At 37.4% G+C, this 57,671-nt stretch carries 53 protein-coding genes and 1 pseudogene; 25 read left to right on the top strand and 29 right to left on the bottom strand.

The annotated features are described in order from the left end of the window. Positions 1-254: 254 nt before the first annotated feature. Positions 255-1,172 (bottom strand): DMT family transporter, encoded by a 918-nt coding sequence (locus tag D1953_RS08390; RefSeq protein WP_119116731.1) that lies wholly within the window; start codon positions 1,170-1,172, stop codon positions 255-257. A gap of 102 nt (positions 1,173-1,274) precedes the next feature. Here D1953_RS08390 and D1953_RS08385 point away from each other — a divergent pair, with 102 nt between their 5' ends. Then, positions 1,275-2,168 carry a LysR family transcriptional regulator gene (locus tag D1953_RS08385; RefSeq protein ID WP_119116730.1) on the top strand — a complete coding sequence of 298 codons (894 nt, stop codon included), beginning with the start codon at positions 1,275-1,277 and terminating at the stop codon, positions 2,166-2,168. Positions 2,169-2,452: 284 nt separating this feature from the next. Here D1953_RS08385 and D1953_RS08380 read toward each other — a convergent pair whose 3' ends face one another. The 4 genes from D1953_RS08380 to D1953_RS08365 form a co-directional block, all read right to left on the bottom strand. After that, positions 2,453-3,433 (bottom strand): aldo/keto reductase, encoded by a 981-nt coding sequence (locus D1953_RS08380; protein WP_119116729.1) that lies wholly within the window; start codon positions 3,431-3,433, stop codon positions 2,453-2,455. A gap of 502 nt (positions 3,434-3,935) precedes the next feature. Beyond that, a complete protein-coding gene (locus tag D1953_RS08375; protein WP_119116728.1) occupies positions 3,936-4,682 on the bottom strand; it encodes an amino acid ABC transporter ATP-binding protein in 747 nt (248 codons plus the stop codon). Positions 4,683-4,695: 13 nt separating this feature from the next. Continuing rightward, positions 4,696-5,382 carry an amino acid ABC transporter permease gene (locus tag D1953_RS08370; RefSeq protein ID WP_119116727.1) on the bottom strand — a complete coding sequence of 229 codons (687 nt, stop codon included), beginning with the start codon at positions 5,380-5,382 and terminating at the stop codon, positions 4,696-4,698. Between the two features lie 14 nt (positions 5,383-5,396). Beyond that, the gene (locus D1953_RS08365; RefSeq protein WP_119116726.1) at positions 5,397-6,194 is read right to left on the bottom strand and encodes an amino acid ABC transporter substrate-binding protein; all 798 of its coding nucleotides are present in this window, start codon (positions 6,192-6,194) and stop codon (positions 5,397-5,399) included. A gap of 207 nt (positions 6,195-6,401) precedes the next feature. Here D1953_RS08365 and D1953_RS08360 point away from each other — a divergent pair, with 207 nt between their 5' ends. From D1953_RS08360 to D1953_RS08345, 4 genes are all read left to right on the top strand, one after another. Further along, positions 6,402-6,962 carry a DNA-3-methyladenine glycosylase I gene (locus D1953_RS08360; protein WP_220453361.1) on the top strand — a complete coding sequence of 187 codons (561 nt, stop codon included), beginning with the start codon at positions 6,402-6,404 and terminating at the stop codon, positions 6,960-6,962. Positions 6,963-7,126: 164 nt separating this feature from the next. Further along, entirely contained in the window at positions 7,127-7,567 is a 441-nt protein-coding gene (locus D1953_RS08355) for a cell wall hydrolase (protein ID WP_119116724.1), read from the top strand. 327 nt (positions 7,568-7,894) lie between these two features. Continuing rightward, a complete protein-coding gene (locus D1953_RS08350; RefSeq protein WP_119116723.1) occupies positions 7,895-9,481 on the top strand; it encodes an amidohydrolase in 1,587 nt (528 codons plus the stop codon). 134 nt (positions 9,482-9,615) lie between these two features. Continuing rightward, positions 9,616-10,152 carry a hypothetical protein gene (locus tag D1953_RS08345; RefSeq protein WP_119116722.1) on the top strand — a complete coding sequence of 179 codons (537 nt, stop codon included), beginning with the start codon at positions 9,616-9,618 and terminating at the stop codon, positions 10,150-10,152. Positions 10,153-10,339: 187 nt separating this feature from the next. Here D1953_RS08345 and D1953_RS21940 read toward each other — a convergent pair whose 3' ends face one another. Then, a complete protein-coding gene (locus D1953_RS21940) occupies positions 10,340-10,474 on the bottom strand; it encodes a hypothetical protein (RefSeq protein WP_281271535.1) in 135 nt (44 codons plus the stop codon). Positions 10,475-10,623: 149 nt separating this feature from the next. Further along, positions 10,624-10,779, bottom strand: coding sequence for a glycosyltransferase (locus tag D1953_RS08340; RefSeq protein ID WP_425454263.1), 156 nt, complete (start codon positions 10,777-10,779; stop codon positions 10,624-10,626). A gap of 374 nt (positions 10,780-11,153) precedes the next feature. On the opposite strand from D1953_RS08340, the gene map reads away from it, so the two are divergent. From map to msrA, 6 genes are all read left to right on the top strand, one after another. Next, on the top strand, positions 11,154-11,900 hold the full coding sequence (gene map / locus D1953_RS08335; RefSeq protein ID WP_119116720.1) for a type I methionyl aminopeptidase: 747 nt from the start codon (positions 11,154-11,156) through the stop codon (positions 11,898-11,900). 287 nt (positions 11,901-12,187) lie between these two features. Beyond that, the gene (locus D1953_RS08330; protein ID WP_425454261.1) at positions 12,188-12,646 is read left to right on the top strand and encodes a DUF418 domain-containing protein; all 459 of its coding nucleotides are present in this window, start codon (positions 12,188-12,190) and stop codon (positions 12,644-12,646) included. 1 nt (position 12,647) lies between these two features. Beyond that, entirely contained in the window at positions 12,648-13,289 is a 642-nt protein-coding gene (locus D1953_RS08325) for a DUF418 domain-containing protein (protein WP_119116719.1), read from the top strand. Between the two features lie 507 nt (positions 13,290-13,796). Next, a complete protein-coding gene (locus tag D1953_RS08320; RefSeq protein WP_119116718.1) occupies positions 13,797-14,675 on the top strand; it encodes an AraC family transcriptional regulator in 879 nt (292 codons plus the stop codon). A gap of 315 nt (positions 14,676-14,990) precedes the next feature. Further along, positions 14,991-15,362: a cupredoxin domain-containing protein gene (locus D1953_RS08315; protein WP_119116717.1), complete on the top strand. Its 372-nt coding sequence runs from the start codon at positions 14,991-14,993 to the stop codon at positions 15,360-15,362. A gap of 214 nt (positions 15,363-15,576) precedes the next feature. Then, the gene (gene msrA, locus D1953_RS08310; protein ID WP_119116716.1) at positions 15,577-16,536 is read left to right on the top strand and encodes a peptide-methionine (S)-S-oxide reductase MsrA; all 960 of its coding nucleotides are present in this window, start codon (positions 15,577-15,579) and stop codon (positions 16,534-16,536) included. Positions 16,537-16,687: 151 nt separating this feature from the next. Here msrA and D1953_RS08305 read toward each other — a convergent pair whose 3' ends face one another. After that, a complete protein-coding gene (locus tag D1953_RS08305; protein ID WP_119116715.1) occupies positions 16,688-18,103 on the bottom strand; it encodes a PQQ-dependent sugar dehydrogenase in 1,416 nt (471 codons plus the stop codon). A gap of 357 nt (positions 18,104-18,460) precedes the next feature. Between D1953_RS08305 and D1953_RS08300 the strand changes: the two genes are divergently transcribed. Next, entirely contained in the window at positions 18,461-19,117 is a 657-nt protein-coding gene (locus D1953_RS08300) for an aspartate/glutamate racemase family protein (RefSeq protein ID WP_119116714.1), read from the top strand. Between the two features lie 378 nt (positions 19,118-19,495). After that, positions 19,496-20,827 (top strand): CoA-disulfide reductase, encoded by a 1,332-nt coding sequence (locus tag D1953_RS08295; protein WP_119116713.1) that lies wholly within the window; start codon positions 19,496-19,498, stop codon positions 20,825-20,827. A 206-nt stretch (positions 20,828-21,033) separates the two neighbouring features. Here the strand turns inward: D1953_RS08295 and D1953_RS22065 are convergent, their stop codons facing one another. Continuing rightward, entirely contained in the window at positions 21,034-21,207 is a 174-nt protein-coding gene (locus D1953_RS22065; protein WP_342769233.1) for a VOC family protein, read from the bottom strand. A gap of 21 nt (positions 21,208-21,228) precedes the next feature. Continuing rightward, positions 21,229-21,444: a VOC family protein gene (locus D1953_RS22060; protein WP_342769229.1), complete on the bottom strand. Its 216-nt coding sequence runs from the start codon at positions 21,442-21,444 to the stop codon at positions 21,229-21,231. Between the two features lie 236 nt (positions 21,445-21,680). Here D1953_RS22060 and D1953_RS08285 point away from each other — a divergent pair, with 236 nt between their 5' ends. From D1953_RS08285 to D1953_RS08265, 5 genes are all read left to right on the top strand, one after another. Then, on the top strand, positions 21,681-22,430 hold the full coding sequence (locus D1953_RS08285; RefSeq protein ID WP_119116712.1) for a PadR family transcriptional regulator: 750 nt from the start codon (positions 21,681-21,683) through the stop codon (positions 22,428-22,430). A gap of 4 nt (positions 22,431-22,434) precedes the next feature. Next, complete coding sequence (locus D1953_RS08280) at positions 22,435-23,364, top strand: MBL fold metallo-hydrolase (protein ID WP_119116711.1); 930 nt, start codon at positions 22,435-22,437, stop codon at positions 23,362-23,364. A 60-nt stretch (positions 23,365-23,424) separates the two neighbouring features. Continuing rightward, positions 23,425-24,567 (top strand): acyl-CoA dehydrogenase family protein, encoded by a 1,143-nt coding sequence (locus D1953_RS08275; protein WP_119116710.1) that lies wholly within the window; start codon positions 23,425-23,427, stop codon positions 24,565-24,567. 99 nt (positions 24,568-24,666) lie between these two features. Beyond that, complete coding sequence (locus D1953_RS08270) at positions 24,667-25,950, top strand: AAA family ATPase (protein ID WP_119116709.1); 1,284 nt, start codon at positions 24,667-24,669, stop codon at positions 25,948-25,950. An 86-nt stretch (positions 25,951-26,036) separates the two neighbouring features. Continuing rightward, the gene (locus D1953_RS08265; protein ID WP_119116708.1) at positions 26,037-26,882 is read left to right on the top strand and encodes a pentapeptide repeat-containing protein; all 846 of its coding nucleotides are present in this window, start codon (positions 26,037-26,039) and stop codon (positions 26,880-26,882) included. A gap of 373 nt (positions 26,883-27,255) precedes the next feature. Here D1953_RS08265 and D1953_RS08260 read toward each other — a convergent pair whose 3' ends face one another. From D1953_RS08260 to D1953_RS21200, 3 genes are all read right to left on the bottom strand, one after another. After that, positions 27,256-27,552 carry a hypothetical protein gene (locus tag D1953_RS08260; RefSeq protein WP_119116707.1) on the bottom strand — a complete coding sequence of 99 codons (297 nt, stop codon included), beginning with the start codon at positions 27,550-27,552 and terminating at the stop codon, positions 27,256-27,258. 34 nt (positions 27,553-27,586) lie between these two features. Further along, complete coding sequence (locus D1953_RS08255; protein ID WP_119116706.1) at positions 27,587-28,084, bottom strand: LAGLIDADG family homing endonuclease; 498 nt, start codon at positions 28,082-28,084, stop codon at positions 27,587-27,589. Between the two features lie 877 nt (positions 28,085-28,961). Then, complete coding sequence (locus tag D1953_RS21200) at positions 28,962-29,510, bottom strand: DUF6155 family protein (RefSeq protein WP_182480548.1); 549 nt, start codon at positions 29,508-29,510, stop codon at positions 28,962-28,964. Between the two features lie 398 nt (positions 29,511-29,908). Here D1953_RS21200 and D1953_RS08245 point away from each other — a divergent pair, with 398 nt between their 5' ends. Then, entirely contained in the window at positions 29,909-30,742 is an 834-nt protein-coding gene (locus D1953_RS08245) for a TOTE conflict system archaeo-eukaryotic primase domain-containing protein (protein WP_119116705.1), read from the top strand. A gap of 276 nt (positions 30,743-31,018) precedes the next feature. On the opposite strand, the gene D1953_RS08240 is transcribed toward D1953_RS08245, so the two are convergent. Together D1953_RS08240 and D1953_RS08235 are read right to left on the bottom strand one after the other, a co-directional pair. Beyond that, positions 31,019-31,339, bottom strand: a complete 321-nt coding sequence (locus D1953_RS08240; protein ID WP_119116704.1) for a hypothetical protein — start codon at positions 31,337-31,339, stop codon at positions 31,019-31,021. 155 nt (positions 31,340-31,494) lie between these two features. Next, positions 31,495-34,707 carry a DEAD/DEAH box helicase gene (locus D1953_RS08235; RefSeq protein ID WP_119116703.1) on the bottom strand — a complete coding sequence of 1,071 codons (3,213 nt, stop codon included), beginning with the start codon at positions 34,705-34,707 and terminating at the stop codon, positions 31,495-31,497. Between the two features lie 355 nt (positions 34,708-35,062). On the opposite strand from D1953_RS08235, the gene D1953_RS08230 reads away from it, so the two are divergent. Both D1953_RS08230 and D1953_RS08225 read left to right on the top strand, forming a co-directional pair. After that, positions 35,063-36,004 (top strand): hypothetical protein, encoded by a 942-nt coding sequence (locus tag D1953_RS08230; RefSeq protein ID WP_119116702.1) that lies wholly within the window; start codon positions 35,063-35,065, stop codon positions 36,002-36,004. Positions 36,005-36,061: 57 nt separating this feature from the next. Continuing rightward, complete coding sequence (locus tag D1953_RS08225) at positions 36,062-36,253, top strand: hypothetical protein (RefSeq protein ID WP_119116701.1); 192 nt, start codon at positions 36,062-36,064, stop codon at positions 36,251-36,253. Between the two features lie 36 nt (positions 36,254-36,289). Here the strand turns inward: D1953_RS08225 and D1953_RS21195 are convergent, their stop codons facing one another. Then, positions 36,290-36,460 carry a hypothetical protein gene (locus tag D1953_RS21195; RefSeq protein ID WP_182480547.1) on the bottom strand — a complete coding sequence of 57 codons (171 nt, stop codon included), beginning with the start codon at positions 36,458-36,460 and terminating at the stop codon, positions 36,290-36,292. 977 nt (positions 36,461-37,437) lie between these two features. On the opposite strand from D1953_RS21195, the pseudogene D1953_RS22255 reads away from it, so the two are divergent. Further along, positions 37,438-37,491: pseudogene (locus D1953_RS22255) on the top strand (AAA-type ATPase lid domain-containing protein); the annotation flags it as partial. A 190-nt stretch (positions 37,492-37,681) separates the two neighbouring features. On the opposite strand, the gene D1953_RS08220 reads toward D1953_RS22255, so the two are convergent. The 8 genes from D1953_RS08220 to D1953_RS08185 are packed head-to-tail and all read right to left on the bottom strand — an operon-like array spanning position 37,682 to position 45,740. Further along, on the bottom strand, positions 37,682-38,809 hold the full coding sequence (locus D1953_RS08220) for an iron-containing alcohol dehydrogenase family protein (protein WP_119116700.1): 1,128 nt from the start codon (positions 38,807-38,809) through the stop codon (positions 37,682-37,684). Between the two features lie 11 nt (positions 38,810-38,820). Then, complete coding sequence (locus D1953_RS08215; RefSeq protein WP_119116699.1) at positions 38,821-40,011, bottom strand: acyl-CoA dehydrogenase family protein; 1,191 nt, start codon at positions 40,009-40,011, stop codon at positions 38,821-38,823. Positions 40,012-40,023: 12 nt separating this feature from the next. Then, positions 40,024-40,692: a methionine ABC transporter permease gene (locus D1953_RS08210; protein WP_119116698.1), complete on the bottom strand. Its 669-nt coding sequence runs from the start codon at positions 40,690-40,692 to the stop codon at positions 40,024-40,026. Beyond that, a complete protein-coding gene (locus tag D1953_RS08205) occupies positions 40,685-41,224 on the bottom strand; it encodes an ATP-binding cassette domain-containing protein (protein ID WP_425454262.1) in 540 nt (179 codons plus the stop codon). Before D1953_RS08205 ends, D1953_RS08210 begins: the two co-directional genes overlap by 8 nt. A 9-nt stretch (positions 41,225-41,233) precedes the next feature. Continuing rightward, positions 41,234-41,845 (bottom strand): LLM class flavin-dependent oxidoreductase, encoded by a 612-nt coding sequence (locus D1953_RS08200; RefSeq protein WP_119116696.1) that lies wholly within the window; start codon positions 41,843-41,845, stop codon positions 41,234-41,236. An 11-nt stretch (positions 41,846-41,856) separates the two neighbouring features. Then, on the bottom strand, positions 41,857-42,915 hold the full coding sequence (locus tag D1953_RS08195) for an LLM class flavin-dependent oxidoreductase (protein ID WP_119116695.1): 1,059 nt from the start codon (positions 42,913-42,915) through the stop codon (positions 41,857-41,859). A gap of 12 nt (positions 42,916-42,927) precedes the next feature. Further along, positions 42,928-44,313, bottom strand: coding sequence for a 4-hydroxyphenylacetate 3-hydroxylase N-terminal domain-containing protein (locus D1953_RS08190; protein WP_119116694.1), 1,386 nt, complete (start codon positions 44,311-44,313; stop codon positions 42,928-42,930). Beyond that, positions 44,310-45,740, bottom strand: coding sequence for a 4-hydroxyphenylacetate 3-hydroxylase N-terminal domain-containing protein (locus D1953_RS08185; RefSeq protein ID WP_119116693.1), 1,431 nt, complete (start codon positions 45,738-45,740; stop codon positions 44,310-44,312). The genes D1953_RS08190 and D1953_RS08185 overlap by 4 nt, the downstream gene beginning before the upstream one ends. A 442-nt stretch (positions 45,741-46,182) precedes the next feature. On the opposite strand from D1953_RS08185, the gene D1953_RS08180 reads away from it, so the two are divergent. Next, positions 46,183-47,031 carry a MetQ/NlpA family ABC transporter substrate-binding protein gene (locus D1953_RS08180; RefSeq protein ID WP_119116692.1) on the top strand — a complete coding sequence of 283 codons (849 nt, stop codon included), beginning with the start codon at positions 46,183-46,185 and terminating at the stop codon, positions 47,029-47,031. A gap of 418 nt (positions 47,032-47,449) precedes the next feature. Here D1953_RS08180 and D1953_RS08175 read toward each other — a convergent pair whose 3' ends face one another. The 4 genes from D1953_RS08175 to D1953_RS08160 form a co-directional block, all read right to left on the bottom strand. Further along, the gene (locus tag D1953_RS08175) at positions 47,450-49,018 is read right to left on the bottom strand and encodes a SagB family peptide dehydrogenase (RefSeq protein ID WP_119116691.1); all 1,569 of its coding nucleotides are present in this window, start codon (positions 49,016-49,018) and stop codon (positions 47,450-47,452) included. A 24-nt stretch (positions 49,019-49,042) separates the two neighbouring features. Next, entirely contained in the window at positions 49,043-50,986 is a 1,944-nt protein-coding gene (locus D1953_RS08170) for a TOMM precursor leader peptide-binding protein (protein WP_119116690.1), read from the bottom strand. After that, the gene (locus D1953_RS08165) at positions 50,986-52,932 is read right to left on the bottom strand and encodes a putative thiazole-containing bacteriocin maturation protein (RefSeq protein ID WP_119116689.1); all 1,947 of its coding nucleotides are present in this window, start codon (positions 52,930-52,932) and stop codon (positions 50,986-50,988) included. The genes D1953_RS08170 and D1953_RS08165 overlap by 1 nt, the downstream gene beginning before the upstream one ends. A 172-nt stretch (positions 52,933-53,104) precedes the next feature. After that, positions 53,105-53,344 carry a heterocycloanthracin/sonorensin family bacteriocin gene (locus D1953_RS08160; protein WP_119116688.1) on the bottom strand — a complete coding sequence of 80 codons (240 nt, stop codon included), beginning with the start codon at positions 53,342-53,344 and terminating at the stop codon, positions 53,105-53,107. A 233-nt stretch (positions 53,345-53,577) separates the two neighbouring features. On the opposite strand from D1953_RS08160, the gene D1953_RS08155 reads away from it, so the two are divergent. After that, on the top strand, positions 53,578-54,297 hold the full coding sequence (locus D1953_RS08155; protein ID WP_245979995.1) for a class I SAM-dependent methyltransferase: 720 nt from the start codon (positions 53,578-53,580) through the stop codon (positions 54,295-54,297). A 133-nt stretch (positions 54,298-54,430) separates the two neighbouring features. Here the strand turns inward: D1953_RS08155 and D1953_RS08150 are convergent, their stop codons facing one another. Then, on the bottom strand, positions 54,431-55,240 hold the full coding sequence (locus tag D1953_RS08150; protein ID WP_119116687.1) for a uroporphyrinogen-III synthase: 810 nt from the start codon (positions 55,238-55,240) through the stop codon (positions 54,431-54,433). A gap of 325 nt (positions 55,241-55,565) precedes the next feature. Here D1953_RS08150 and xerS point away from each other — a divergent pair, with 325 nt between their 5' ends. Further along, complete coding sequence (gene xerS / locus D1953_RS08145; protein WP_342769232.1) at positions 55,566-56,681, top strand: tyrosine recombinase XerS; 1,116 nt, start codon at positions 55,566-55,568, stop codon at positions 56,679-56,681. The last annotated feature ends 990 nt before the right edge of the window (positions 56,682-57,671 follow it).

Raw genomic sequence — 57,671 nt, 5'->3', positions numbered from 1 at the left:
ATAGCCGTTTTCAGGATATCTGTATACAGCTAGATTCTGACCTGTTTATTTGCAGCGGTGGGAAAATTCAAAAATATTATCGGGAAAATCATCAAAGTAAGCAGGGAAAAAAGCCTATGAGAGTGAAACAATTAAACAGCTAATTAGAATAGAAGAAGCAGAGGAACAGTTCTTTTGATATATCATAAATCAGTTGTATATAAAAAATCCATGCGGTAAGTTCTAAGCCCCACATGGATTTTTAGTTTTCTATTTTAAAGCTTTGCATGATTAGCCCCTGCTTTTATAGGCTTTCTTAACAATTTAGGTTTAGCATTTACAAGAGCAATGCTCATGACAATTAAAATCAAGCCTATTAATAGATAAACGGTAAATGGTTCATTAAAAAAGAGGATGCTGGTAACCAATGCAACGAATGGAATGAAAAACGTATAAGATGCCACTTTGCTTGCATCTCCTGAATTTACAAGATGGAAGAAAGCCAACCAGCCTGCTGCAATAACAAAGACAGATATAAAAGCTAAATCCAACAAATATGGTGCAGACCAAACGATGCTGGACCAGTTCTCCACTTTAGAACCAATCACTGTCATAAAAAGTCCGCCGACAATAAGCTGAATTGTAGTCAGCCAGATGGAATCTACTCTATTCCCTGCTTTTTTTACGATTACTGTCCCGATTGCCCAGCTAACGGCACAGCTCAGGGCGAGTATAATTCCTATGACGGAGAGATCACCGGATAGCCCTTTGATACTTACCGTCGCAACACCGGCAAACCCAAGAAATAAACCCAAGACTTTTCCTTTAAACATGGCTTCACCAAGCCACAGCCAGGCAAAAATACTAAGAAGCACGGGCTGAAGGAAAACGATGACTGAAAACAGTCCGGCAGGCAAATAGCCCAATCCTATAGTTTGCAGGCCGTAAAACAAGATAATGTTAAATAAAGAGGAAATAAGATAAATATGCCATGTATCCTTTAAGCGAATCTGTTTATATCTTGGAATGGCAATTAACAGCAATAAAACTCCACCTATTAATGTTCGAATTCCGGCAAACAGCACCGGTGGAGTATAAGAAAGGGCAAATTTGGACAAAGGCCAATTTACTCCCCAAACTATGATTAAAAATACGAGCAGGAAAGCGGTGCGCTTTTGAAAAAGTCGTTCCATAAATCATGTATCACTCCTTGTTATAGCTTGCTGTACTATGATAAGGTATCTGGTAAAATAAATAAAATGAATGTTTTTTATAAGGAGTATAAGTATTTAGTTATGACTATTACACAGCTTCAAGTATTTGCAAAAACTGTTGAAATGGGAAGTTTTACGAAAGCAGCGCAAGCACTCAATATGACACAGCCGGCTGTCAGCCATGCTATATCCAGTATTGAAGCAGAACTGGGCGTCACACTATTCATTCGTGACCGCCGGAAAGGGTTAATTCTTACGGATATAGGAAAACGGATTATTATTCATACTCGAGAGGTATTGAAAGGGATAGAAAAGATTGAACAAGAGGCAGCTGTTGAAAAAGGACTTGAGGTAGGAACCATTCGTATTGGCAGCTTCCCTAGCGCCTCGGCGTATTTCCTTCCAAAAATTATCAGTAATCTAAAACAAAAATACCCGAAATTAGAGCTTCTTCTGTATGAAGGAACACTTGAGGAAGTAAACGAATGGTTATTGTCACGTGTTATCGATATTGGAATTGTCATGCTTCCAAATGAAGGAATGGATATTATTCCACTGGTTAAGAACGAAATGTTTGTGGCACTAAGGGATGATCATCCGCTTCATTCGAAAGCATCCATTACAATCAAGGATCTGGAGAACGAACCATTAATTATCTTTAAAGGAGGATACGAATCGCCTATTATCGAGATGTTTAATCATGCCAATACAGAGCTTACAATCGAGTTTACCGTTTCCAACGTAAGCACATCATTAAACATGATACAGGAAGGATTGGGTCTGACCATTTTATCTGAGCTGTCATTATTAAGCCTGCCTCCTAATGTTCAAATCCGGAACCTGAATCCGCCGGTTTGGAGGGATATTGGTCTGGCTGTCCCTTCGTTAAAGGAATCCTCACCTGCTGTGCAAGTGTTTATTCCGATGGTGCAGGAGCTGTTTTATGGAAAAGATGAAGGGAACTTAATCGATTAGTATAGGGGGTTTAGCACAAGGGGAGAGGGGAGTTTGTCTATGTATGCCCATAATACTGAAAGGGCAATTATATTGGATGAATAAAGCAGACACCATATCTATTGTCTTCTATAAAGAAAAACGACCGGTTACGATTATGTAACCGGTCGTTTTTTACATTTAAAAGTAAAACAATTAAATAGATAAATAGAATAGAAGAAGCAGGAGAACGGTTTCTTTCATATCTTTTCGAGCTGAATGTTTGGAAAAATAAATTACTCCAAAAGAATGGAGGTTTTGTTTTATTACTTAAATCCCGCTACTGGATGAGGGATATAGGGTTCCTCAAGTTTTTGAATCTCTTCAGGCATTAATTTAATCTCCAAAGCAGCGACAGCATCTGTTAAATGATGGAGTTTGGTTGCTCCGATAATAGGGGCAGTTACCGGCTGTTTTTGCAAAATCCATGCTAAAGCAATTTGAGCCCGTGGAACTTCCCGCTTTTCAGCGATTTCTTTAACGGCTTCCACGACTTTTCGGTCAGCTTCGACTGTCGCTGTATAAAGCGTTTTGCCAAATTCATCGCGTTCTGAACGTGTGCTTGTCTCTTCCCAATCTCTCGTCAGTCGTCCGCGCGCCAAAGGACTCCACGGAATTGCGCCAATTTTCTCTTCACGGCAAAAAGGAAGCATTTCTCGTTCTTCTTCCCGATATAACAAATTCAAGTGATTTTGCATACTCACAAACCGCGTCCAGCCATGGCGCTCTGCTGTGTAAAGAGCTTTTTGAAATTGCCATGTATACATGGAGGAAGCACCAATATAACGAGCTTTGCCTGCTTTGACAACATCGTGAAGGGCTTCCATCGTTTCTTCAATCGGTGTGTTATAGTCCCATCGATGTATTTGATAAAGATCCACATAATCCGTTTTTAGCCGACGAAGACTGTGGTCGATTTCTGTCATAATTGCTTTGCGTGATAACCCGGAACCATTTGGCCTCTTACGCATCGTCCCGTGGACCTTAGTAGCAATGACGATTTCATCGCGATTTGCATATTCCTTCAATGCTCTGCCTACAATCTCTTCACTCGTTCCTCCTTGATAAATATTAGCCGTATCAAAAAAATTAATCCCCAGCTCAAGAGCCTTCTTAATAAATGGACGGCTTTGTTCTTCATTCAGTGTCCACGTATGAACACCGCTTTTTGGATCGCCGTAACTCATACACCCAAGCGCAATCCGCGAAACGTCCATCCCTGTATTCCCAAGCTTCACATACTCCATGACTCAACCTTCTCTCTATCAAATTTATATTGTTGATGATTCAGGAAAGCTGTATGATTATATCTTGGTTAGTTGTTATATCCTTCCATTTGGAATTATATCATAATCAATTTATGTATAGAAATTTTTGACCTGAACCAACCATGAATACTGCCGGCCAATCAATGGCATTACCTGATTATAAGTTATTAGATGGGGGTTCAAGTGGGAAGTGAATAGAACTTTTTGAGTAATCCTGCAATTTATTTTTTGTCATTAGTGTAGTTAGTAGCTGTTTGGATAAGGTGATTCGTTTCTCTAACCTCTATACTGCCAGAACCAATGTTCATACTAATTCTTAAAAATATGGCTTTGAATTGAAGCTTTGTCTGCACAAAGATTCCTGTGATATATGATAAAAAATAGACTAAACGGTAAAAACCGATCAGTCTATAAATAATTATCTTATTAGAAGTGACTAGCATATAGGTGGATGGTAATTAAATTATTACGGGGAAGTGTATTATCTTTCAGCTACTTTATTCAAAAACTGTAGAGTACGTTGGTTTTTTGTATTTTGAAAGATTTCACTAGGAGTCCCTTTCTCTACAACAACCCCTTGATCCATGAATATAACTTGGTCTGCTACCTCTCGAGCGAAATTCATTTCGTGCGTAACGATTACCTGTGTCATATTTTCTTTGGCTAAATCCTTAATAACTTTTAATACTTCTCCGACAAGCTCTGGATCTAACGCAGAAGTAGGTTCATCAAACAGCAAAACTTCAGGTTCCATTGCCATGGCTCGAGCGATACCAACACGTTGTTGTTGGCCTCCAGATAATTGATGAGGATACATGTCAGCCCTATCCCCTAAGCCAACCTTTTCGAGAAGGGCCCTTGCCTTTTTTTCTGCTTCAGCTTTTGTTTTTTTTAAAACAATAATCTGACCTTCTATTATATTTTCAAGTGCAGTCAGGTGTGGAAATAGATTGTAACCTTGGAAAACCATACCCGTACTTTTTCGAAAAGAGACAATTTCTGTAGAGGTCAATTTTGTGCTTTTATCAAAATGAATCGATTTATTTCCAAGTTCAATGGTTCCTTGAGTTGGAATTTCTAATAGGTTTAAGCATCGAAGTAAAGTGGTCTTCCCTGAACCTGAAGGACCGATAATAACAGCCGTTTCTCCCCTTGGAATCAATAAGTCGATTCCTTTTAACACTTCAAGCTGATCGAACCATTTATGCAGATTGCTGATTTGAATCATATTTTCACCTCCATCACTTCGCTATACCTTTATCATATCTAAGTTCTAACTTTTCTTGGAAATAAGAAAGTACTGTGCTAAAAATAAGATAAATAAAGGCAACCTCAATATAAATCCAAAGAGGCTCATATGTTACTGATGCAATTTGTTGTCCCTTTTGAAATAGTTCAGTAACCGTAATAGTCGCTGCTAGGGAAGTGTCCTTTACCAGGCTGATAAAGGAGTTTCCTAATGGCGGTAACGTAACTCGAATAGATTGAGGAATGATGATTCGTCTCATGGCCTGGGATTTCGTCATCCCTATAGAAAAAGCCGCTTCCCACTGTCCTTTTGGAATGGAAAGAATAGCTGCTCTAATAATTTCTGAACTGTAAGCTCCTTTATTTAATGTAAAGGCTATGACAGCTGCTGGAAAAGGATCTAGTGTAATCCCAAAACTAGGTAAACCATAAAACAATATAAAAATCTGAACTAACAGTGGAGTTCCTCGGAATATCCAAACATAAAATTTAGCAAGTACAATCAATACCTTAACACTTGATAATCGTGCAAGTGCGATTAAGAGGGCAAGTATAAGTCCTAAAACAAAGGTGATGATTGTTAAGGGAATCGTAAACTGAATTCCAGCTTTTAATATAGGAAAAAAGGAGTCAATGAGAATTCCTATAATCCGGTCTATGCGTTCTTGATTTGAAAACATATTCATCCATTCCTTTACTTGGATACGTCCTCATTAAACCATTTTTTCGATATTTCTAAGTACGTGCCGTCTTCTTTCATTTCAGCAAGAGCTCCATTTACTGCCTCAACAAGTTCTGTAGATCCTTTTCTGAAAAGAAAACCATTACTTGACGCATCTGCTTCTTTAAAAACTACTTTAATGGGTAATTCTGGACGTTGTTTTTTTAAATCAAGATAAGAAAGGCTATCATTGATAGTAGCATCAATCCGTTTTGAAGTTATAAGATCAACGGCTTGATTAAAGCCTTCAACAACTGTATTTGTTGCACCATGATCTTCAGCAATTTTTCGATAATTACTTTCTAACGATTGCCCTACTTTTTTACCATTTAAATCATCGAGTGTTTTAATGTCATTATTATCCTCATGAACAATAAGAACAGCTCTTGAAACAATATAAGGGTCTGACATATCATATTTTTCTAAACGATCATCACGAATTGCTACCTCATTGGCTACCATATCATATCGTTTAGCATCAAGACCGGCAATCATACCATCCCACTTTGTTTCAACAAAAACTGGCTTAATGTCTAGTCTTTTAAATACTTCTTCAGCAATCTCAATATCGAAGCCTGTTAATTTTCCAGACTCATTATGGAAGGTAAAAGGAGCATATGTCCCTTCTGTCCCAATTGTAATCTCGCCTTTTTCTTTAATTTCTTCGTAAAGATTCTTACTTTCAGCATTTTCGGAATTGGGCTTATTACCGCAAGCACCAAGAGCTATTGTAATAAGGAGGGTAAGTAAAATAAATGCTACCTTCTTCATACTACATTCATCTCCTTTGAGTTTTATAGGTTTTATCATATAGATATCTTGGAATAATATACGATGTTATTATTGTCAATTTTAAATAGATGTTATTAGAATTTTTAACATTATGTAGAATTTAAATAAAGGTTGATAAAAGACGGTTTCAGGTTTAGAAATTCAAGGAGAAATGAAGAAAGATAAAAAAGGACGGTGCTGCAAATGATGAAACGATGTATGTGGGTAAAAACTACAGAGCCTCTATATGTGGAATATCATGATAAAGAATGGGGGGTGCCTGTTTATGATGATAGGATATTATTTGAAATGCTATGCTTAGAAGGAGCACAAGCTGGACTCAGTTGGTGGACAGTTTTGCAAAAAAGGGAAAATTATCGAAATGCTTTTGATCAATTTGAAGCGGAGAAAATTATTCAATATACAGACGAAAAATTACAATCATTAATAGAAAATCAGGGGATTATTCGCAATAAAATGAAAATTTATAGCGTTGTAACGAATGCAAAGGCATTCTTAAAAATTCAACAAGAATATGGTTCATTTTCTAGTTATATATGGGGTTTTGTAGATAATAAGCCGATCATAAACAATTGGGAGACAGTAAAGGATGTACCTACTTCAAACGAAATAAGTGACAAAATGAGCAAACAGTTAAAAAGAGATGGATTTAAATTTGTAGGAAGTACTATTTGTTATTCCTATATGCAAGCAGTGGGTATGGTGAATGATCATACTTTGGAATGTTTCTGTCACCCTTCGCGGTAAAAAACACTACCTTAGATTTCAAAGCTCTATGTAATGATTTGGATTCAATAATATAAATAAGAAGGCTATCATTTTCATCTTACTTAAAAACTAAGCATTCTTATTTGATAAACAATGACATCAATGTAGGCTTTTGTTCATACTATATTTTTGAGGTGAAAAAAATGGCAAGAGCAAGCTACCGAAGTTCAGACATCGACTTAATGGCAAGAATGATGAGAGCAGAAGCCGAAGGTGAAGGAAAACAAGGGATGTTATATGTTGGAAATGTAATTGTAAATCGTCTTGTAGCTAATTGTTTAGACTTTAAAGGTTTAAGAACAATTCCACAAGTCATTTATCAAGTACAAGGAGGAAATTATTCTTTTGAAGCTGTTCAAAAAGGGAATGTATTTTATCAAAGAGCGCGAGGTATTGAAAAAAGATTAGCAAAACAGAATTTGGATTATTGGAGAGATCACCCAGGGAAATATGCCCTCTGGTATTTTAATCCATATGCTCCGTGCCCTCCAACATGGTACGGTCAACCTTTTGCTGGTCAATTTAAAAATCATTGTTATTATGAACCAAAACCTGGAACATGTGATAGTGTTTATAGAGGTTAGGTTGTCTAGAAGCTATTATTAATTCTGGAAATGTATTATACTTTTGTCTTTTTAGTACTGCGAATACGAAATTTTTGGTTGTAGGCTGGTAGCCACTATTCATAAAACATAAAAAGGGAATTTCCTGATTTAGCAGGGGTTCCCTTTTTTTATATAGTAAGGATTGTTGGAGTTTATTAAAAGAAAGGTAGTAGTATAATAATGAATACAGGAATTTGAACATTTTAAAATTAAATAGTTTGAATTCAAAAGGCATCAAAAAATATTTGATGCCTTTTGATAATGGATAGAATTATATATCAGCCCACAGAGAAAGGAACCTTTTTTATGAAACAACTTTGGTATGGTGGAAAAATTTATACAATGGAGAAAGAAAATGAAACTGTAGAGGCGGTCCTTGTTGAAGATGACAAAATTATCGCAGTAGGAACACTCCATGAGCTAAGTGCACAGGCAGATGAGAAGGTCAATCTACAAGGTGCTGTCATGTATCCAGGTTTTGTTGATAGCCATCTTCATATGATATTTCAAGGCGAAAAGTTAACCCGATTAGACTTAACAAAGGCTGCTTCAGCTGAAGAAATGTTAGAAATGGTAAAAGAAGCAGCTAAAACTACACCTTCTGATCAATGGTTATTTGGCGAAGGATGGAACGAAAATAATTTTGCTGATCAACGAATTCCAACAAAAGAGGAGCTAGATGCAATTCGTAAAGAACCGATTCTTTTAACAAGAGTTTGCCATCATGTGATTTTAGGGAATACAGCAGCACTTGAAGCAGGCCGCATCTTTGAAAATAGCGAATCCCCGGCAGGCGGTGAAATTGGACGAAATGCTGAGGGGCGATTAAATGGCCTTTTATACGACCTAGCCATGAATGCGGTAACTGATGCCATACCAAAAGAAGGTGAGGCGTATATCGAGTCTTTAACTGATTCTCTTAATCTTGCCATTGATGATATGCTTTCATATGGTTTAACTGGCGGCCATACTGAGGACATGTACTATTTTGGGAAATTTACTAATCCGTTAACGGCTTATCATCGAGTAGTGGGAAAAAAACATCATTTCAGAGTAACATTGCTACGCCATAATGCAGTATTTGAAGAAATGATGGAAGCGAAGGCGAAATTTGATGAACCCTTTATCGAACCAGGTGCTATGAAAATCTTTGCTGATGGCGCATTGGGCGGTTCTACAGCTGCGTTATCTAAACCTTATTCTGATCAGCCAGATAATCGAGGGTTATTCATTCAAACCGATGAAGAATTAGAAGAATTAGTTAAACTAGCACGCAAGTATGATGAACCTGTTGCCATACATATGATTGGTGACGCGGGAGTAGAACAAGCACTCAATGTACTTGAAAAATATCCATTAACGAATGGTAAAAGAGACCGCTTAATTCATTGCTGTGTTTTATGTGAAGATTTAGTGGAAAGAATGGAAAAACTACCGGTTGTTTTAGATATTCAACCCGCATTTGTACCATCTGATTTCCCATGGGTTATCAATCGACTCGGTGAAGACCGACTAGACTGGGCGTATCCATGGAAAAAACTAATTGATCGTGGCTTGATGTGTGCAGCTGGAACAGATGCACCAATAGAAGATATTAATCCGCTTACTTCTATTTATGCAGCGGTAGAACGAAAAAAACCATATGCAGATCATGACGGTTACATACCAGAAGAAAAGTTGTCTCGTTTCCAAGCTATCCAACTCTATACAATTGGCAGTGCAAAAGCTATTTGTAAAGAGCATGAACGCGGGTATATTAAACCCGGTTATGTTGCAGATTTTTCTATTTTTGACCGTGATTTATTTGATGGAACGTCAGAAGATATGCTAACTGCAAAAGCTGTGAAAACAGTCGTTGCAGGTCGTATAGTATTTGACAGATCTAAACTATAGTTATCGGATTCATGAACAGAAGAACTTGAATAGAGGGAGTTTTATAAATATTCACCCTTCTTAATTGTTGAATTTCAAGTTCCAAATCCTGAATTAAAAAGAATGTTGGAATCGACTACTACGGCAAGGAAGAGATGAATCTTCTTAAACAATTCGGAATTAAAAAATCAGGTTATGTCATTTCTTATGCACCTGCTCCAGAATTTTGGTTAGACACAGACAAAACGTTTTTCACATTGGTAGATAGCAAAGGAACGGATGACAAAGAAGAGCATTGGGATGGAACCAACTTCTACTTCCCTAAAGGAACGCTTAAATATAATGAGACATACACTGCTTCCATCAGTTATGAGGATCAAGATCATGTAAGAAAAGGCAGTAAAACCTGGTCATTCACAACAAAAGCCTACTCTAAACCTAAAAAACCAGCCATGAAAGCCAAAACCACGGATATAATCTGGAAAGGCCGAATCTTAATCAACAAAGCTAACGTGAAACTCTACACATCCAAAGGTAAAGTCTATAAGAAATACAATGCAAACCTAAGTCTGAAAGTCTATGGATATTCAAACGGTAAGTTCGATGTGGTCAATGGTCGGTATGTTAAAGATGCAACCAACTTGAAAAGCAACAGAAGTATTAAATATATTTACTTGAACAAATTTAGATAGGGCACAAATATATAACAAAGAACGTAAGGAAACAGCGGTAAACCTTTGCCTTTCTAAGGATTAAAATAAAGTCTATTATGCCTATAAAGAGTCAAACAATCCACTACCATGAGGGATTATTTGACTCCTCATTTTCGTTTACCTGTGAGTTTCTTTTCAGAAAAGCAAAGAAATCACGAGATTATATTTATTTAGCATTGCGCGGGGGCTTGTTAGTTGGATTAATGGCTTTTTCCAAATTCTCTGCTGCGATTACTGGATCCACTGTATTGCTAGTAGTTTTTCCCTTTTGGCTATAACCTTTATCACGCTTTTGGCTCATGCTTAGAACCTCCCTCCATGTAGCTTCATTTGTTAAGATGGATTAATAGGTGACGACTTATTCACCAAAAGAGAAAGGCCTTAGACTACATCCATATAGGATTTAATATGTACATGATGTCAACTGATGTTGCATAGACGATTCAATGTTTAAACATTCCCCTCTTTAAACAAAATATCTCTTGATGAATCAGTCGAACAATCATCAATTAAGAGGTACTCAATATTTTCAAATCCTATTGTTTGATTGATAACAGAGTCTATCGTTTTCCTTAAATACTTTTCTGCATTATAAACCGGCGTCACTACAGATACTTTTGTTTTACTTACTTTACTTTCCAATTTATTGTCGACTACATAATACCCGTCTGCATTATAGTCAAATGGACGATTTTTAGTAAACTTGAACAGGGTTTTCGTCTAGAAGCGATGCATTTTAGTAAATGAAAAACCATCCAAGATCCAATCCGATTTGTTTCATTTATATTTATATTAGGCTATAAGAAAGTAGATGGATGTGAAGATTTTGTTTCTCATTAACTTGTCATGTATCTAAAACAAATCTTTCCGTATTTAACCCGGTGATTTTACCGGGTTTTTGTATTGATTTTCACCTACAAAAAAGCATATGATTAAGAGAGGATTTGTATTTAAAGATTTTAGATGAAAGAGGATTTTAAATGATTACATTAAAAAGCGAACGTGAAATTCAATTGATGGCGGAAGCGGGTAAATTGCTTGCAGCGACACATAGAGAAATTGCTAAAATGATTAAACCAGGAATTACAACTTGGGAAATCGAAGAGTTTGTTGAGAAATTTCTAGCAGAACATGGGGCAACACCGGAGCAAAAAGGATATCAAGGGTATAAATATGCGACTTGTGCATCAGTAAATGATGTTATTTGTCACGGTTTTCCTTCTAAAACTCCATTAAAAGAAGGCGATATCGTAACGATTGATATGGTTGTCAACTTAAATGGTGGTTTAGCGGATTCAGCATGGTCTTATGCAGTTGGCGAAGTTGCTCCGGAAACACAACGATTATTAGATGTAACAAAAGAGTCTATGTACCGTGGTATTGCAGCTGCAACGGTAGGTAATCGTTTAGGTGATATTGGGCATGCGATTCAATCTTTTGCTGAAGCGGAAGGGTTCTCTGTTGTACGTGATTTCACTGGACACGGTATCGGAAAAACGATGCATGAAGAGCCAATGGTGCTGCATTACGGTAAACCAGGAAAAGGCACACGTTTAAAAGAAGGAATGGTTATCACAATTGAGCCAATGCTAAACGCTGGAACATGGCATATGAAGATGGATTCAGATGGATGGACAGCAAGAACGGCTGATGGTAAATTATCGGCTCAATATGAACATACACTTGTTATCACGAAAGACGGTCCAGTTATTTTAACAGAGCAATAATAGGCACAAAAAGCAGCGATAGTGATGTCGTTGCTTTTTTATTTATTTTGTTTTAATGATGTGACCACAATATGACTCATACATACTCATAAGTCACTAGTGAATATGACTTTCTTTTCATAATATATTTTTATAAAAATGAAAAGGAGCAACTATACATGATTAATAATCAGAAAGAAAAACAAGGGATGTATGATAGAAGATTATAATCGGTATCCAAACAGGAAAGAATACTGACAATAGATATTATTCGTGGCTTTGCTTTACTTGGAATATTTCTTGTCAATATGCCAGCGTTTCATTCACCGGCTTTTATGATACAGCATCCAGTGTATACGGGAATGGATTATTGGCTTGATTTGTTTTTCCAAATGTTTATTCAAACAAAATTTTATACGATTTTTTCCTTTTTGTTTGGTCTAGGTTTTTATATTTTTATGAGCCGTGCTGAACAAAAAGGGCTAAAGATTAATCGTCTATTTACAAGGCGACTTACTGTTCTTTTATTGTTTGGAGCTGCTCATTTTATTTTACTTTGGTATGGTGACATTTTACACACGTATGCTTTAGCAGGCTTCTTCTTGTTGTTGTTCTACAAAAGAAAAACAAAGACCATTCTTATTTGGGCTTTTAGTTTATTAATTGTGTTTCATTCACTAATCAGTGTGCAGTTTTTTATACCCGCTTCTACGATTAAAGAAATGCAGACAATGGATCAAGATAAAGAGAATAGCGGAGTATGTTAATATGTATGAACATGCAAGTTATGTAGATTGGGTTTCTTATCGTCTTCCTACTGAAATTATTCCTCTTACTTTAGAACTTCCTTTGGTTATAATAACAGTTTTAGCTATGTTTTTATTTGGACTTTATGCCGGGAAAGTCGGGATTTTTCAGCATAATTCACCACATCTTCCGAAAATCAAGAAAATTTGGCTAACAACCCTTTTACTAAGTATTCCACTTGTCGGTTTTTTAGCTATTATGAAGGTAGAGCTTATTGATTTAGGCGTTTATAGAGAAAATGCTGTCTTTTTATTCACAAGCTTAAGCGGACTGACATTATGCTTTTTCTATATGTCTTCATTAACGTTACTACTGAGAAAAAAACATTGGCAAAAGCTTCTCCGTCCGTTTGGTTTTACAGGGCAAATGGCGTTAACTAATTACATTTTGCAGACGGTAATTTCAATATTTATTTTTCTTGGACTTGATTTTTTTGGTAAAGTCATTCTTTTAACAGGCACCTTAATTTGTCTCAGTATTTATATAGTGCAGGTAATATTTAGTTATGTATGGTTGAAGAACTTTAGATTTGGCCCATTAGAATGGTTATGGCGTTCACTAACGTATGGCTATTTTCAACCAATGAAAAAAGAGGAAAAATAAAAATAGGTTACCTACCGACCGAATACGGATAATACTTGTTCTTGTTAGATTTAGTTCCTTATCTATCTTGGTTAAAACTAAAGTTAATAGCAGTATGGTTATTTTAGTGATAAAAATACTTATATAATAGAGGATAAAAGAAGGACACTTAAAATTAAATAATTCCGTTTTTGGGAGGAACATTGTAAATAATATATGGATTAGCATATCAATTAACATAGTAATTGGTATGCTTTTTTCATTGGTGCAACAACTTTTATTTTAAAATAGCATAGTAAACAGCACCCAAAATAACGTCGTGACAATGGCTGTTGTCATCGAAAAGTATAAGATGATATCACTTTAAGTAAAACTATATAAAGTTTGTGAAATGATGTATTTACACGAACGAAGCAAGATTGTAACTATAGTAATTATGGAAGACGTACTCCGATAAATTCCGTATAAAAAATATCGAGTAAATGATAAATTTTAACGATAATATGTATTTGTGAAGGAGGGAAATGAATGTTACAAGAATTCAATAATTTAATGGATTACATCGAAACACATTTAACGGAAGAAATCTCTGGAAAAGATATATCGAAAATTGTGGGACTATCTGATTATCATTTTAAAAGAATGTTTTCGTATATAGCTGGAATGTCATTGAATGATTATATCAAAAATAGGAGATTATCAGTTGCGAATGTTGAATTAATTAACGGAGCGAAAGTGACAGATATTGCCTATAAATATGGATATCAATCGATAGAGGGATTTTCAAGAGCCTTTCGTGAATGGAGTGGTTTTTTACCTTCAGCAGTAATTAAAAACAAAATTCAAAAATCATTTCCCAAATTTTCGTTCTATATAGATATAAAAGGAGGAAGATCTATGGAATTCAAAATTGAAAAGAAAGAGAAATTTAATATAGTAGGTGTATCGAAAAGAGTGCCCATTCAATTCGAAGGTGAAAATAAAGCTATCTTAGAACTAGCCCATTCCATTACTGAACAACAAAGAAATGAAATGCATCAATTAGCTGATTTATATCCTCATCAAGTCTTGAATGTTTCTTTTGATTTTGATGATGACTATCTGGAGGAAAAAGGATGTTTAACTCATATGATTGGTTTTGCAACTACAAAAGAAAATCCATTTGATAATTTAGAGCAAATTACTATTGAAGAAAGTTTATGGGCAATTTTCCCTAATCAAGGACCATTTCCTACGACACTTCAAGAGACTACCGCAAAAATTTATTCTGAATGGTTGCCTTCTTCAGATTATGAACTAGTAGAACTACCTGGAATTTCTTTTACAAAGTACAATGGTACATCGGAAAATGTATATAGTGAAATTTGGGTGGCAGTAAAGAAAAAAATTAGCGATAAACTTGGATGATTATTATATTTACAGAAGTGTTTTCTAAAAATCACATATTAAAGTCAATAGGTTGGGGTTCTTTTAATTTTGACCGCAACCTTTTTGTGCTAATTATGCTGCTAGTACATATGTTATTTAACCTGTGTTTTCTAATTTTCTCCACGTTACCGGAACTACTTAACCTAAAATTGGGTCCTTCTTTAAAGCTCCTTTCTTTATTATTCAACTTTAATTTTTATTGGTTAGGATAAAGGAATATATAAAACACATAGATGTACGTGATAATATTTTATGAATTGGAAGAAGATATTCTTAGGAAAGGGGGGATTGCAAATGTCTGTAAAAAAGTGGCTGACTGGATTGGTCGTTTTGCTTGCGACGATTATGGTTGTAGCAACTTCGGGCCCACTCAGTGTATTGGCCGAGTCTAGCCTCGTAACACAGCCGATTGAGGTTGAGTTGAACGATGATTACTTTAATCCGAAAGAAATCACTATCCCGAATGGAAGAACGACAACGTTAATATTGAAAAACAAAGGTAAGAAAAAGCACACCTTCACAGTGGAAAAACTTAGGGTTGACATCGAAGTCCAACCGGGAAAAGAAAGCACCATTACCGTGCAACCAAAAGAGACTGGTACATATGATTTGATATGTCGTTACCATTTTCAAGGAGGTATGGTTGGGAAGGTAATAGTTAAATAACAAGCAGGGCCAATCAGGCCTTGCTTGTTTAATTCTCAGCAGATATTCCTTCAAAAAGGAAAGATGTAGGTGAGAAAAGGATTTTTTCCATATTTACTAATGTTAATGGTACTACTAAAATGGAAGTAAATATCGAGCTACTAACGGATACATATTAGTTAAACATTTGAAAAATATACACTCGAAGTAATATAGACGGAAAGGAGATAGTACTATGTCTCAATCATTGGAGCTGGCGACTTTTGCTGGAGGTTGTTTTTGGTGTATGGTATCACCATTTGATGAACTTCCAGGAGTTAAAGAAGTGATTTCTGGATACACAGGCGGCCATAAAGCAAATCCAACCTATGAGGAAGTGTGCACAGATACAACAGGACACTATGAAGCCGTTCAAATTCCATTTGATTCCGCTGTTATGTCCTATCAAAAACTATTGGACCTTTTCTGGCAGCAAATTGATCCGACAGATGTTGCAGGACAGTTTAACGATCGAGGATTATCGTACCGGACAGCTATTTTTTTTCATAGTGAAGAACAAAGGATACTAGCAGAGGCTTCCAAGACTAAGCTTGCAGAGAGCGGGAGATTTAAGAAACCAATTGTTACGGCAGTTCTGCCAGCTGGGCCTTTTTACAAGGCAGAAGAAAAACACCAGCACTACTATAAAAGGAATCCTTTTCACTATAATCTATATAAAGAAGGCTCTGGACGCGCCAAGTTTATTCGTGAGAATTGGAAAAAGCGAAAAAACGATGAGGAATTACGGAAAGAACTTACTCCGATTCAATATGAGGTAACAAGAAAGAATGCAACCGAGCCGCCTTTTCAGAATGAGTATTGGAATTATACAGAAGAAGGAATCTATGTTGATATTATCTCAGGCGAGCCATTGTTTAGTTCGATTGATAAATATGATGCAGGCTGTGGATGGCCGAGTTTCACAAAGCCATTGCGGCGTTCAGAGCTTGGGGAGAAATTTGATACCTCTCATGGAATGAGGAGGATTGAAGTTCGGGCAAAAACATCGGATGCCCATCTTGGTCATGTATTTGATGATGGTCCTGGTCCTGATAAGGCACGTTATTGCATAAATTCCGCAGCACTTCGGTTTGTTCCTAAAAATAAATTGCAGGAAAAGGGATATGGCGAGTTTCTAAGTCTTTTTGAGTCATAAATGAATTAAAACGAGAATGTAATTTTTTCAATCACTGCAGAGACTACAGGTAGATCCTGTTAAAGACTGGTGGATACACTGGTGTTCGTAGGAATTTCCCACTTCAAATTTCCGTTAGAAAATGAAGTGGGAAGTGGTTTAAAGCTATGAATCACGGAACAATTTCAAAAATAGTGCCTTGGTTCAAATCAGTCACTTTCATAGAGCCATAAACTCCTAAATATAATTTGGTTTGATTCAGATTCGTCCCCAAGCTAACATAATAAGCTGATTGAGATCCAAAATTATAATCCGTTTCAATAACACTAAAATCATTTAGTTTACAATCTGTTCTTATCCTAGTATAAGCTAAAACCCCTCTGGCTGGAGATTGCGATTCTTCCTTCCGGGCAAGATCGGTAAACACAACACTTCCTGTTAAAGCGGGGATTCTATTCCCCATATAGGCTTGCACTCCTGTAAGGGCAGTTCCTCCAAACTTATCGGGGCGGGGATCTTTATGAAAATAACTAGTTACAGGCTGAAGACGCCTTACGGAAGTTTTTACTGCTTCATTGTAATATGCTATTGTGTTCTCTTCCAAAGTCGGATTGGCAGAGCAGCCCCTTACAATCGAAGTAGGGAAAACACCTTCCCACGCCCGCCAGCCAAAGTTAATAAATCCTTCTTGGTCAGCTTCAGATTTCATTAAAAAAGCTTGAACAAGCTGGGGAACCGGTATTGGTTTAGTCGGACCGAATGAAAATATTGATTCTACCAAGTCCTGTCCGACATTTCCCACATATTTGATATATTGATTATAAAACCTTTGAAATGAAATGCCCGGTATATTCCGAACCCCTTTGGCTATCACTGTAAGTGTTTCCTGAATAGGCACAGGAAGCTCATTAAACCGTGTGACTACGAGGGGATTCTGGTTAAATGTATTCTTATCTACATCGATTTCAATTATTTTACCGGCGATTTCCATATCATTTTGGCTTAAATTGAATGGATCATAGCCTGATCCACCATCCCCAGTGGTTAAAACAAGTTTTCCTGTTTCAGGTGAAAAGTTTAAGCTATTGACCCCATTATGATTAGAAAATGGTCTTCTTAAGTTTAGTAAGGTCCGTCGTTTTTGAGGTTGACCATTCGATGGTAAAATCCACTCTTCAACTGTATCAATATGATCATATTGAGTTTCTCTATTTATCCATCTTAGGTTTAAAGTTTTGGGATCACACGGATCAGATGAAAAAGATTTAGAAAGAGCGCCTGGACCTTGTGTTCCAGCTACTGAATAATGCAGATAAAACAGACCGTTATAATAAAATTCGGGATGAAACGCTAGCCCTAGCAATCCCCGTTCATCATATCCACCACCAGAAGCACCTAGTTTTACAATTCGCGGACGAATATCTAAAAAAGTCCGTATAGCCCCGTCTCTTATGTAAAAAATCTCTCCTACCTGAGTTGCAATAAATAATCTTTCTTTTGAGTCACCCGGAAGTATAGTTGTTTTCAAAACAGTGGGTAAATTTACCTTACCTACAATGGGCCGTAAACGAACCTTAGTTTTTATCAACTAATTTTACACTCCTTCTTATTTGTTTTTATAAGAATATGATGAGGGTTGTTCTATTAACACAAAATTAGGACTGGGAAATCTGAAAAGGTATTGCAACATTTTCTGCACCAGCGTATTTAAACTATAGAATGCATTAGTTTAATAAGAAAGGACATTACATATAGCCATATGAAATATGTAATGTCCTTTTATTTATCAAACCTTTTAAAAATTCGGGTCTTAATTACTCAGTTGGTTCCTTTTCGTTATACTTTGGTAGTTTATTGAAATACCAACAATATCCAAGTAAATACTATTCTATTTAATTGATTGTGATAAAATGGATACAAATACCAAAAATAAGGGGGATTTTGCATGAAAGTTGCTTTGATTTCTGCGACAAAGGCATCTTTAGATCCAATTGAAAGAGCGTTTCACGAAGAAGCACCAGATATTGAATTGATTCATTTACTAGATACTGAATTACTTTCGATGATGGAGAAAGAGGGGGCACTTACACCAAACATCATTCTCCGTTTTTCTTCACTGCTAAATATTGCTGTCTCTTCAGAAATCGATGCTATTCAGCTTACGTGTTCCGCTTTTAATAACATTACTAGTATCTTGCAGCCTCTTTATAAAGTAAAACTATTTCGTTCAGATGAAGCGATGCTAGATCAAGCCCTTGCCTATGAGAGAATCGGATTAATTTCTACTGTACGAGAAACTCCCATTGCATTAACGAGTTATCTACAAGAGAAAAAAGCGAATGTTCAAGTAGAATCTATCGTAGATTCAGGACTCATTCATTTACTTTATCAGGGGGAAAAAGATAAACATGATGAACGAGTAAAAGAAATGATTTATCAAATGGAAGGCAAAGTGGATGTCATTGTACTATCCCAGTACAGTATGGAACATATCGCCGATCAAGTGACTTGTTCGACTCCTATTTTAACCGCACCTAGAGCGGCGGCTAAGCGTTGCTATACTTATTTGCAAAATCAATATAGCACTAACAAATCCTCTTAATTGGGCAAAATGTTCATTAAACAAAACTTATTAGAAGCCAGTGAATGTAGTTTTTCAGAAGCTGCATTCACTGGCTTCTTTTCATTTCGAATAAATAAAAATGAGGTATTTCAGGTTTATTTGACATGCCTCACTTTTTACAAAAATCGTATTTCGGGAAAAACCTCGTCAGAATACATTTTTTTACATATCAATCATGATAAGGAGAGTAACATATATTTTATGTATTTAGGAGGTGGTATTCGTGTTAAGTGACACAAAAGTGGTTCTATTAAAACCAGAGTTTGAGGAATTCGACTGACTTTAGTTTCAAGTTGAGCGCCTTTTACGTTTAAAAACAAACTGTAAAGGGAAAATAAGCAGGTGGAGGGATTGTAGATGAAGATAATAATTATTGGCGGAGATGCAGCGGGTATGAGTGCTGCCATGCAAATTGTAAGGAATAGCTCAGATCATCAGATTACTGTTCTTGAAATGGGAGAAGTATACTCATATGGCCAATGTGGGCTTCCTTATGTGATTAGCAATAAAACTGATTCAACAGATAAATTAATAGCTCGGACACAGACTGAATTTAAAGAAAAATACGGAATTGATGCACGAATCTTACATGAGGTTCGCCAAGTGGATACAAAAAATAAACAAGTGTATGGGATAAACCATGCAAATAAAGAGAAGTTTTATTTGTCATATGACCGTCTCCTTATCGCTACTGGCGTAAGCCCGGTTATACCTAAGTGGGAAGGTGCTCATCTTTCGGGTATATTCACTTTAAAGACGATTCCAGATGCAAAGCGAATCATAGAATCTCTTGAAAGGGATGTTAAAAATGTCACGGTAATTGGCGGCGGATATATTGGGCTTGAAATGGCTGAGAGTTTTGCGGAATTAGGTAAGAAGGTAACAATCATTGAACGAAATGAACAATTAGCAAAAATTTTTGATAAAGAAATGGCAGAACTTATCCATGAAGAAGCAAAGAAGCAAAACATTGATCTTAGAATGAGTGAATCTGTAGAAGGTTTTCTTGGCGAAGATAAAGTTGAATTTATAAAGACTGATAAAGGGGAGATTGAGACTGATCTTGTTCTAGTCGCTGTTGGTGTACGGCCAAATACTTCTTTTTTAGATAAGACTGGAATCATTACAAGTGTAAATGGTGCAATCCAAGTAAATGCATATATGCAAACAAATATTGAAGATGTATATGCAGCAGGCGATTGTGCAACACAATACCATCGAATCAAAGAAAAGGATGATCATATTCCATTAGGAACACACGCAAATAAGCAAGGTCAAATTGCAGGATTAAACATAATTAATATTCCAAAAACGTTTAAAGGTGTGTTAGGAACCTCTATTATTAAATTCTTCAGTTTAACACTTGGAAGGACAGGATTATCAGAAAGAGAAGCAACATTATTAAACATTCCCTATCAAACAGTTACGATAAAAACATCTGATATTGCAGGCTATTATCCAAATGCTAAAAAAATGACCTTGAAATTATTAGTACATAATAAATCACATAAAATTCTTGGGGGACAAATTATTGGAGAAAAGGGGATAGATAAGAGAATCGATGTACTTGCAACGGCTTTATTTCATTCTATGACAGCTGAGCAATTGCTAGATTTAGATTTAGCATATTCACCTCCATATAATGGGGTCTGGGATCCGCTCCAACAAGCTGCAAGAAGAATAAAATAAATCAAAGCCCCGTACGATTTAGGTAGAGCTACTCTTTCAATTATGCAATCTTCAACTACAACAACTAATTATTTTGAATGTATTAAAAGCGTGTTTTACTTAAACTTTATTTCAAAACACGCTTTTTTGTTTGCTCTTTATTACTTCATTTTAAGGCTACATCAAAAAACTCCCTCACAAATTGTGAAAGAGCGGGAGTCTGTCAGTTAAGCTTTTATATAATTCAAATCCCATATTACACCGAATGGATCTTGAACTTTTGCATATTTAGCACCCCAGAAAGTGTCTTGTAATTCCATTAGAATAGAACCTTTTTGACTTAATTGAGCGTAGATGTGTTGAATTTCTTCTTCGCTTTCTAATTCAAGAACAAGTGCAATGTTATTGCCGGCTTCATAAGGCTAGTTAGGGAACACATCAGAAATCATAAGAAATAAAGAATCTTTTCTAAATTTCGCATGAATGATGAGATCATCAGCTTCTGGAGGAGTTGGGAAATCTGCTTCACCGTAAGTTTGTAATTCAACAACTTCACCTTGAAATACTTCTTTGTATAATTCTAATGCTTGTCTCGCATTTCCGTTAAATATTAAATAGGGGGTTGCTTGTTGTTTCATGTAATCACTCCTTTATTAAAACGCAACGTTACCTAAGGTCATCCAACCATAACTTTTATTTCCATTCTATTATATAGAAGTGAGTGAGGATTTGTCTATAAAAACAAGAACTAATGTTCGCGATTTGAACTGACCTAAATACTTTACTATTTTGTTCCAACACAGGATAATGGAATTAAGATTAAGAAAAAATATTCTAGCGAGTTTTCTGATAGAAATGGTATGGAGGGGTATGGATGGAGAAGGGAGAAAAGCTAACTGCTTCTGTTGAGTCGATTGGATTGAGTCAAAGAGAATTTTTAACGTTATTTTTACTTCATTCTTTGTCAAAAAAGAGAAATTATCCACGGGCGATTCATGGTGAATTAAAGAGCTCTTTTACAGGAAAAGTACATAGTTATGACTACTTATGTAAAATCGCCAAGCAACTTGTCGGATCCGGTCATCTTTCATTATACACGGAAAAAAGAAGGAATTATTATCAAATTACGGATAAAGGGAAAGAATTATTCGCATGGTATCAAAATAATTTCTCTACTCGTTTTACAGAAGTCAAATTGGTGATTGATCGGTTTGTATATGATTTAACGGGATCAGGGCCTAATCCAGCAGTTACACATGACCTTCCAGAAGAATATAGGTCGTATATTTCAAAGATTGTTTCTGTAAAAGACTTAGTTCGTTATGTGACGCTGAAAACTTTATTTTCAAAAAAACCGATTTATATGGGAGAAATTGCAGATTTACTGAGACATAAATTTGGTTGGATTGCGAGCAATGGGTATCTATATGATTTGTCTCATGAAATGGAAGAAATGGGGCTGCTTGTTGGACGCTGGGAAAGTGAGAAGCGAACGAAGCGTTATTTACGTATTACAGATGAAGGTCAATACCATTATAAACAGATTGCAGATTCTGCCGCTCATCATGTTCAAGAAGTTCAAAAATATTTAGCGAGTGTTCTCTCGTTTTTAGAAAAGGAATGAAGGTATGAAAAAACGTTATGAGAATCTAGATAACGTTTCAAACATGAAATCAATGAAGGATCTTTGGAAATGGCAGAAGGAAAGATGGCAGAAAAAGAAAGACTTATTACAGCAAATTCCGCATGCAGAGCAGAAACAGATTAAGCAATTACAAGCAAATCGTTCTCATCCTTCAATTACATGGATTGGTCATTCAACGTTCTTGCTGCAATTAAATGGCTTAAATATTTTAACGGACCCTGTTTGGGCAAATAGACAAGGTATACAAAAGAGACAGACAGAGCCTGGTATATTGCTTGAAGATCTACCTGAAATTGATGTTGTTGTGATTTCACATGGCCATTATGATCATCTTGATTTTGGCAGCATTCGGCGGTTGAAAGGGAAACCGGCTTTTTATATACCATATGGGCTCAAAAAGGCGTTTGTCAAAAGAGGTTATCAAGATATATATGAAGCTAATTGGTGGGATTCTTTTCAAGCAGGAGAAGTGACTCTTTCTTTTGTTCCAGCACAACATTGGACAAGACGTACGTTATTCGATACAAATACCTCGCATTGGGGCGGTTGGGTTTTAGAAAATAACAACACTTCCTTTTATTTTGTTGGAGATACTGGTTATTTTCGTGGTTTTCAAGAGATTGCTAAGAAATTTAAGCTTCAATATGTCCTCATGCCAATTGGAGCCTATGAACCAGAATGGTTTATGAGCGATTCTCATATTAATCCAGAAGATGCGGTACGAGCGTTTCTTGAATTGTCAGGAGACTTTTTTATCCCTATGCATTATGGAGCCTATCGTTTAGCTGATGATACAGGGCCTGAAGCATTGGAACGACTTAATCAAGAGTGGGAGCGGCAGCAACTTCCTGAGGAACAACTAAAAATACTCAGAATCGGAGAAACATTGTGGTGCTCATCACTTTTGAGCTAAGTTGACTAAAGTGATAGAATTAAAGTAGATATTGTGTTTTATTAGGAAGGATGATGTTACGTGCCATTTTTTCAATCAAAGGAACAAGAGGAATATATTAATAGCTTAAATGCAGCCATTCAATTGTTTTCAGAACGTGCTGAAGCACTTGATGAATCAAGAGGTTTTCCTTTTGAAAATATGAAAGAGCTTAAGGAGTTCGGTTATCCTACATTAACATTAGCAAAAGAATACGGTGGGAGCGGAGGTTCGTTATATGATTTCCTGCTAGCACAAGAAGCGATTGCTACTCAGTGTGGACCGACAGCATTAGCTATTGGCTGGCATGTTGGGACCATTCTTTCGTTAACTGAAAAAAAGCCATGGAATCCTGAGGTACTGGATGAATTTTTTCAAGAAGTAGCGAAGGGCGCGATTGTGAATACAGCGGCAACAGAGCCGAATTCAGGAAGTCCTACGCGTGGTGCACGTCCTGAGACAATAGCCACTAAGCAAGGTAATCAATGGAGTATCACTGGACGAAAAACGTTCACGACACTTTCATATATTTTAGACATTATTCTTGTTACAGCTTGGATACCAGAAGAAGAGACGATGGGGACTTTTTTAATTCATCGAAATCTAGACGGTGTAAGTATTGAAGAAACATGGGATATGGTATCTATGCAAGGAACAGGCAGCCATGATTTAGTGTTACAAGATGTAATAGTACCAGACAAGTATTTAGTTGTGCGGCAGCAGCCAGGAAAGAAACAAGGTGAAGGGTGGCTCTTACATATTCCAGCATGTTATTTAGGCATTGCTACGGCAGCGAGGAACTATGCGGTTGAGTTTGCGAAAACGTATAAGCCGAATAGTCTTCCAAGCCCAATTCGTGATTTGCCAAATGTGCAACGTACAATTGGTGAGATCGAATTAGAACTAGCAGAGGCGCGCCATTTTCTTTACTCTGTAGCTGAAAAGTGGGAAGAACAACCAGAGCAGCGTCCATTCTTAATGAAAGAACTAGGAGCGGTGAAGCATTCTGTAACAAATCATGCTATTTCAGTTGTGGATAAAGCGATGCGTGTCGTTGGTGCAAAGAGCTTACAACGAAATAACCCATTACAGCGTTATTATCGTGATGTTCGTGCAGGACTTCACAATCCACCGATGGATGATGCAACGATTACACTGTTAGCGAAGTCCGCTTTATATGATTAAAGAAAAAGAACACTAAACCTTCTTAAAAAGGTTTTAGTGTTCTTTTTTATTCCTTTCATGTAAAATTGTAGGTAATTTACATAGAGAGGAAGGGATGTAGTGACTAAAGTAAACCATCAATCTATTATTCAATTTTCTAAAACAAGTATAGAATTGGCACCACAATATTATAATTATGCGTTTGCCATTCATAACATACAAAAAAAGCTTACAGAAGAAACAGAAAAGGAATTTCAACTATTTTCTGATGGTGAAACCTCTAATGAAATTTGGGAGGTACTTGAAGAAGATTTAATCATTCATCCTGATCGTGTTCAATCACTTGCTACTGTGTATGATTGTGTAGAAACAGGTGTCATTTCATCTAATCATAATGATAAGCAAATGGAATTCCTTGTTAAGGCAAGTATTAATAATCATTTGTACTATTATCCAGACTATCAGATAGCGCTCGTACGAATGCCAATTTATCAAGCACATGACAATATGGAACATGATTATGTATTTGCGGAAAATGAACAGGTACTAGGGAACTTTTTAACGTATGTATTAAAGCGGAAACGTGAATATATTAAAGATTATGTAACTGTATTTATTGATACGGAAGACGGCGTTGAAAATGAAAAAGAAAAGATTACGAATCTCGTTACACGTGAGGATGTTTTTTTAGAAGAGTCTATGAAAAAGCAAATTTACCGCTCGATTGATGAATTTTTCACAAACAGCGGAGAGTTTTTCAAAACGTATCAAATCCCGTATAAACGAGGAATTCTATTGTATGGTAAACCCGGAAACGGAAAAACAACGCTTGTTAAATCGATTGCTAACAGTATTTCAGCACCTGTAGCATACTGGCAAATTACAGAATATACAACAAGTTATTCGATTAAAGAAGTTTTTTCATCTGTTGCGAAGATGTCACCAATGGTCTTAGTCATTGAAGATATTGATTCCATGCCAGAGGAAGTACGTTCTGTATTTCTTAATACATTAGATGGGGCAACGTCTAAGGAAGGTATCTTTTTGATTGGAACAACAAATTATCCAGAAAAAATCGATCCAGCGCTTATTAACCGTTCCGGACGATTTGATCGCGCTTATGAAATCAAAGGACCAACGCAAGAGATGCGTTATCAATATTTACTAAAGAAAAACATTACCAATTTAATCTCTAAAGAAGATTTAACATTGATTGCAAATTCAACAGATGGTTTTTCATTTGCACAATTAAACGAAGTATATAATGCCGTCGCGCTTCAATGGCATTATGAACAGCAAGTAGACGTATTAGATATTTGCAACGAATTAAAAGTGGATAATCGAAAAAGTAAAGAGTTATCCTGGGATTCAGATAGTGAAACGAAGGTAGGATTTAACTTTTAATACTAATATATATAGCAAAAAAACCAACGACTAATGCTGTTGGTTTTTTCTAATCGAAAATTAAGAAGTTTTAAGAGGGTATAAAAATGGATAATGAAACAGCCAAAAATCTTAGAAAAAGTTTAAAAGCTGATTGTATGAATTGCTTTGGACTTTGTTGTACAGCGCTTAATATTGCAGCATCAAGTGATTTCGCAATTAATAAAACGGCTGGAACACCTTGTCCTAATCTACAAAGAGATTTTCGATGTAAGATTCATGAGAATCTAAGAGAGAAAGGATTTAAGGGATGTACAGTGTTTGATTGTTTAGGAGCTGGTCAAAAAGTTTCTCAAGTTACTTTCAATGGCCAAAGCTGGCAAGAGCGCCCTGAGATTGCTGAAAAAATGTTTCGTGTATTTCCAATTATGGAACAATTATATGAAATGATTGCATTTATCGCCGAAGCATTAACTTATGAAGTGTCACATTCATTACAGGATAAGTTAAATAAACAATTAGAAAAATTACAAAGTTTTACCGATATGGATGCTGATAGCTTATTATCATTAAATATTGTAGAGTGTCGAATCCCTGTAAACGAATTACTTTTGGAAACAAGTGAATATATTCGAAGTGAACTAAGCTCGAAAGTGTTTGCTATTAAGAAAGGTAAAAAATACAGGGGTATTGATTGGGTCGGAAAAAATTTAACAGGCAAAGATTTAAGAACGACTGATTTACGAGGAGCCTATTTAATTGCTGCTGATTTACGAAACTCAGATCTAAGGGGTGTTGATTTTATTGGAGCTGATTTGCGTGATGCGAATTTAAATGGAGCAAATCTTTCTACAAGTATGTTTTTAACTCAAATGCAAGTTAATTCCGCTAAAGGAAACGATAAAACAATATTACCAGCGCACATACAGAAGCCATTTCATTGGAATGATTGAAAGTAAAGAGTTTAATTTTATTTAAAGGAAAAATATTATACTTAAATTTCCTAAGAAGCTTTTTATAACAAACTACTTAAATATCATAAAATGATAATCATTTTATTAATTAATTTTTTGATGATTTATACGACCGCCAATAATTACTTAAATAAATGGCTGGTCGTATTTATTTAAGTAATTTAATTTATTTATAAAAATAAACATAAAAAAATTCATTTTGTCTCAATATCATAAGTAATCTTAGGTTTTGAGATACTTTTTATAATAAATATATAGCTTCTGATAACAAATATTATGTAAACTAGAAAAATATAAAAAATAAGATAGCCTATTATACAGACTATATGGCAATCCCCTACATCAAATTAGTTTATAATTTATTTATCAATTCGAATTCTTTATGATTTAACAGATATTCTAAAAATATCATTTGTTCTTTTGAATGCTGCGACATGTTCATTCTTTTATAAGTTATATAATTTCCTATTTGATGTTTGTAAATAATTTCGGCTAACCGTGGTAGATTTTGTTTACCTTTAACCCAGACACGATAAATAGGATTTCCTGTTTTAGTCACTTGATGTGTAATTTCTGAACGTAATCCCCAAGCTTGAAATACTAATAAAAGTTCTTCAGCAAAACATTGACTGCCTGATGTAACATTCATGACATATCCTCTTTTTTGAACCCACCCATCTCCATCAATTACCCCCTCTTACAAATGATGGCAAAAACTCTTCCGGTACATCGGGAAATGGGACCGTTAAAGATTTATTTGGAAATATACCAAGTTTCTCAAGATCCTTTTTTATTTCTTTAGAATTAATAAGTAAAATTGGCGTTGATCTTGTTGGCCCTGTTGATGCTAATACATAGTCTGCTTCCATATATTTTGCTATTAAACGAAGAATTCTTTCATCCTTCTGAGCAAATGAAATATTCTGAAGTTTCTTATTAACATGTCCATCTGTCACAAATAATCCTAATACCCAGGCCATTTCATGTGTCCATATTTTAAAGAAATCTTCATTTACTTTATGTTTACGTGGAGGTTTTCTGATATCTACTCCATGTTTATACATCACATCACGAATAGCTCGATTAGACAGTCCTACTATCGGCTCCATCTCTTTATAAGGCATACCTGCTTTATACATTTCAATAATCATTTCGTCTGTAACACCTGGATTTCTTGGCACGCTTTTTCCCCCTTTGTTTATCCGTATAACTTGTCCTATAATTTTTAAAGGACATACATGAATGTAAACAAACACAGTACTCCAGCTAAAAATGAATATAGTATTCGTCTTGATTATGATTTTCCTAAATTATCCTTTTTGTTATTATACAAACTAACGTTCGTTTAATCAAATACAAATAAGATAATTTCATAAATTTTTTTAAAAAGAAAAAGCCCATCTAAATGGACTTTAAGGTGATTTTGATATGTATATCAAGTTAAATATGGTGTATTCCCCCACCTTTTAATTATATTAATATATATAAATTTTAGTAATATGATAAAAATCACGGGTTATGAGTGCGATTTAATTATATCGAAATAACTCAAAGTGAATTTGTATTTTATTACACATTTTAGGGGTCATCCTCTAACTCTCTCGACTAGATTATCAATTTTCATCAGTAAATCCTCAATACGCTGCTTGTATTCTTCATAACCGTCTTCTTCTATACACCAAGGAACTCAATTTGTTTGTAAAAAATGAATAAACTCATTAAAATGATAATCTGTTAAATGTCTACAGTGTTTGAAGGTTGTTCTACCTCATCTCACTCATCATAAGTAATCCCAAAAGGTGCGCCACCTTCAGTGTAACCTGTTATAAACATAAAGTTTTCGTCTAATTCAAAAGTTGTGTCCCACTCCCTTGATAAATTATCTTTTTCTTTTAGATAGACTTTTCGCAGTTTTTACAGATATGTTGATGATGCCCTTTCCCACTAAATTTTTCATTAGCACGATAATAATGACCCCTGTTTTTCTTTCCCATTGAAACATCTCCAATTAACATTCATATCGCTGTTATCATACTTAATTTCAATAATTGCCCGCTTCTATTCATCCTCCTCTATTTCCCAGTCGATTGAATAATAGATGTCACATAATTCATCATGATATCCCCATCCGATTCCTTCAGATGCTTGAACAACAGAATAGAGGCGATCTTTAAAAACGATAAAAAACTGCTCATTCTTGTTGCACTCAATCACAACTTTGTTATACATAGACGCCATACTATCATAAAACTTGCCATCCATACCACCATAGGTATTTGTGAATTCTGTGCCGATTTCAACATAAAAAAGCATTAAATCTAATGTTTTACTTTCATCACATGATACTTTCTTAAAATTTGAAATTGCGTTCTTTGCTTCTCCTAAACGCATTTTCCCAAAACCACGTTCGGGGAAAAATTCATCGTTTATTTTCTTTTTTGTTTTTTCATATAAATCTATAATCGCATCTTCACCTATAAACTTATTAGATAAATAATGTTGAACATCTTTATTTAATTTATAAAGCTCAGAAATTAACTGAATTAGTTCTTTCTGATTAAATTCTTTGAGCTCTCTTTTTAATTCATTTAATTTTAATTTAACCATACTGTTGTTAGTCCTTTCATACATACATACATTCATTAATTACATTAATAATAATTATATTTTTTAGCTTGAAATATAAAAAATTCATCGTTCTCTCCATCAAAATTAAACCGAGACTAAATCTTTTGATTTAATTTTTAATTTATGAAATCCATAAATATGCTCTGTTAATTCATAGTAAGGTAATTTCCCACTTTTCCATTTTTGAAAGTTTTCATATAAATAAAGGATCTAATGCTTCTTCGGTTACTCTTTGATGATATAACTCCACTATTTCTTTATCTCTTCTTTTTTCGTTCAGCCATGTAACCATTTCCGCCTTCTAACTTTTCTATATATAATAAAAGTATACCAAACCATTTTCACTAATAAAATGACAGTATAAATCGAGGGATACGATGCAAAATTTTGAACAGCAACTTCAGCAAGCATTAAAAGAATGTGAACAGTTGAGACAGGAAAATCGAAAATTAAAAGCTCTATTGAGATACCATAATATCCAACCAAGTGACTCTATACCAAATACAGACACTGAATTTCCTATATCTAAAAGACAGAAGATAAATGAAAGAATTAAAATATTTAGAGATCTTTTCATAGGTAGAACAGATGTATATGCAGTAAGATGGGAATCTAAAAGTGGAAAATCCGGTTATTCCCCTGCTTGTAAATATGAGTGGCAACCACCTATATGTCAAAAACCAATTATTAAATGTTCTGAATGCCAGCATCGAACACTACTCCCTCTAACAGAACAAGTCATTTATGATCATCTTACAGGTAAACATACGATAGGTCTCTATCCCCTTTTACAAGATGAAACATGCTGGTTTTTAGCGGTTGATTTCGATAAGAAAAATTGGCAAAAAGATGTTCTAGCTTTTATAGATACATGTAAAGAACTGAATGTCCCTGCTAACATTGAGCGTTCTCGGTCAGGAAATGGATGTCATGTTTGGATCTTTTTCCACGAAACAATTTCCGCTTCCCTAGCTCGAAAACTCGGCAATATGTTATTATCACGTACACTTGAAAAAAGATATGAAGTAGGAATGGATTCATTTGACCGATTATTTCCAAATCAAGATACACTACCAAAAGGTGGTTTTGGGAATTTAATTGCTCTTCCTTTGCAACGTGGTCCAAGGAGGAATAGTAATAGTAGCTTCACTGATGAAAATTTTGTACCATACACGAATCAATGGAGCTATTTAGCTAATGTAAAAAAATGAAAATGGAAGAGGTTAAAGAAATAATTAAAACATTTCATCAAAGCGATGAGTCATCTATTTTTGTCAAAGAAAACAATCAGAATTCCTCCAATAATAAGGTTCAAATTAAACTTCCAACTAAACTGAAAGTAATTGAAAAGAATGGGTTATATATTGAAAAAGAAGGTCTGCCTTCATCCTTTATTCATAAACTTATTCAGTTGGCAACGTTTAAAAATCCAGAATTTTTTAAGGCTCAAACAAAACGGTTATCTACTTATGGAATTCCAAGAAATATTACTTGTAGCGAAGAAATAGATCGTTTTTTACTTTTACCCCCACCTTTAACTTGGCATAACTGTTCTCAATTGATGGAAATAAACCGGTAAGAACATTGCGGGCTTCCGCTAAATCTTCTAGGGTGTAATCATGGGATTTTTGATTCCAAACGTTTTCTAGCATAGCTAAGCCGATACAACTAGCTTTGAGTCGTTTCTTTACTAAGGTAGTATTTGCGCCTTTCTGAGTCATCGTATCCAAGGTTTTTTCAAGTTTTCTAATTGTCGATTGAAAGGATTTTATTGATTCCAATTTATCTGCATTTGATACATTTTCCATGTTAGTGCTGTCCTCCATTCGTCTCGGTATTATTTTGCTTAAAGATGTAGATATTCTTCTTAAATTATATAAACTAATGTAAGTAAGTTAATATCCCACCCTAAAACGTTAGAAAAAACACTACTCCATACGAAAGTAGTGCCTCTCTTAATTTTTTATATCATTAAAATTTCACGAATATCCTCTTCGGTTAACATAACTGATGCTTTTTCTTCTGAATCGATAATGTCTGCAATAAGCTCTCTCTTTTTTTCCTGAAGTTCATTCATTTTTTCTTCTATTGTGCCACGGGCAACAAGCTTGATAACCTGTACAACATTTTTCTGGCCCATTCGATGAGCACGGTCTGTCGCTTGCTCCTCGACCGCAGGATTCCACCAAAGGTCATATAAGATAACTGTATCCGCACCTGTTAGGTTTAGTCCTGTACCTCCTGCTTTTAAAGAAATAAGAAACAAATCCCGCTCACCATCATTAAATCGATTGCAGATTTCCACTCGTTCCTCTGAAGGGGTTTGTCCATCAAGATAGAAATACGTTTGACCTCGCATTGTTATCTCTTTACCTATCAGCTTAAGCATTTTTGTGAATTGGGAAAATATTAACACCCTTCTCCCTGAAAGTCTCGATTCTTCTAGTATTTGTAGCAACTGATCGTATTTTGCTGAGCTTCCCGTATAGCCCTCTACAAACAAGGCTGGATGACAACAAATCTGTCGTAATCTTGTCAATCCTGCTAAAATTCTAATACGATTTTTTCGAATAGTATCCTTGTCCAGGTGTTTCAGTGTATCATGTCGCAGCTTCGCCAAATATGCTGCATAAAGCTTCTTTTGTTCAGGCAGCAGCTCTGATACTTCTAGCGACTCCGTTTTTTCAGGTAACTCAATAAGTACGTCCTCTTTCATTCTACGAAATAAAAACGGACGAACCCTTCGAGCAATTGTTTTCCTTGAAAGATGGCTATATTCCTTTAATCCTTGGAATAGCTGCGGAAAGACAATATGATAAATTGACCAAAGCTCTTCAAGTGAATTTTCCACCGGTGTTCCTGTGAGGCCAAAACGATTATCTGCCCGTATCCTTTTAACAGCTCGAGCGGTTTGGGTCAATGGATTTTTAAATGTCTGTGCCTCATCAAAGAAAACAGTATGAAATGTTTGGTTCTCATACCACTTTATATCCTGACGTAGTAACGGGTAGGACGTAATAATGACATCTATATCTTTGATATCCTTTTGCAGCTCTTTTCGATCCGCTTTATTCCCATCTATGACGATTGCTTGAAGATTAGGAGCAAATTTCATCATTTCATGTAACCAGTTATACGTTAAGGATGACGGGCAAACAATGAGAACTGGAAGCCTCCTATCACGAATGCTTGAAAGCTCAGAAACAATAAATGTAATACTTTGCAATGTTTTACCAAGCCCCATATCATCGGCTAGAACACCGCCAAATCCATAGCTAGCAAGTGCTTTCATCCATTTATATCCATGTTTTTGATAGTCCCTTAATATGTTGTCTAAACTTTGTGGCACCTCAAAATTCAAATTACCTGGGTTACGTATATGATCAAGAAACTGACTGAACGATTCCTCTACTGTGAAAACTTGACTATCATCAATAAAATCCAGGTGTTTAAGACTTTGAATAATAGGCATATTTAGACTAGCTTCAAAATCTTCATCCTGAACCGGAACTTCATTCAGAAAACGATGGATTTCTTTCATTTCCTTGGTCTCGAGAGATAGAAATGATCCATTTGGAAGACGGTAATATTTTCGCTTTTCTTCTAGTGCTGCTAAAATCTCCCGAATCTGCTTGTCAGCAATTCCGTCCATCTCAAATTTAAATTCCAGCCAATTGGTGCGTTCTTTTTTCACCTTCACTCTAATTTTTGGATGAGCATTCTTTCTCACAATACGATTTCGAACAGCGGTTGTCGCATAAATTTGGACGAGCGGATGAAGCTTTGGAACAACATGATATAAAAATTCATATTCCAGTGCTTCATTTTGCATATAATAACCGCCCTCTGTTTTGGAAAACCCGCTCCCCTCCATGAGTTGAAGGATTTCCTCTTCCTTTTCCATATCCCTTATAATCATCGGTCCTGTTGGGATGTCGCGGCTTTCCAATGGTTGAATAACAACATTTTCGTATTGAAATTCTAGTCCTGCAAGCAGACGATTTTTCAGACGATCTAAGTAAAGCTTGGCAACAAGCGGTGTTTTCGTCATCTCCTGAGATAACGCTTTAGACAGTTGGACATCGCCGATTTTTTCCATACCTGGTACGATCTTTTTTAGAAAAAAATCCATTTTTTCATGTGGAATTGGAATGTGATTCGTATCCGGAGTTGCCAGCATTTGCTTTAGTTTAGATAATCGTTCACAGTCTTTTCCTTCTAACTGAAAGACTGTTCCGTCACATAGCACAGAACTATAGGAATTCAAAACGACCATTCGATCAAATCCTTTAATCGTCAATTGGTAATCGTCACCTTCGATTTCTTCGAATGTAAACTGTAAAGGAGGTGGTCCATCCAAAATTCGCAGGCTCTCAAAAGAATGACCATTATGCTCAATCGTTACCAATGGAGTCTTTGTCAATAAAGGAACGAGCCCCATCCAAGTGGATGGTGGAATAAGTAATGTTTGATTACGAACTGTACAGTCAGAAAGGTTCGGTAATGCTTCCAAAAAGGACTTTTCATCCTGGACGACCCGAATGAGTTGATGAATAACTGCATCTGAATCGTTTGAAAAGCAATGAAGGCTTGGATCATACTTAAATGTAGAGGATAATGTACTAGGTTCCCCATGTTTTACGTTCTGTAGAAAGTCTCGAATATTTTGTAGCTTCATATGACCAATCTTTACTTCTATTCCAAACAAGTACTGACCGTTCCCGATGGAGAACGGTTTACAGGTAAACATGGCATCAAGTACCTTCCTTTTTTCAAAATGAAGCTGATGTCCACTTGTTCGAGTTGGCCTGTCATTGAAGAGCGTTATGAATTCTTCTGTCAGCTCTCCATGATTGGGTTGCATACCCTGTACATCGATAGGAAACGTTCCTTGACGTTGGTGTTCATAAATAGCTAATAAAACTGCTGCAATGTGTTGGCAACACTTTTGAAAATTCGGTAGCGTAGGACAGCTGCATTTCGTCTGAATGTTCCCTGTCCCGTCTTGTTCAATTGTGACATGAAAGTCTTCCGTTCCATTAACGGTGGCTTCACAGAAATCAGAGCTATACTGATTAAATGTTACTTTACTCGCTCGATAAAAAGAGTCTCCTCTTTTGAAGGAGACGGTACCGCACATTTCTTTTATGATCTTGTAATTTACTTTTATATCCATGTACTCCCGCTCCTTCCTTTCTATTTGTCGAAAGGCATCTATATTTTAGAAGTCTATACTATTTTTCTTCAATCGTCCCCATTTTATCATGTATTCTTTATTCAATCGAATCAATCGCCATTTAACTAACCTTTTCTGTTAGTCCAACCATAAGGCTATGTCTCACCACAGAAAATACATTCTTACATGGTATTTTACGTACAAACCTTCACAATCTCTTATAAACTTTAATATAGATATCCAAATTTCTCAAAAGATGCTGTTAATAAACTTTTAAGATTAGATGGTTTACAATCTATTGTTCTATTGTTAGATAGAAAACATTTCGATAGAATGAAAAAAAGGAGGGAAAATAGTGCCTCGCATTAATACGGAGAATGAGGAAAGAAGATCATTTTTTCAATGGATTAATTTTTTAATTCCATACATATACACTTCGGGGATAATTCTGATTTTAACTTGGATGATACTTGCTTCACTTCTACTTTTTCAACATACTCTCAAAGAGAATCCAAAAGAACTCTTTCTACAATCAGAAAAGAATGGATCATCTGAGGCAAAATCGAATGTAAAAACAATAGAAAGTCCTTCAAGCAGTAGCTCCCAAGAGAAAGAAACATGGTTAACTATTTTAGTTAAACCTATTGTTGAATCCAATTTTAATAAAATTATCTTTCGAGGACTCTTTTTACTTTTAATTTGGATGCTTTTATTTTTGATACTTCCTGTTGCTTTTAAACGTTTAAAAAGATTTAAGTTTTTCAATATGGAATTTGAAGTAGACAATATTGAGCAAGCGGCTATTGAAACTGTTGAAATCAGCGGAACTAAAGCTAAGCTTATGGCCTATTTGACTAGTGATCATGCGACCGGAAGAACACTTGAATTTTTAAATGATTCAAGCATCGATTATAAAGAGGTATTAGAGTATTTTTTAGCAGAGATTCAAGCGGGATACAAAAATCACCCGCTCCATGCCGCGTTTTCATATAATGTATATACCGGAGCTATACCCGAAGAGTTACATGAATTAGTCGAAGAAACTAAAGAAACAGGGGAATCCGCAATTTTTAACAAACATAATCAGGATAGCATATTAAAAAAGAATTATCTTGTTTTCTATTTTTGTTACGGTGTAGATGAGTATGTTACTGTTATTAGCAGCTATACTTATCCCTTTGATATTTTAGACAGATACCTTTTTGAACTATTACATAATACAATCAGTAAAAATATTGAAAATATCGAGTACATGGTGGCTTTAACAAGCACTAGTGATGACGGAAATGGAGCATGAATCTATTCTTGACGAATGAAAGATTGTTACATATCATTGAATAAAGGAGTGATATATATGAGCAACGCTAAAACTCCAATTAGAATACAAGATATAAGAAATCGGGCCGCGAGAAAATTGGGTGAAACAAGCACTAACCAAAGTGCTAAACAAACTAACAAAATAACTGGAAGCATGGTTAAACCTATTCACGTTAGTAAAACGGATCCATTAGTAAAAAGAATGATGCAATACAAAAAAATCAACTAGCATTATTATTCCCCGTTTGTACAATAAAGCGGGGTTTTATTTATTATTTACATGTCTTGAATGTTTTTTAGCCAGTTCTTGCATAATGGGTGAACGCCCCACTAAATCAACTGGTTGTTTTATAGGTAAATACCCAAGATTGATTTCACGTATATTTTTAAATTTCTCTCCATTTAAATACCTTTTATATACCTCAGATATCTTCAAAATTTCCCGCTCACTTTCTTATTTAAACTACAATCAAATGTATATTCCTATTATATTCACCCCACTTTCCTTTGTATTCACATCAATAAAGAAAAAGTGGTTAGTTTCAAGCGACACTTTTTATAATCAGTCTTCTATATATGTTAGATAAACTTATTAATGCCCCTTTAGTAAATAAAATTAATTTTGAAGCATGTTTAGGGATAACAGCATTAATATATATTCTATCGATATCTTTACCAAAATATTACTTTTGTGTGAAATAATCTTTGTTAGCATTACAGCGTCAAGAAGCTCTCTTCATAAAAATCCTGATGGTGTTTGAAATATTTTATTGTCATTCAACACCAAAACGACTAAGAATAGTTTCCTTAGTCGTTTTGGCGTTTGTTTCTTCTTTTACTTTGTAATTCACTTTTTTTCATGACTGCAAAGTTTATCTAAAAAATCATTATATAATTGATCGAGGTTTGCTGAATAAAACATTAACAAAGGTGTATGAAGTTTTATAAACTTTTCCCAAGAAAAAAAGCCCGTATAAATGGACTTTAAGATGATTTTGATGTGTATATTAGGTTAAACATGACGTATTCTCTCATTTTTAAACTATATTAATATATATAATTTTGAATAAAATACCAAAAATAACGGGTTATCACTTACGAAATATTATATTTAAATAGTTTTTATCGAATTTCGCCTAGTCAATCTTATTAAGCAAAATCAAACTAGTTTAACTGAACTAAATAAGTCTTAAAAATTTTGATATATCAAGGCGCTTGTTAAAAGTTCAAAATTAGTTTAGTTAAATACGTTTAGTTCAAAAAAATAAGTACGTTAGCAAAATGGTGAGTAAGTGGTCTGTAATACTATATATATGAATAAATTTATTCAAAACAAAGCACTCAATCATTAAAATGCGTGAATCTCCCTTTTTGTGAAAACATTATAGCTATAGTATAAGTTAATTTTAAGTTCAATATGATTGGCCTGGCAATATTCGCGAACTACGTAACGTCATTGAGCGGCTTGACTGCACCCCAATTGTTAGACACAAAACTAACAATTGGGGTGTATTTTTTATGGGTAAATTTACATTTGAAGATAAATTAAATGCAGTTGGAGCTTATCTTAAAGGAAAAGAATCATATATTACAGAAATCGAAATATTATGACAGAAAAAGGCTGCTCAAGAAATATTGCTTTTCGAGCAGCCTTCCTCTATATACTTTTATAAAACGCGTACAAGCTTTCCTTCGTTAAAGTTACAGGATTATTATGAATATTCGGTGCAAAGCTCGCCTCAACAATTTGCTGCAGCTGCTCCTCGGTTTCAACACCGATTTCCTGCAAACTCATACGAAGTTCTAAATGCTGCTTCAATTCCTCTACGCGCTCAGCTAAATGAGCCGCATCACGGAAGCCTAGCTCACGGCTAATTTCCTGCAAGCGCGCCCCCTCTACCTCATCCTGCGCATTTAACACCCAAAAATTTGGCAACGTAAACGCACACGCCTCACCGTGCGGAATGTCTAACATTTCTGTTAGCGGATACGAGCATGCATGTGCAGCTGCCGTTTGCGTAATATTAAACGCCATGCCCGCTGCCACAGATGCTTCCGCCATTTTCGTGCGCGCCTCAACATTATCCGGCTCATCGTATGCCGTCTGTAAATAGCGGAATACGAGCGATGCCGCATGCTTCGCAAACAAATCAGTAAACGGCTGATGAAGCTTACTATATAAAGCCTCTAGCGAATGTGCTAGCACATCAATACCACTCGATGCCGTCACCTTTTTGTTACAGCTCATTGTTAAAAGGGGGTCAATCAATGCGTACACTGGATACAGAAAAGGACTATTAAACGGCCGCTTGCGACCCGATACCGGATCACTTAATACCGATACACGCGTAATTTCACTCGCCGTACCAGCCGTCGTTGGCACCGCAATAAGCGGCAGCCCTGGCTCCGTTAGCACAAACTCCCCATCAAAAAAGCGCTGTGTCGTCGCAGTAGTAGGTGCTAAAGCGGTCGCCACCTTTGCACAATCAAGCACACTGCCGCCACCTAACGCGACTGCAAAATCATACTTACCACTACGCAGCACCTCGATACAATTATCGGTATTTTGCACCGTTGGATTTGGCTGAATACCATATGTGAAATCAGTAATCAACCCGCCACTTTCCGCTACAACACGCTCCGCTATGCCGTTCGCAACAATAGACTTCGTGGTAATTAATAACCCCTTGTGATAGCCGCGCTCCCGAATAATGTCCGGCAAGTTTTGTAATTTCCCCACACCGAACTCAATCGGCACCGTTTGATAATAAAAAAATTCAGACATAAAATTCTCCTTTAATAATAACCGTTAATCGGTAATTCATGCCCGTTCACTACATAATTGCCGACATCCTTCAGCTTATACGAGCTCGGGTTGTGCGAGGCGATCGTGCGAATGTTACGCCAATGACGATCTAAATGCTGATCACGTCTCGTCGCAGATGCACCACCGACATCAAATAGCTTCGTGGCCACCTGCAACGCCAGCTGCTCACCAATGACTTTTACATACACTGTTTTCAATGCCGCCTCATGCTTAGACTGCTGCGTACCTTGCAGCAACGCCTCATCTAATGCCTGCGCAGCCTCACGAATTAACGTCTTCAATGTAAACGCCGTTGCTTGAATTTCACCAATTGTTAGTAAAAGCAGTGGATCTTCATTTGCTGTAGCTGACGAACCGTGCGTAAATGTTCGCTTACGCCCCTTTAATAGCTTTACACCATCCTCTACAATCGCCTCGACAATTCCTGCTACGACCGCCTGTAAAAATAGCTGACGAATCGCCACATAACTTTGCTTTTCACGCTTCAGCTCGACCGCCTCATAACTTTTCACTGGCGTATTTGTAAACGTTGTCGTGCCACTCGCTGTTAGCTGCTGTCCAAAACCGTCCCAGTCGTCATAAATAGCCACGCCTTCACGGTTCGTCGGGATAAAGCTCACAAATACCGTATCTCCTTCACCAGCCGATACGACCGATACCCAATCCGCATATAAAGTACCTGTTGTAAAAAACTTCTTACCGTTTAACACATAATCATCTCCCACCTTGCTCAGCACAGTTTCATACTGCTTTGCTCCTTGTGGATTAGATGAGACTTCCGTCGTCGCATTGCCGACTAAATCTCCCTTCGCTACAATTTGCAAACGACGCGTACGCTCTGCGCTTGACGGTGCTGCTAAATTATCCTCGACAAACACAAAATGCGCGCGCAATGCATGAGCTACATCCGGATCAGCCTTCGCTAATTTTCTTATAACCTCAAATAGCTCAACATTCGTCACACCAGCACCACCAAGATTCTTCGGCAAACGAATGGCTCCAAGCCTTGCCTCTTTAATAAGCTGAAATGCCTTATACGGCAGCAGACGCTCATCTTTACGACGACGCTTCTCTGCATCTTCCTCGATTGCTTTTACTAACTCTTCAAAAGCGCCCGAATGAATATCAATCGGCACTGTTTCTTTTATTGTTTTTACCATACAAATCTCCCCCTAAATATGACGGCGATCTAGCTTCTTCGCTAATAAATTACCGATAAACTGCACCACCTGTACGATGATAACTAACAACAGCACCATGAAAATCATGACATCTGTTTGGAAACGGTAGTAGCCGTAGCGAATTGCTAAATCGCCAATACCGCCGCCGCCAACCATTCCAGCCATCGCGGAATATGAAATAAAGCTAATTGTCGTCACGGTTAAAGCTAAAATAATACCTGAACGTGCTTCGTTTAATAGTACCTCTTTAATGATGTAACGCTTCGGCGCACCAAGTGCAATTGCTGCCTCGATTGTTCCATGTGGCACTTCCTTTAACGCCTGTTCTACTAAACGCGCAAAATACGGAATCGCTGCGATAGATAGCGGTACCGATGCTGCTAGTGGTCCAACCGTTGTTCCAGCAACTAAACGCGTAAACGGAATTAACACAACGAGTAAAATAATAAATGGAAACGAACGAACTAAGTTGATCGTATAATTTAAGAAGCGATTAGCAACCGCATTCGGCCGAATAGAGCCCTTTTCCGTTAAGAACACGTACACGCCTAGTGACGTCCCAAACAGTACAGCTGCCGATAGCGAAATCGCAACCATCATAAACGTTTGAGCGATACTTTCTTTAATTTCCGGTAAAAGCATAATAATATTATCAAACATGGATAACGCCTCCTAAGCGAATATCATACTGCTTATGCCTGTTTTCCTTCTCACGATACTCAATGAGTAATTTGCCTATGCTCGTCGTCGCTGTCGGTGATTGTGCCAGCGTCAGCTCTTCTTGAATCGCACCTTTTTCCATGACAGCAACACGGTGGCACAACGTGTTGACAACCTCCATCTCATGCGTCACGATAACAAGCGTTACACCAAGCTTTTCATTAATCGATTTTAAAAACTCCAAAATATTTTCCGTCGTTTGCGGATCAAGTGCTGACGTTGGCTCATCACATAACAGCACTTTCGGGTTTAACACAAGCGCACGTGCAATCGCCACACGCTGCTTTTGCCCACCACTTAGCTGCGCCGGATAATGATGCACCTTATCACTCAGCTCTACTACCTTTAAAATATGATGAATGCGCTCTGCCCGCTCAGACTTTGGCACACCCGCAGCCTTCAACGCAAATTCGATATTGCCATATACGGTTTTATTTAATAGCAAGTTAAAATGCTGAAAAATCATCCCAATCTCATGGCGCTACACATCTGAATTTTTTGCTGCGACTTGCTGTGACTGTGCAGAGTTTCCGCCTTGATAAATGGCTGGATACGGCTTTTGCACAGGCTTTGGATTTAACGTCCCGCCTTGGATGTTGTAAAAATCACCGTTAAATGTGAAATCATCTTGCGTCCACAAGCCTTTCACAACTTGTAAATATTCATCCGAACGACGATAACGATCACGGTGATCAATCCAATCAATACCAAACTTCTCCTGCTCCGCCTTGAACCAGCCACTCACTAAATTAATATGGAAGCGACCGCTCGAAATGACATCTAACGTCGAGCCAATTTTCGCTAACGTTACCGGATGAATAAAGCTTGGCAATACCGCCGCCAATAAACTCACACGTGACGTTTGCGTTGCTACTGCACTGACAACTGTTAACGGATCCAGCTGCCCATCCGTCCCATTATTGCCACCGATACGCCCTACGTAACGAATCGGAAATAGGATACCGTGCACGCCTATTTTATCTGCCAGCTGTGCCAGCTCTATGTTATACGCAATATCACCGCGCAATTCTTGTTCAATGTTGGCGCGTAAAAAGCCGCCGCCGATATTAGCACCCCATGTTAAAAATTTCATCGTCTCACCACTTATACAGTTATTTTTTCAAATCTTGGAAGCACGTCTTTTCCGAAACGTAACGCTTCCTCTACATGCGGGAAGCCCGATAGCACAAAGTGCGTCACACCCGCATCAATATAGTCCTGCAACGCCTCTTCAATTTGCTCCGGTGTGCCGACAAGCGCTGTGCCTGCACCTTTACGAATTTTCCCGATACCCGTCCAGCTATATTTATCAAAACGCTCGCCTTGCTGCGCAATTTCCGTCATACGTTTTTGCGCCACTGAATCCGTCTCTTCAAATACATTGTTCATCTTCTCTCGAACGTCCTCATCAATTTGACTAATAATATGGTACGCTGCCTTCCAAGCTTCCTGCTCCGTATCACGTACAACAACGTGTAAACGAACCCCAAACTCTAACGTGCGCTTGTATTTTGCAGTACGCGCCTTCACGTCCTCTAGCTGCTCCTTCACCTGAGCAACCGGCTCACCCCACTGCAAGAACACATCCGCATACTGCGCCGCAATTTCCTTTGCGCTATCCGATGAACCACCGAAATATACCGGAATACGTCCTTGTTGATACAGCCCAGGTACTAACTGCGCATCCTTCGTTTCGAAAAACTGACCTTTATGACTAAACGTCTCGCCCGTCCAAGACTTCTTAATAACATCTAAAAACTCGCCTGTACGCTCATAACGCTCCTCGTGCCCCGTAAAATCACCGTCCTGACCAAGCTCCTTTTGCGAGCCACCTGTCACAACGTTTACAAGCAAGCGACCTTTCGCAAACTGATCGAGCGTCGCAGAAAGCTTTGCCGCCACAGTCGGTGCGATAAAGCCCGGACGGAACGCTACTAGCGGTTTAATCCGCTTCGTATTTTGCACGATAGCAGATCCGACAATCCATGAATCTAAATACGGAATGCCCGTCGGTACTAAAATCCCTTCAAAGCCTGCTTCTTCTGTTGCTTGTGCCACCTCAATTAAATAATCTAACGAAGGCTCACGCTGAGGCTTCGCCAGCCCTAAAAATTCGCCATCACCATTTGTCGGCGCAAACCAATAAAAATGTGCTTTTGTCATATTATTTTCCTCCTATAAAATCGATGTCGCAAACTGTGTGAATGCCTGCTGCTGTGGATGATTATTATAATAATTCGCATACGTGCGAACCGGATCTCCTGAATAAAAGCGCTCATACAACGCATGACGCGAACCAAGCGGACTACCGATAAAATCCCACGCCAGCTTGCTAAGCATCGTACGCTTCGTACTATCGAACTCATCAGATGCGGAAAAATATTCGCGCCATTCTGGATGACTCGCAAGCTCCTCTGTCGTCGCGGGTGTCTGTAGCAGCCCCGACGCCCCGATTTGCTGAATCGCCTCTACACCTGTTGCATAATAACGCGTCCCTAAATTACGCGCTGTGCCTAAATATTGACGATTCGGAATAAAAATCCCGTTATGCAACTCTCCTGTATGCTGTGCCGTACGCAGCAACGCCTCAATCGTCTCCACCTGCATGATTAAATTTGCTAAATCATTTTGAACGTTTAAAAAGCCTGTTACATCTGCACTTTTCGCAAGCCCGTACGCAATCCCCGCCACGCTTTGCAGCTTACTTTTTAAACGGACTACCGTTTGATGCTGGCTTAGTGCAGCTGCCACTGGGTCTACCTGCAACTTCCACGCTGCATCCGGATCCTCTAGCACAAGCACATACTCCCAAGGAATGAGTACATCCTCAAAAATTAGCACCGCGTCCATTTCATCATAACGTGCACTCAGTGGTGCATTAACCGCATCACTACTCGCAAACGATTCACGACAAACAATTTGCAAGCCCTGTAAATTAGCCGGAATAATAAACGTATTCGCTAACGCACGCTGTGTATCGCTCCGCTTATGGAACGACGAAATAATATATTCATCTACATAAGGAGCAGCCGTCGCAATGGTTTTAGCTCCGCGTACAATAACCCCTTCTTCCGTCTTTTTGACAACGCGTAGCTGACCATTGTCCGCCTCGACCGTTGCGCGACTACGATTACGCTGTAAATCTTGCGCCGCTGCGGTCGATAGCAAATCGCGATCACGTGAATTTTGATAAATACGCTCAATCTTCGTATCAAAATGTGGAATAATCGTTGCTAAATACTTACGATTTGCATACCAGCCCGTCTCGATTTCACGCGAATACTCCGACAAGCGACTCATAATCCCAAAAGTCGCATCCGCCCAAATTTTGTACGCCTTCTCCTTACGCTGTAAATCCTCACGCGCTGTAGGCACTAAAAACGAAAGATGCACACCCTCGCATGTTAGCTCCTGCTCCAACGCACCTGTCTGCAACCCTAATAGCTGCTCAATCGTCTGCACTGTCCCGCGAAACGCATGATGCTCCGCAATATTTGTCACGAGCTTGCCACCGTACCAAACACTACGTCCATCCTGCATTCGTTCCTTCAAATTCGTCATACAAACACATCCTGTCTTACTGTCGTCGTCAAGCTATTTAAAAACGTCTCCAACCGTTCATCCAGCCATCCTTTATCATAATTTTCAAAAAATAAAGCTTGGATGCGCAGCGGGTCTCCTGTATAAAAACGCTCATATAAATCATGCCTGCTGCCGATTTCACTGCCGACTAGCTCCCAGCCAACCCTAAATAGTGCAGTCTTATCCTGAGCAGAAGTCGCCGCGCCCTCGTAATAACGATGCAACAACGCCTCTATTCGCTCATCCTCAAAACGATGAATGACTGTTGATGGCAGCTGCGTATAACCACCCGCGCCGATTTCCTTTAAAATGCTCATCGCCCGAGCATAATACTGCGTCCCTAAGTGACGTGCTACTTGTAACAGCACCGCACTCGGCTTATACGCACTACCTTCTACACTACCTTCCGTTTCCGCCGCTTGTAGCAAACCGTTAATTGTATCGACCTGCATATACAGCTCACCAAGCTTTTGCTGCACATGTAAAAACGTATCCACCGCAATACTTTTCGCAATGGCCGTCGCAAGTCCAGCAACAAACTTCAGCTTTGTCGCCAGGCGCACAACCGTTTGGTAATGCGCTAACATATTTAACTGCTGATGACGATGCGCTGCTGTTGCCCCTTGTGCATGACCACGAATAAAAATACGTTCATTCGGAATAAAGACGTTATCAAAAATGATAACCGCATCCATCTCATCAAACTGGCTCGCCAGCGGATATAGTTCACGATCCGTCTCCGCATGGCTCTTACGACAAATAATTTCAAGCCCTGGCGAATCCGTTGCGACGATAAATAAATTCGCATATTGCTCCTGACCGTCTTCTTTACTATACGGCGTATTAATAATAATGTCGTCGACGTACGGTGCACCGGTTGCAATCATTTTCGCTCCACTAACAACAACCCCGTCCTCTCTCTGTTCTACAACTCGAAGTAACGCATGATCTGCACGCTCTGTAATCGGCTTCGAACGGTCCATTTGCGGATCGGCAATCGCTGTTGTCACTAAACGACGTTCACGCTTTACTAACTCAAAATAATTCGTTATTTTTTCAGCGAATGTTGCATCATATACACTTAGCTGCTCGCGGTCGATGTAGTAGCCGGTAATAAGCGTATACGCATAATCCGATAAGCGACTCATCATTCCGTAGGACTTGCTGGCCCATGTCTCATACGCCTCTCTCTTTTCTAATAGTTGCTCATAGGTTTGTGGAATTAAAAATGCTTTATGCACATTTTGTTGTACTGATTCATCATAAAAGCCAACCTTCCCATCATCAATTAGCTTGATGAGCTGCTTGATTGTTTCAAACGTCCCGCGAAACGCAGCGTGCTCTGCTGGCTTTTCTACTTTATTTCCATCGAGCCAAATATTTCTAGCTCCTTTAATTTGCACCATGCGACATCCTCCTTTTAAACAAAAAAAGCTCCAAGCATATCGATGTGATATGAAAGGAGCTCTGGTGGTCCAGTGGCTTTTGTTAAGTTATGTAAACACAATAAACAAATAATTCAGATTAGTCAAGTGAGTTTTATATGTTTTTTGAACAAAAATAATTTTACTGTGCTCCATTAGATGAAAAAACTATCTCTCTACGATTTTTGTTATTATTTATTTCAAAAATAGTATTGCCAAATGAAAAACTGCTTGGTAAAATCATCCTTAATTCCAATTAGTCTACTAGACTTTTCCGACCGGATCACCGGAGGCGTATATATTTGTTCAACAAATATATGTGTCTCTTTTTTTGTTTCTAGCAAAATGAGAGACTACACGCAGACGTAATGGATGAACATGAGGTCGACTTATGTCCAACAACATATTTGAGGAGGAATTTTGTATGAAAAAATTTGCATTATTTGTCGTATCTATTTTGACCGTCGTATTGTTAGCAGCTTGCGGATCATCTGATGTCAGTAAATCAGCTAGTACCGATGATACGAAACATATTCGAATCGGTTTCTCGCCTGGTCCTTACAGTGATCAAGTACGTAAAGGAATCGAGCCTATCTTAAAAGAAAAAGGCTACACGATTGAGTTCGTCGAATTTACGAGCGGTAATGAAATCAATTTCGCCCTTGCAGAAGGCTCACTAGACGCTAACATTTTTCAGCATACAGCGTATTTTGAAAGTTTTATTAAAGAGAATAAATTAGATTTAGTCGAAACAATTAAAGTACCGACAGCGCCGATGGGGATTTATTCTGATAAACTTACAGAAATTAAGCTAGATACTAGTACAAAATACAAAGTGTTAATTCCAAATGACCCACCAAACATTGCTCGTGCACTACGCATTTTAGAGGAAGGTGGATTTTTAACATTAAAATCTGACTATGATCCGCTAACAGTGAGCTTACATGACATTGAGTCATACAAGGTAGAAATTGAGTTTGTAGAAGTAGAGCAAGCACAGCTGGCACGCTTAATTAGCGACGTTGATTATGCTGTCGTAAACGGTAACTATATTTTAGCATCGGACCGTAAGCTTTCTGACAGCTTACTGCTTGAAAACCCACCATTTGAGTACCAAAACTTAATCGCTGTTCGTACCGAAGACAAAGATAAAACATTTGTTAAAGACTTAACAGACGCATACCAAACAGAGGATTTCCAGCAACTGATTGAAACAGACCCACAGTTTGAAGGCTTTTGGCAACCACCATACTTTAAACAACGAAAAAAGTAGCTTCTCCCAAGCTACTTTTTTCGTTGTTTATTAATACTACACATGCCCAAAATACCGACCAATTAGCTTGCCTTGCGACAACGTTCTAACGTTGTATAGTAGGACTCCACCGCAACATCCGTTTCAGCACCGCTTCTGGACATAATGGACAAAAAAACACGCAACAATAAACAATAGAGTCCTTGCGACTGTAAGACATATCAACTGTGTCGCGTAATTTCTGTGCAGTCTTTGTGCAATGTATAAAAATCCAGGAGTAAAATGGATATGCCAGAAAATAAGGAAAAAGCCCAAACCCTTGGTACAAAAGGATTTGAGCCTTGTTTAAATGATGACCTGTGAGGGACTTGAACCCCCGACCCCCACCCTGTCAAGATTCAACGACAGTTGAGAACAAAATAGAATGTACTCTCTTCTCCTAACTAAGCAAACTTCCTTTTAACCAGGCGCGTGGACGGTATGGACCCACTGGGATTTGAATCAAGCTGGTTTTTCCTTTCGAATCAATTTCGTAAAGTTTATCACATTGGTTCGCATCGAATCCTAGCAGCGGGTGCCCTCCCATTCCTAAAGCACACGACATCAAGAGCAATCGTTGTACGAGAATCCCCGCTTCCATCTGTTGAATGCGATATCCTCTCATTCCTAATCTGTTTATGAGGTGATTCTTATCTCCAATGACATGCATACAGAGCGGAACTTGGTACAGATTCACATTGGGCATTACTAATCCTAATTGTAAAAACTGCCGGTAATCTCCCTTCGTTATTCTCCGAAGTGCATGAGCACTATTATCATAGGAATAGGCACCACTTGGAACTCCCTCTACATTATAAAAACTGCCATACAAAGAAACACGAGCTTCAACATTCCCATGTGTGTCATCAAGGTCATTCTGATATAAGAAGGAACATGTCTCTTTTAACAATGTGGCTAGTTTTGTTTGGCTCACTTTTCCCATTATAAAATCGCTATCAGGAGAATACCGCTTGCTGCAAATCGTTGCGAAATCGTATGAGAAGTTTTCTATAACTGGCAGCAAAATCATCTCCGTACCTAAGGGGAATTTCACCCTATTATTTTTCTTTATCTTTACAAATGACTGCGTTGTTTCAAACATGGATGCTTCGTTAAGTTTTCTCAGCATCGGATAATCAACAATCCTCTTTGAACGGTTATAGGAAACATGCTTTATCAATGGCACTTCCCGACACAATTCTGCAGCAGAAACAATTTCTTCTCTATTTTGATCATTGTCAATACCATGGATAGATGGATTAATAGATAATGGAATCACCGCATATACACTTTCATCCTGTTCAGATAATCCAAGCAAATGATTAATAGATCGATCAAGAAATTGGTAACAGACCTTTGAAGAGAAACCCATCTGATTAGCCACTTCTAATGATTGCCCCATCAACACACCTGCATCTAACCCTTGTAACCTGTAGGAGAAATTATTGTACTTATAGAAATTTTTCCAAAAAATTGTCGAGACAAAAACGGTGCAAAAACAGTCAGTAATAGAATAACTATTTCCAAGACTTCTGGATAAGTAGGAATCGTAATTTCCTTCCCGCACCAAAATGAGACGGTGATGTGCAACATCGTAATGATAAATTCCTGTTGGGGTATCCTCAAGTTTTATATATACATATAATTCATTGGGATATAACGCCCCTCCAGAGGGAACAAATCTCCTTAATGACTGAGTGAAGCCCTCATCTTTTTCCTTTGCGAATTGAGAGTATTGGGTGAGACCGTATACATACCATAAAAAATGACCAAGCTCTGTCAGGCTGGGTTTTAGATTAGCTTCTCTTCTATTGAGTACTAAAGGTATATCAGCGGTAAGAGGAATCTCTGGTAAACCACGGTACAGTTTATAAGGAAGTGGTGCGTCTTCCCAATCGACCTGCCAATCTGGCGGAACGATTTTCTCTGTGTCAAAGTGCAGATGGTGTAGAAATGTTTCTAGCTCCAATTTTTTTGTCCTCCTACTCTTTAATTATGGGAACGGATGTGGATATGGATTAAGCTGTTCAAACGATAATGGTGTCTTCCTAAATCCTAATTGCACCGGTACCTTAAGTACCCTATCTAGCCCTTGTACTCGAGTAAGATGATGTCCAAATGTCATTGGTAACATTCCAGGAATCAAGACCTTTACACAGAATAATCCGTTTCGTTTGATGATAGGTGTTGTTTGGTCAACCACAATAACTTGAAGGTTTAACTGACGGAACTTATTAAGAATATCCTGAAGATCATCCTTTAAATCAGTATGTGCCGGCGGCTGCTTGAATTCCTCAGCAAACGTACGTAATGGGCGATGATCACCCAATAAAAAGTCTAGTTGTTTCTCTGCTTCTTTCAAACCGTACAGCATGCCGTGGTCCTCCATGGTACGTACTGCAAACGGATCTTGTAGCATCCTTTCGTATTTCTGGCGGTTTTCCTCCAATTTTTCATCATGCCTAAACATCATTCCTGCCAGCTCATAAATCGCACTTTTTACAGCCCGCACCGGATCAGGGTTAGCTCCAGCTGCACAAATGAGGTTTGTACCCTTGGATTTTCTGTTTTTGGCCACTGCCCAGACGCTTGGAATCCCATGTTCCATCGTAGAATTGTAGAAATGAAGGTCATATCCCGCCACCTCACGTATACGGTCGACCATCAGCTGTAATTCTTTATCGTTAGCAGAACTAAGATCAAGACGAGGAAGAGAGAGCCTAGCATACCAAGTTAATAAGAATGAGTCCCGCTCGACTACCTCCATAATGGCATGAAAAATAGCTTCTTCTAAACTTCCTCCTAATGCACACCCATTGGAGGTTTCATAAATAAAGCCCTCTCCTCCATAGCCCAAACTGTAATAGGCGAGTAACTCTGGAACCAGAATAGGACGTTCTTGTAAGAATGAATACCCCCAGACCCAATTCATTGGATCATCAGGATTGAAAGGTTTAAACGGAAAATTTGGCTTTTTATATTGCTCTTTTTCATGTAAACCAACTGTTATGGGGTTTAGTGCTTGATTTTCTAAATTATGATAACTATCACGAACTACCCTTCTTTTACCCCGAGGTTCGATTCCGCAATAGCGCTCCAATCCTTCCAAAATGGCAGTTAACTCACTCATTTCATAAGAATTAGATCTTCCTGCTACTCCCTCATCCGCTTCAACCAGCGGCATGTTCACTAAAACATCAGCAAATGGCAGCACCAAATCCTGCATTTTCCTATTCATGATCCCAGTACGATAATCGAGATAATCTTTGACAAGTACTGTTTTTAATTCATCCATCGAACGACAGCGATAACTGCCCTCATTTATTTTCGGACTGGATTCTAACCTAATTTGAGCTAGTGCGGGTGTGTCATCAGGTATTGAACTGCATAACGGGCACAATGGATCGGGCGAGAAAAGATGACTAGAGGTCGTTAATGTTCTAAGGTTGGTAATGAGCACTCTTTCTTCTAAGCTGCTGGGTTTTCCTTGAAGAACCTTCTGCACTTCTGTACATATCAAAGCTGCCATTTGCAATAGCCCCGCTCGCGATGCCCAGGCATCTCGCAATACACCTTCTCCTGATGCCATTCTCATGTGAAGCTCCCACATTTCCTGGGAATCAGATCCAGCTATCATGCGCCGTATGTCAGCACAGCGAGAACATCCTGGTTTATCGGGCTGTACGAATGGACCGATTATTCCCTCCCCAAATGAAACAAACCCTCGAAGCCACGGGATACCTATGCCCCTGAATCTCTCTTCCGCTTTTTGATGAACTGATGGATGCCAGGCATCCTGCAGCACCAGAGCTAATTCTGTTTCTTCAGGAACCTCATCTAATAAGCTTTGTCGCGTTACAGGATAGTTGCTGGACAATTGATCATAGACAAAATCCGCTAACAAACCATGTCCGTCAATTAGAATACGAGCAGCCATTAGGGTTCCTCCCCTCGTATCTGCACACCAAACACCCCTGCCAGTTCCTGTTTTAAAAAAGGTTCGAACGAAAGATCATACACGAAGAGCCTTTTATTGTTTCCGTTCAGGATCCGAATAGAGGATTGTAATAGTTCCTCTTTTGTTAGTTCTTCACAAGAAGGGATTTCGAGTTTCCCTTCCTTTCCGTTCAGAAAAACAGTTGATTCCGCTTCCTTATCTGTTGATTTCTCCTTATTTTGAATATCCAAAAGCGCTTGCTGCAAGGCACTCCGTAAAGCTAACGTTGTATTTAAACCTATACTCGTGTACCGACGGCCCTGCGACTGTACCCATATTACAGGAAAGCCTAACATTTTATTTTCCAAACCAATTGTTGGTGTACCATTTAAGGTAGTAAGGGAATTTAAATAAAACCTGCAGTGGGGATCTTCTATTTTTTCCAGTTGTACGCGAAACATCGTGTTCGGCCGATTAATTTTTCGATTTTTCACTTCCTCCTCTAAATAGGCTTGCAAGCCGCGACAAACAGCTTCTTCAACTGTTTCTCCTGCACCAATGCCGATAAATCCTTCCAATATATTTATTTCTTCTTGATCTTTCTGATTCCTGAATCCCTTAATCATTTGTGACACATACATTTCAATACCAGTCAGTCCGGCTTCCTTTTTTGCCTCCTCATGTGTAAGACCTGGACAAACAACCTCTGGCAGTAGGTCTGCCGGTCCCTCTGACACTGGATTTACTGCTTGAATATAGCATTGCGAAAGAGGAAGCTGTTTTAAGTTTCGTTCCTCCCAAGCATGGAAAATCCCTGTTTCTTCTGAAGTTAATAAACTGAAATATTCCAAGAGGTTATTCGGCGGTTTCTTTTCACTCCGTTCTTGCTTGAGCATTACATCAAGGTCTTCAACCAGTCTAGACGATACATCTATATTCTTAACCAATGGATGTAGAATGAATGACATCCAGTCCCCGTTCAATGTTTCAAGATCAAGCAGGTAAATTTGATTACTTTGATTTGAACCTGCAGTTCCTGTAGTCTTCTTAAAAAATTCGAATGCAACGATGTTTGCCAGAATCGATTCCGCTGTGGAAGAGTATGTCTGCAGCTGCCGATTTTCTTGCAATGCAGATTGATGAAGACGACGCCATGCAGATTCCCAGCACTCCTCTGATTCTGGATGCACCAAAGGACCAGCGAGCCCTACTCGGTCTAAACATAAGGCAGGTAGAAATACCTTCTTCTCCTCTTTACAGATCTGATTTAAATTCCTAAGTTCTTTTATATTTTCATTTTCAGAAACATATAATATCCAATCATATGGCTGCACAGCTGCTTGCCAAAAATTCTCTCCTTGCCCTTTTTCAAATGGTATCTCGTTTACCTCCACCTCGGAGTCATCCCTTTTGGCCTTCTTCACCATTTCATTAATCCGTAATCGATTTGTAGGTACTGAATCCGTCACCATGATATCGAACTTTGGCAGTCCAGATTCAATTAGGGCAGAAATCAACGAAACTATAAAAGAGCCTGATCCGACAGCTAGGGCTTTAGTTTGACGGTATTCTTGAAAACGGTACGCACCAGAATCAACAAAGTTCTCAATAAATTCAATTTGTGAAGCATACTTTTCGAGAACATTTTCTTTTAATTGATGAGAACAATCTTGGCTTACATCTCGAATAAAGCCATTTGTGTACAAAACTTCCCCAATCTCATATACCCTGTTTCGATACGGGGGTGTTAGTCCCTCTGTCAACTCTTCTAATGTGTGTTCCCCATTGAACATCGGCATCAGTTTTTCAATCCATTGATAGATTGTATCGCCTTCCATACGGAATGAGCTTACGTTATTTCTAAAATACACACCACCTTGTGGATTAGGTAGATAAAATGTGTCATTTTTCACCTTGAGACGTGAGTGTGAGTTCAGTTTCGTCATTCAGTTCCTCCTTCATTCTAATCGTTCCTCATTATTCCCTATCATTTTATGTACTTGTATTTGTCCATTATGATTAACCTAAAAAGAAGTGCCCCTACGACAATGCAGGGACACTTTCTTTTCATAAATTAACTTAATTTTTTCTGAAGAACAGCTAACAGCTACCCAATTACTAAATAAAGAAACCAAAACAGCCAAAACAACCAAAGCCAAAGCCAATGCCGAAACAGCCGCCGCAGCGAAAGCCCCCACAACGAAAGCCGCAACCGCCACAGCGAAAACCACAGCCCCCACAACGACGCATATCGACAAACTCGACTGGATTTTGATATTGATAATCTATAGGAGTTACCTGGCCAACTTGATAATTATCCATCCCTAACGTTTGTAGTTCATTTTGAAAATTGTGCATGTTTTGCTCTCCTTTATATTTAATAATCAGGTTAAATACCTGAGAGTTGAAAGAAGGTAATTTGTGTATATGAAATTATCAAATACTACGTGTGCTCTCTTTAACAAATTATGATTCATTTGGGTGATTGTTACGGATTCAAGAGCCTATTTCCCATTGAAAGTAACATCTGCCATTCTAGAATGAACATCTTATTTGCATTTTCATATTTTATAAAATAAGAATTGAAGAAGGTGATTCTAATTGGCAGGTCGATCTATTTAGATTTTTTGTCCAAATTTGGTGTGGGGGGAGCACATCCTGGTGGTATTGGTCTAACTAAGGACATACTTAAAACTGAAGAAATTAATAAAAATTCTCGCATTTTAGATGTAGGGTGTGGTACTGGTCAAACATCTGCCTATCTAGCTGAGCAATACGAAGCAAAAGTAACAGGGATGGATATTAACTCTATAATGGTGGAAAAAGCAAAAAGTAGAATGAGGAAATACCAATTACCAGTGGAAATTATTCAAGGTTCCATAGAGGATTTTCCGCTAAAGGATGGGGAATTTGATTTTATTATTTCCGAATCTGTCCTTTCTTTTGTAAATCAGCCAAAAGCTCTTAAAGAAATATTTCGATTATTAAAAAATGGCGGGCGTTTTATTGCAAATGAGCTTACCATCAATAAACCGCTTTCCCTAACTATAGAGGAAGAAATTAAACAATTTTATGGATTAGGCTCCGTCCTTACGGAAAAGAATTGGATTACTTTATTTGAAAAGGCCGGTTTTAAAAATATAAATATTCGTATGCAAGAACTATCTATGCTCCAATACAATCCAAATCCAGAATTCCAATGCTCAGAATATATTGAACCTGAACTTTACTCGGTAATGTATGAACATTTTAATATAATGGCAAAGTATGACGGTGTTTTGAGCTATAGAATATTTTCATGTACTAAATAGTTGTTTTAAGTGAGGTAGTTATTATCATTTATAATTAACTATGTAAACAAACAAAAGAGTGCGATGATAATGGTAATTTTCGCACTCTAAAGACTATCACTTTTTTATTTAGCTATCGCTACTCATATATTCTTTAAAGTTTCTCATAGTAACGAGACAACTCAATAATCATAGCTCCCATTCTCTCAAGTTCGGGAGCAAGCAAGCGTTCCACTCCCTCTTCTACTAAAGCTTCCGCGGTAACTTTCCCAACAGCAGCGGCAAGCGCTCTCCCTTGAAAAGATTGTAAAACCTCTGTTAAACAGCCGTTCTCCCTCGCAAAGTTAAAAAGAGACCGAACTTGGATAGCGGTCGTAAAACATACCGCGTCCAATTCATTGTTTAGCAGTTCTTCACATAATTTTGCAACTGTCTCTGAATCAGGAGCAATATGCTGGTAAGGAAGAATCGTTAACACGGATGCTCCTCTATCTTCAAGAAACTTTATTAACGTTGGAGCGGTTTCCCCATGAAGCTGAACCATTACTCTTTTCCCCGAAAAATCAAAGCTTTCAAGAGAACGGATTAATCCACGAGTAGTCCCATCCTCATCAGTCGCAACCGGTTTAATCCCAATTTTCTTTAACGTTGCAAGTGTTTTATACCCTCTTGAAGCTACACTGGCTTGTTGGATTCTATTTAAGAACTGATCTTTGATACCCAATGTTTCGGCCAAATTTAATAGAGTTTCTGTTCCAATGCCCGTTGTGAAAATAACCCAGTCTGCCCCTTCCATGACAAAATTCTGTAAGTCAGGTTCTACCTCCTTTTCTGCTAAAAAAACAGTTCCTTGAAGGGGACGTACAACAGGAATACCCCCTTGTTTTTCGATTAATGTACTAATTTCTTCTATTTTTCGCGAACCGCCAATTGCAATTCGCTTCCCTGCTAATCCTTTTCCCATACCGCTTTCCCATCCTTTTATATATAATTAAAACCTACCTCTTACTCCTGAAAACTTAATATGCTAACAGATATAGAGAAGGCAACAAACACGATTAATTGCTTTTCATTCCTATAATAAAGAACATACAACAAAAAGACCCAAATTGTAAATTACTTATCGACTGTTATTTGTTTGACATTTCAATATTTTCTTTCTATATTTTGCTTCATGAGTTTCCGACTACTAGGCTTTCTTTTTTGATTGACTATAGTTTTTACTCCATAACCAGGGATGGCTTCAAATTCATGAACTAAACTAAGTGGTATCTATTTATATTTGTGAGGTGCTTCGTTTGTCTATATCTAAGCAGCATGATTATTACGAAAGAAAACTAGATGAATTGTTAAAAGAGATGCCTGACTATGTGGTTAAATATGTAGATGCTAAACAGGATGTTCGGTCTCCCCTCACCCTTTTCAATTATGTACGGGATTATCAAGAGTTTTTTAATTGGCTCATGGCTGAAGGGATTGTCCCATGCAAATCGATTAGAGATATTAAACCTGAATATCTTGAAAACCTATCTTTGGAGGAAGCGAGTAATTATTTTAAATTTATAGCCAGGAAAAAGTATAAAGTCTCAAAGAACGATGAAACGAAAAAGATTAATCCAAAAACCGTTAATCGCCATAAATCCTCCCTTCGTTCCCTATTTAAATACTTGACGACAGAAGCTGAATTAGATAATAGAAAACCCTATTTCCATAGGAATGTCATGCAAAAAATTCAGGTGAAAAAGGTATCAGAAACGTTTAATGAACGGGCCAAACATATAACCGAAAAAATCTTTATTAATGATCAGGATATTGATTTCCTTGCGTACGTGAAAGACGAATATGAGCATTCTCTTTCTGACACTCAGAAAAACTACTTCAAGCGGGATAAAGAACGAGATTACGCGATCCTCTCTCTCTTTCTTGGAAGTGGAATCCGTGTGAATGAGTTATCTAATTTAAGGATCAAAGATATTGATTTCAGTTCAAAGGAAATCAGTGTAATTAGAAAGGGAAACAAAAAAGATACGGTTAGCGTTACCCCCTCATCCCTTCATGATCTTAAAGAGTATTTATCGATTCGGCATGCACGTTATGCAGGGAAAGGCGATGAAAATGAATTTGTTTTTATCAAACTCTATAAAGGAGAATCTCTCCCCCTTACTAATCGTGCCGTTGAAAACATTGTTTATAAGTACACGAAGTCATTTGATAAAAGAATGTCACCACATAAATTGAGGCATACTTATGCTACGAATTTAGCAGAACAGACGGGAGGAGATATTCCCTTGATTATGTCACAATTAGGGCATACATCGTCCGATACGTCCCTCCTGTATATTAATACTTCTAGGGAGAAAGCTAGGAAAGCTGCAGAGCTTTTAGATAAACGACGTCAGAAATAATATGTATTTGAGTAAGTTCATATTTAAACTCTATACCTTGTTTAAGATATACAAGAGGAAATAAGTTACATGTTCAGAATGTTGATAGCTTTGTCAAGAAAAGAAGGTTAAGTTTATGTCCAAAAAATGTGCTCGTAAATTTACAGCCTTGTTGTAACTTGATTTAGTTGTAATTAGTAATTTACAATCGAAATCAAATTTCACATTCAAATTACCACTAAGAAGTGATCTTTCTCCCTCTATTTGATCAGTTAAAGGATTTAAATAGTACTCTGTATATCTACAAGTGATAGATATACACTTTCCTACAGTGTATATCGGTAAATTCAAAAGAATCTTGTGAGAGGGTAGTTTGATTAAACTTCTCAGTAATAATTTGTTCTAATTCTTCGAAAGTTAATCCCTCTTTAAATTCTAAATTCGCAATAAAAAATGGTTCCCCTATAGAATACCTATCTTCTAAAATCGCAAGTATTTCATTAAATACTTCTTCCTCAGAAACATCATCATCTTAAATAAATTGCATAACAAAAGCTAAGCAATTATCCTGGTTGCCTTCAAAATCAACCTCTAAATCATGCTATTCTAAAAAGTAGCTTTCAATAGCTTCAATTCGTTTTTTTGTATTATGCTTAGTTTTACGTGTAAATACGGATTCGAATTTTGTTATAGACAATCTGAACTTCCCCATTTCCTATATTTAACTCTACATATTATTATTCTATTTTTTGAATCATAATCCTTTGTTAAAAATTTCCTCTATTATTACCTAGTCTTTAAAAATGTCTAAAATTCTCTTGAAAAGGATGTAATCATTCATTATTAGACCAACATCAATATTAAAAACACACTTCCTTATGAAACGGTTAAGCAATGAATAAAATTAAACTGTTTTTTTAATAGATTCAAATCATTTTTTTAACAATCTGCCCTTAAAAATTGAAAAAGGCACATTCCTTATTATAGTGATAGGTAAGCTTTTGAAGTTAT

It is taken from the genome of Peribacillus asahii, from assembly GCF_003570725.1.
Lineage (GTDB): Bacteria > Bacillota > Bacilli > Bacillales > DSM-1321 > Peribacillus > Peribacillus asahii.
This window is presented reverse-complemented; position numbering and strand designations above follow the sequence as displayed.

Bases quoted from the DNA above. Each gene is read 5' to 3' on its own strand.
- D1953_RS08390 (WP_119116731.1), bottom strand. From the start codon at position 1,172: ATGGAACGACTTTTTCAAAAGCGCACCGCTTTCCTGCTCGTATTTTTA.
- D1953_RS08385 (WP_119116730.1), top strand. From the start codon at position 1,275: ATGACTATTACACAGCTTCAAGTATTTGCAAAAACTGTTGAAATGGGA.
- D1953_RS08380 (WP_119116729.1), bottom strand. From the start codon at position 3,433: ATGGAGTATGTGAAGCTTGGGAATACAGGGATGGACGTTTCGCGGATT.
- D1953_RS08375 (WP_119116728.1), bottom strand. From the start codon at position 4,682: ATGATTCAAATCAGCAATCTGCATAAATGGTTCGATCAGCTTGAAGTG.
- D1953_RS08370 (WP_119116727.1), bottom strand. From the start codon at position 5,382: ATGTTTTCAAATCAAGAACGCATAGACCGGATTATAGGAATTCTCATT.
- D1953_RS08365 (WP_119116726.1), bottom strand. From the start codon at position 6,194: ATGAAGAAGGTAGCATTTATTTTACTTACCCTCCTTATTACAATAGCT.
- D1953_RS08360 (WP_220453361.1), top strand. From the start codon at position 6,402: ATGAAACGATGTATGTGGGTAAAAACTACAGAGCCTCTATATGTGGAA.
- D1953_RS08355 (WP_119116724.1), top strand. From the start codon at position 7,127: ATGGCAAGAGCAAGCTACCGAAGTTCAGACATCGACTTAATGGCAAGA.
- D1953_RS08350 (WP_119116723.1), top strand. From the start codon at position 7,895: ATGAAACAACTTTGGTATGGTGGAAAAATTTATACAATGGAGAAAGAA.
- D1953_RS08345 (WP_119116722.1), top strand. From the start codon at position 9,616: ATGAATCTTCTTAAACAATTCGGAATTAAAAAATCAGGTTATGTCATT.
- D1953_RS21940 (WP_281271535.1), bottom strand. From the start codon at position 10,474: ATGAGCCAAAAGCGTGATAAAGGTTATAGCCAAAAGGGAAAAACTACT.
- map (WP_119116720.1), top strand. From the start codon at position 11,154: ATGATTACATTAAAAAGCGAACGTGAAATTCAATTGATGGCGGAAGCG.
- D1953_RS08330 (WP_425454261.1), top strand. From the start codon at position 12,188: ATGCCAGCGTTTCATTCACCGGCTTTTATGATACAGCATCCAGTGTAT.
- D1953_RS08325 (WP_119116719.1), top strand. From the start codon at position 12,648: ATGTATGAACATGCAAGTTATGTAGATTGGGTTTCTTATCGTCTTCCT.
- D1953_RS08320 (WP_119116718.1), top strand. From the start codon at position 13,797: ATGTTACAAGAATTCAATAATTTAATGGATTACATCGAAACACATTTA.
- D1953_RS08315 (WP_119116717.1), top strand. From the start codon at position 14,991: ATGTCTGTAAAAAAGTGGCTGACTGGATTGGTCGTTTTGCTTGCGACG.
- msrA (WP_119116716.1), top strand. From the start codon at position 15,577: ATGTCTCAATCATTGGAGCTGGCGACTTTTGCTGGAGGTTGTTTTTGG.
- D1953_RS08300 (WP_119116714.1), top strand. From the start codon at position 18,461: ATGAAAGTTGCTTTGATTTCTGCGACAAAGGCATCTTTAGATCCAATT.
- D1953_RS08295 (WP_119116713.1), top strand. From the start codon at position 19,496: ATGAAGATAATAATTATTGGCGGAGATGCAGCGGGTATGAGTGCTGCC.
- D1953_RS22060 (WP_342769229.1), bottom strand. From the start codon at position 21,444: ATGAAACAACAAGCAACCCCCTATTTAATATTTAACGGAAATGCGAGA.
- D1953_RS08285 (WP_119116712.1), top strand. From the start codon at position 21,681: ATGGAGAAGGGAGAAAAGCTAACTGCTTCTGTTGAGTCGATTGGATTG.
- D1953_RS08280 (WP_119116711.1), top strand. From the start codon at position 22,435: ATGAAAAAACGTTATGAGAATCTAGATAACGTTTCAAACATGAAATCA.
- D1953_RS08265 (WP_119116708.1), top strand. From the start codon at position 26,037: ATGGATAATGAAACAGCCAAAAATCTTAGAAAAAGTTTAAAAGCTGAT.
- D1953_RS08260 (WP_119116707.1), bottom strand. From the start codon at position 27,552: ATGAATGTTACATCAGGCAGTCAATGTTTTGCTGAAGAACTTTTATTA.
- D1953_RS21200 (WP_182480548.1), bottom strand. From the start codon at position 29,510: ATGGTTAAATTAAAATTAAATGAATTAAAAAGAGAGCTCAAAGAATTT.
- D1953_RS08245 (WP_119116705.1), top strand. From the start codon at position 29,909: ATGCAAAATTTTGAACAGCAACTTCAGCAAGCATTAAAAGAATGTGAA.
- D1953_RS08240 (WP_119116704.1), bottom strand. From the start codon at position 31,339: ATGGAAAATGTATCAAATGCAGATAAATTGGAATCAATAAAATCCTTT.
- D1953_RS08235 (WP_119116703.1), bottom strand. From the start codon at position 34,707: ATGGATATAAAAGTAAATTACAAGATCATAAAAGAAATGTGCGGTACC.
- D1953_RS08225 (WP_119116701.1), top strand. From the start codon at position 36,062: ATGAGCAACGCTAAAACTCCAATTAGAATACAAGATATAAGAAATCGG.
- D1953_RS08220 (WP_119116700.1), bottom strand. From the start codon at position 38,809: ATGTCTGAATTTTTTTATTATCAAACGGTGCCGATTGAGTTCGGTGTG.
- D1953_RS08215 (WP_119116699.1), bottom strand. From the start codon at position 40,011: ATGGTAAAAACAATAAAAGAAACAGTGCCGATTGATATTCATTCGGGC.
- D1953_RS08210 (WP_119116698.1), bottom strand. From the start codon at position 40,692: ATGTTTGATAATATTATTATGCTTTTACCGGAAATTAAAGAAAGTATC.
- D1953_RS08200 (WP_119116696.1), bottom strand. From the start codon at position 41,845: ATGAAATTTTTAACATGGGGTGCTAATATCGGCGGCGGCTTTTTACGC.
- D1953_RS08195 (WP_119116695.1), bottom strand. From the start codon at position 42,915: ATGACAAAAGCACATTTTTATTGGTTTGCGCCGACAAATGGTGATGGC.
- D1953_RS08190 (WP_119116694.1), bottom strand. From the start codon at position 44,313: ATGACGAATTTGAAGGAACGAATGCAGGATGGACGTAGTGTTTGGTAC.
- D1953_RS08185 (WP_119116693.1), bottom strand. From the start codon at position 45,740: ATGGTGCAAATTAAAGGAGCTAGAAATATTTGGCTCGATGGAAATAAA.
- D1953_RS08180 (WP_119116692.1), top strand. From the start codon at position 46,183: ATGAAAAAATTTGCATTATTTGTCGTATCTATTTTGACCGTCGTATTG.
- D1953_RS08170 (WP_119116690.1), bottom strand. From the start codon at position 50,986: ATGGCTGCTCGTATTCTAATTGACGGACATGGTTTGTTAGCGGATTTT.
- D1953_RS08165 (WP_119116689.1), bottom strand. From the start codon at position 52,932: ATGACGAAACTGAACTCACACTCACGTCTCAAGGTGAAAAATGACACA.
- D1953_RS08160 (WP_119116688.1), bottom strand. From the start codon at position 53,344: ATGCACAATTTTCAAAATGAACTACAAACGTTAGGGATGGATAATTAT.
- D1953_RS08150 (WP_119116687.1), bottom strand. From the start codon at position 55,240: ATGGGAAAAGGATTAGCAGGGAAGCGAATTGCAATTGGCGGTTCGCGA.